This window comes from Mycobacterium parascrofulaceum ATCC BAA-614, from assembly GCF_000164135.1.
GTDB lineage: Bacteria > Actinomycetota > Actinomycetes > Mycobacteriales > Mycobacteriaceae > Mycobacterium > Mycobacterium parascrofulaceum.
This window is the reverse complement of record NZ_GG770553.1, coordinates 1,004,747-1,047,116: the sequence shown is the minus strand read 5'-3', so window position 1 is coordinate 1,047,116 and position 42,370 is coordinate 1,004,747. Positions and strand designations below refer to the sequence as shown.

At 70.2% G+C, this 42,370-nt stretch carries 34 protein-coding genes and 1 pseudogene; 14 read left to right on the top strand and 21 right to left on the bottom strand.

The features are described from left to right. Nucleotides 1–196: 196 nt before the first annotated feature. On the top strand, nt 197–568 hold the full coding sequence (locus HMPREF0591_RS04960; RefSeq protein ID WP_007167338.1) for a hypothetical protein: 372 nt from the start codon (nt 197–199) through the stop codon (nt 566–568). Between the two features lies 1 nt (nt 569). Here the strand turns inward: HMPREF0591_RS04960 and HMPREF0591_RS04955 are convergent, their stop codons facing one another. Beyond that, nucleotides 570–2,216, bottom strand: coding sequence for an acetolactate synthase large subunit (locus tag HMPREF0591_RS04955; RefSeq protein ID WP_007167337.1), 1,647 nt, complete (start codon nt 2,214–2,216; stop codon nt 570–572). A gap of 79 nt (nt 2,217–2,295) precedes the next feature. Here HMPREF0591_RS04955 and HMPREF0591_RS04950 point away from each other — a divergent pair, with 79 nt between their 5' ends. Beyond that, nucleotides 2,296–3,714: an NADP-dependent succinic semialdehyde dehydrogenase gene (locus tag HMPREF0591_RS04950; RefSeq protein WP_007167336.1), complete on the top strand. Its 1,419-nt coding sequence runs from the start codon at nt 2,296–2,298 to the stop codon at nt 3,712–3,714. A 5-nt stretch (nt 3,715–3,719) separates the two neighbouring features. Here the strand turns inward: HMPREF0591_RS04950 and HMPREF0591_RS04945 are convergent, their stop codons facing one another. The 3 genes from HMPREF0591_RS04945 to HMPREF0591_RS04935 form a co-directional block, all read right to left on the bottom strand. Then, nucleotides 3,720–4,661 (bottom strand): R2-like ligand-binding oxidase, encoded by a 942-nt coding sequence (locus tag HMPREF0591_RS04945; protein ID WP_040621125.1) that lies wholly within the window; start codon nt 4,659–4,661, stop codon nt 3,720–3,722. Then, nucleotides 4,658–5,353, bottom strand: coding sequence for a TetR/AcrR family transcriptional regulator (locus HMPREF0591_RS04940; RefSeq protein WP_040621123.1), 696 nt, complete (start codon nt 5,351–5,353; stop codon nt 4,658–4,660). Before HMPREF0591_RS04940 ends, HMPREF0591_RS04945 begins: the two co-directional genes overlap by 4 nt. Nucleotides 5,354–5,526: 173 nt before the next feature. Continuing rightward, complete coding sequence (locus tag HMPREF0591_RS04935; protein WP_007167333.1) at nt 5,527–7,233, bottom strand: acyl-CoA dehydrogenase family protein; 1,707 nt, start codon at nt 7,231–7,233, stop codon at nt 5,527–5,529. Between the two features lie 115 nt (nt 7,234–7,348). Between HMPREF0591_RS04935 and HMPREF0591_RS04930 the strand changes: the two genes are divergently transcribed. Beyond that, nucleotides 7,349–8,329, top strand: a complete 981-nt coding sequence (locus HMPREF0591_RS04930) for a phosphotriesterase family protein (RefSeq protein WP_007167332.1) — start codon at nt 7,349–7,351, stop codon at nt 8,327–8,329. Then, nucleotides 8,322–9,812 carry an AMP-binding protein gene (locus HMPREF0591_RS04925; RefSeq protein WP_007167331.1) on the top strand — a complete coding sequence of 497 codons (1,491 nt, stop codon included), beginning with the start codon at nt 8,322–8,324 and terminating at the stop codon, nt 9,810–9,812. The genes HMPREF0591_RS04930 and HMPREF0591_RS04925 overlap by 8 nt, the downstream gene beginning before the upstream one ends. 99 nt (nt 9,813–9,911) lie before the next feature. Here the strand turns inward: HMPREF0591_RS04925 and HMPREF0591_RS04920 are convergent, their stop codons facing one another. Next, nucleotides 9,912–11,144, bottom strand: coding sequence for an acyltransferase family protein (locus HMPREF0591_RS04920; RefSeq protein ID WP_425270152.1), 1,233 nt, complete (start codon nt 11,142–11,144; stop codon nt 9,912–9,914). 126 nt (nt 11,145–11,270) lie between these two features. On the opposite strand from HMPREF0591_RS04920, the gene pgfA reads away from it, so the two are divergent. After that, nucleotides 11,271–12,551 (top strand): cell envelope lipid trafficking protein PgfA, encoded by a 1,281-nt coding sequence (gene pgfA, locus HMPREF0591_RS04915; protein ID WP_007167329.1) that lies wholly within the window; start codon nt 11,271–11,273, stop codon nt 12,549–12,551. 8 nt (nt 12,552–12,559) lie between these two features. Next, nucleotides 12,560–14,355 (top strand): annotated as a pseudogene (locus HMPREF0591_RS04910) (MmpA family trehalose lipid delivery protein). On the opposite strand, the gene HMPREF0591_RS04905 reads toward HMPREF0591_RS04910, so the two are convergent. Beyond that, nucleotides 14,339–15,493: a glycosyltransferase family 4 protein gene (locus tag HMPREF0591_RS04905; RefSeq protein WP_007167327.1), complete on the bottom strand. Its 1,155-nt coding sequence runs from the start codon at nt 15,491–15,493 to the stop codon at nt 14,339–14,341. The pseudogene HMPREF0591_RS04910 and the gene HMPREF0591_RS04905 overlap by 17 nt on opposite strands. A 55-nt stretch (nt 15,494–15,548) precedes the next feature. On the opposite strand from HMPREF0591_RS04905, the gene HMPREF0591_RS04900 reads away from it, so the two are divergent. The 4 genes from HMPREF0591_RS04900 (at nt 15,549) to HMPREF0591_RS04890 (ending at nt 18,953) form a co-directional block, all read left to right on the top strand. Further along, nucleotides 15,549–16,331 carry a class I SAM-dependent methyltransferase gene (locus tag HMPREF0591_RS04900; RefSeq protein ID WP_007167326.1) on the top strand — a complete coding sequence of 261 codons (783 nt, stop codon included), beginning with the start codon at nt 15,549–15,551 and terminating at the stop codon, nt 16,329–16,331. A gap of 91 nt (nt 16,332–16,422) precedes the next feature. Beyond that, a complete protein-coding gene (locus HMPREF0591_RS04895; RefSeq protein ID WP_007167325.1) occupies nt 16,423–17,892 on the top strand; it encodes an aldehyde dehydrogenase in 1,470 nt (489 codons plus the stop codon). Nucleotides 17,893–18,165: 273 nt separating this feature from the next. Beyond that, the gene (locus tag HMPREF0591_RS34365) at nt 18,166–18,297 is read left to right on the top strand and encodes a hypothetical protein (RefSeq protein ID WP_007167324.1); all 132 of its coding nucleotides are present in this window, start codon (nt 18,166–18,168) and stop codon (nt 18,295–18,297) included. 89 nt (nt 18,298–18,386) lie between these two features. After that, a complete protein-coding gene (locus tag HMPREF0591_RS04890; RefSeq protein ID WP_040621849.1) occupies nt 18,387–18,953 on the top strand; it encodes a TetR/AcrR family transcriptional regulator in 567 nt (188 codons plus the stop codon). Between the two features lie 4 nt (nt 18,954–18,957). Here the strand turns inward: HMPREF0591_RS04890 and HMPREF0591_RS04885 are convergent, their stop codons facing one another. The 7 genes from HMPREF0591_RS04885 to HMPREF0591_RS04855 all read right to left on the bottom strand — a co-directional run bounded on the left by HMPREF0591_RS04885 (nt 18,958) and on the right by HMPREF0591_RS04855 (nt 26,228). Then, a complete protein-coding gene (locus HMPREF0591_RS04885) occupies nt 18,958–19,254 on the bottom strand; it encodes a hypothetical protein (RefSeq protein WP_007167322.1) in 297 nt (98 codons plus the stop codon). Continuing rightward, nucleotides 19,251–20,762, bottom strand: coding sequence for a class I adenylate-forming enzyme family protein (locus HMPREF0591_RS04880; RefSeq protein ID WP_007167321.1), 1,512 nt, complete (start codon nt 20,760–20,762; stop codon nt 19,251–19,253). Before HMPREF0591_RS04880 ends, HMPREF0591_RS04885 begins: the two co-directional genes overlap by 4 nt. Nucleotides 20,763–20,865: 103 nt before the next feature. Then, nucleotides 20,866–21,642, bottom strand: a complete 777-nt coding sequence (locus tag HMPREF0591_RS04875; protein WP_007167320.1) for a crotonase/enoyl-CoA hydratase family protein — start codon at nt 21,640–21,642, stop codon at nt 20,866–20,868. Between the two features lie 107 nt (nt 21,643–21,749). Further along, complete coding sequence (locus tag HMPREF0591_RS04870; protein WP_007167319.1) at nt 21,750–23,159, bottom strand: WS/DGAT/MGAT family O-acyltransferase; 1,410 nt, start codon at nt 23,157–23,159, stop codon at nt 21,750–21,752. A gap of 44 nt (nt 23,160–23,203) precedes the next feature. Then, on the bottom strand, nt 23,204–24,382 hold the full coding sequence (locus tag HMPREF0591_RS04865) for an alpha/beta hydrolase (protein WP_007167318.1): 1,179 nt from the start codon (nt 24,380–24,382) through the stop codon (nt 23,204–23,206). Nucleotides 24,383–24,570: 188 nt separating this feature from the next. After that, nucleotides 24,571–25,239: a class I SAM-dependent methyltransferase gene (locus HMPREF0591_RS04860; RefSeq protein WP_007167317.1), complete on the bottom strand. Its 669-nt coding sequence runs from the start codon at nt 25,237–25,239 to the stop codon at nt 24,571–24,573. Nucleotides 25,240–25,424: 185 nt separating this feature from the next. Then, nucleotides 25,425–26,228 (bottom strand): alpha/beta fold hydrolase, encoded by an 804-nt coding sequence (locus HMPREF0591_RS04855; RefSeq protein ID WP_279626964.1) that lies wholly within the window; start codon nt 26,226–26,228, stop codon nt 25,425–25,427. A 147-nt stretch (nt 26,229–26,375) separates the two neighbouring features. Between HMPREF0591_RS04855 and HMPREF0591_RS04850 the strand changes: the two genes are divergently transcribed. Further along, complete coding sequence (locus HMPREF0591_RS04850) at nt 26,376–27,275, top strand: alpha/beta hydrolase (protein ID WP_007167315.1); 900 nt, start codon at nt 26,376–26,378, stop codon at nt 27,273–27,275. 7 nt (nt 27,276–27,282) lie between these two features. On the opposite strand, the gene HMPREF0591_RS04845 is transcribed toward HMPREF0591_RS04850, so the two are convergent. From HMPREF0591_RS04845 to HMPREF0591_RS04835, 3 genes are read right to left on the bottom strand one after another with little or no spacing between them, the layout of a single operon-like run. Further along, complete coding sequence (locus HMPREF0591_RS04845; protein ID WP_007167314.1) at nt 27,283–28,587, bottom strand: amidohydrolase family protein; 1,305 nt, start codon at nt 28,585–28,587, stop codon at nt 27,283–27,285. Further along, nucleotides 28,581–29,771 (bottom strand): CoA transferase, encoded by a 1,191-nt coding sequence (locus tag HMPREF0591_RS04840; RefSeq protein WP_007167313.1) that lies wholly within the window; start codon nt 29,769–29,771, stop codon nt 28,581–28,583. The genes HMPREF0591_RS04845 and HMPREF0591_RS04840 overlap by 7 nt, the downstream gene beginning before the upstream one ends. 16 nt (nt 29,772–29,787) lie before the next feature. Further along, the gene (locus HMPREF0591_RS04835) at nt 29,788–30,783 is read right to left on the bottom strand and encodes a MaoC family dehydratase (protein ID WP_040621118.1); all 996 of its coding nucleotides are present in this window, start codon (nt 30,781–30,783) and stop codon (nt 29,788–29,790) included. 9 nt (nt 30,784–30,792) lie between these two features. Here HMPREF0591_RS04835 and HMPREF0591_RS04830 point away from each other — a divergent pair, with 9 nt between their 5' ends. Both HMPREF0591_RS04830 and HMPREF0591_RS04825 read left to right on the top strand, forming a co-directional pair. Beyond that, entirely contained in the window at nt 30,793–31,974 is a 1,182-nt protein-coding gene (locus HMPREF0591_RS04830; protein WP_040621115.1) for an acyl-CoA dehydrogenase family protein, read from the top strand. Between the two features lie 116 nt (nt 31,975–32,090). After that, a complete protein-coding gene (locus HMPREF0591_RS04825) occupies nt 32,091–32,513 on the top strand; it encodes a CD225/dispanin family protein (protein WP_007167310.1) in 423 nt (140 codons plus the stop codon). 18 nt (nt 32,514–32,531) lie between these two features. Here the strand turns inward: HMPREF0591_RS04825 and HMPREF0591_RS04820 are convergent, their stop codons facing one another. Further along, nucleotides 32,532–33,494, bottom strand: coding sequence for an enoyl-CoA hydratase/isomerase family protein (locus HMPREF0591_RS04820; protein WP_007167309.1), 963 nt, complete (start codon nt 33,492–33,494; stop codon nt 32,532–32,534). Between the two features lie 3 nt (nt 33,495–33,497). Beyond that, nucleotides 33,498–35,015: a fatty-acid--CoA ligase FadD4 gene (gene fadD4 / locus HMPREF0591_RS04815; protein WP_007167308.1), complete on the bottom strand. Its 1,518-nt coding sequence runs from the start codon at nt 35,013–35,015 to the stop codon at nt 33,498–33,500. A gap of 95 nt (nt 35,016–35,110) precedes the next feature. Between fadD4 and HMPREF0591_RS04810 the strand changes: the two genes are divergently transcribed. After that, entirely contained in the window at nt 35,111–37,801 is a 2,691-nt protein-coding gene (locus HMPREF0591_RS04810) for an ATP-binding protein (protein ID WP_007167307.1), read from the top strand. 83 nt (nt 37,802–37,884) lie between these two features. Here the strand turns inward: HMPREF0591_RS04810 and HMPREF0591_RS04805 are convergent, their stop codons facing one another. The 3 genes from HMPREF0591_RS04805 to HMPREF0591_RS04795 form a co-directional block, all read right to left on the bottom strand. After that, nucleotides 37,885–39,714, bottom strand: a complete 1,830-nt coding sequence (locus HMPREF0591_RS04805; protein ID WP_007167306.1) for a phosphoenolpyruvate carboxykinase (GTP) — start codon at nt 39,712–39,714, stop codon at nt 37,885–37,887. Between the two features lie 147 nt (nt 39,715–39,861). Continuing rightward, a complete protein-coding gene (locus HMPREF0591_RS04800; protein WP_040621844.1) occupies nt 39,862–41,439 on the bottom strand; it encodes a hypothetical protein in 1,578 nt (525 codons plus the stop codon). Beyond that, nucleotides 41,436–42,370 (bottom strand): hypothetical protein (locus tag HMPREF0591_RS04795; RefSeq protein WP_007167304.1); only part of this gene is annotated, 935 nt, incomplete at its 5' end. The genes HMPREF0591_RS04795 and HMPREF0591_RS04800, both read right to left, overlap by 4 nt.

Below are 42,370 nucleotides of genomic sequence, written 5' to 3'. Positions count from 1 at the left end.
CTCACCGGCCCGTCCATCCCAAAATAAAACCCACCGAAGTCGCTTAACTCCACCGAAGCCGCTTGACTCTCGTTAGGAACTCAGAAACGCCCCCAAAAATCGCCACAGATTCACACTCGCGCAAAAAGTTTCGACGATTATCTGTGCCGCTGGAAGGGCAGGAGAGAGAATTGCGAGGCCAACGAAGGAGCCGAAGATGAGACCAGCACTCGCGGGGCTGGCCACGGCGCTGGCCCTGTCCGGCTCGCTGTGGACGGCGGATCTGATGCTGGGCGCGGGCACCGCCAACGCCGCCTGCTCAACCAACAATGGCGCCCACCAGCCGCCGGAATGCGGCCCGCCCGAGGGACCCCCGGGCTGCTACACCTCGCACATCTGCAGCCAGATGTGGTGCCCGAACGTTGGCCAGATGCGGCGGATGCCGGACTGGGACCCCAACGTCTGCCATACCTACTACTTCGCGCCCGACTCGGGCCTGCCCGCGCTGATCGTCCAGGGCCAGCCACCCGGACTGCGGCTGCCGCCCAACACCGGCGTCTGCCCGCCCCTGGCCTGGATGTGCCCGTGAGCTACAGCGTCTCGTCCAGCTCGCCGAGCCGATCGGTCAACCGCAGGTTCTCCGAGTAGTCGACGGGGCAGGAGATCACCGACACGCCGTCATCGTCGAGAGCGGCCCGCAGCGTCGGCAACAGTTCGTCCGCGCTGTTGATCCGATACCCCTTGGCACCAAAGCCTTCCGCGTAGGTCACCACGTCCGGGTTGCCGAACTTCACGTAATAGTGCGCGCCGAGCTCGAGGTCCATTTTCCACTCGATGAGGCCGTATCCGCCGTCCTCCCAGATGAGCACGACCAGTGGTATCCGCTCGCGGACGGCCGTCTCGATTTCCTGGGAGTTCATCAGGAACGCGCCGTCACCGACAACGGCCAGCACCTTCGAATCCGGCCGCGCCAGCTTGACACCGAGCGCGCCGGGCAACGCAAAACCCATGGTGGACAAGCCATTCGACACCAGGCAGGTGTTGCACTCATACGTCGGATAGAGCCGCGCCATCCACATCTTGGTGGCGCCGGTGTCGACCAGGACGACGTCGCTGCGGCCCAGCGCGGCGCGGGTATCGGCCACCACCCGCGCGGGGGCCAGCGGGTAGCGCGAATCCTGTTGCCCGCGTGTGAATTCCTCGGCGAGCAGGCCATGGCCGGGAACTTCGGGATCGGCCTCGTAGGCGTGCCCGTTGAGGCCGTCGGTCAACGCATCCAACGAGGAGCTGATGTCGCCGATGATCCCGACGTCGACCGAATAGTGCGCGTCGACCTCGGCCGGGAACCGGTGGATGTGGATGATCTTCTTGTCGGCCTGCGGGTTGATCCGGACGGGGTCGAACTCCTGCAGTTCGTAGCCCACGGCGATGACCACGTCGGCGTTGTCGAAGCCGAAGTTGACGTAGTCGTGCTGCATGAACCCCAGGGTGCCGATGCTGTTGGCGTGGTCGTCGGGCATCACGCCCTTGCCGTGGAAGGTGTTGGCCACCGGGATGCCGAACTGGTCGGAGAAGCGGACCAGGGCCGCGGTGGCGTTGCCGCGGGCGGCGCCGTGCCCGGCCAGCACCACCGGCCGCTTCGCGTTGCGCAGGATGTCGACCGCGCGCTCCACCTGGCCGGGCGCCGGCGCGTCGGGGCGGACGACGTTGCGCGGCAACGGCGTCAGGTCATAGTCGGTCTCGTCGGCGTCGATGTGCTCGGGGACGGCCAGGTAGACGGCCGCCGGGCGTTCGGTCTCGGCGACCTTGAACGCCTTGCGGAACATCTCGGGGATGGCGCGCGCGGTCGGCACCCCGGCGGCCCACCGGGTGATGGGCGCGAACATCGACACCAGGTCGACGTACTGGTGCGACTCCTTGAACTCCCGGTCGTGACCCACCTGCGCGGAGATCGCGACCAACGGAGTGCTGTTCGTGGTGGCGTCGGCCACCCCGAGTTGCATGTTGATCGCGCCGGGCCCCAGCGTGCTCGACACCACGGCCGCACGCCCGGTGACCCGCCCGTACATCTCGGCCATGAAGGCCGCGCCCTGCTCGTGCCGGGTCAGCACATACCGGATGCCCGACGACGCCAGCGCCTGCACGAAGCGGATGTTCTCCTCCCCCGGCAGGCCGAAGACCACGGAAACGCCTTCGTTTTCCAGGCACTTGACCATCAGCTCGGCGGCTTTACTCATCCGGCACCTCCCTTGAGGGAACGATAGTGGCAGGCTGGGTGTTGGACCTTCTACCAACCCCGAAGCGAAGGATGTCAGCGTGCCCATCGCCACCATCAACCCGGCCACCGGCGAGACCGTCAAAACCTTCACCCCGGCGACCGACGAAGAAGTCGACGCAGCCATCGCCCGCGCCTACGCCCGGTTCCAGGACTACCGCCATAACACCACCTTTGCCCAGCGGGCCCAGTGGGCAAACGCGACCGCCGATCTCCTGGAGCAGGAAGCCGACGACGTCGCCGCGATGATGACCCAGGAGATGGGCAAGACGCTGAAGTCGGCCAAGGCCGAAACGCTCAAGTGCGCCAAGGGCTTTCGTTACTACGCGCGGAACGCAGAGCGGCTGCTGGCCGACGAGCCGGCCGACGCGCAGGCGGTCGGCGCCAAGCGGGCCTACACCCGCTACCAACCGCTCGGGGTGGTGCTGGCCGTCATGCCGTGGAACTTCCCGCTGTGGCAGGCCGTCCGGTTCGCCGCGCCGGCGCTGATGGCCGGCAACGTCGGCATCCTCAAGCACGCCTCCAACGTGCCGCAGTCGGCGCTCTACCTGGCCGACGTCATCGCCCGCGGCGGCTTCCCGGAGGGCTGCTTCCAGACGCTGCTGGTCTCGGCCAGCGCCGTCGAGCGCATCCTGCGCGACCCGCGGGTCGCGGCCGCCACGCTGACCGGCAGCGAGCCGGCCGGGCAGTCGGTCGCGGCCATCGCCGGCGACGAGATCAAGCCCACCGTGCTCGAGCTCGGCGGCAGCGACCCCTTCATCGTGATGCCGTCGGCGAACCTGGACGAGGCCGCCAAGACCGCGGTCACCGCGCGCGTCCAGAACAACGGCCAGTCCTGCATCGCCGCGAAGCGGTTCATCGTCCACACCGACATCTACGACGCGTTCGTCGACAAGTTCACCGAGCGGATGGCCGCGCTCAAGGTCGGCGACCCGACCGACCCCGACACCGACGTGGGCCCCCTGGCCACCGAGTCCGGCCGCGACGACATCGCCAAACAGGTCGACGACGCGGCCGCGGCGGGCGCCACGATCCGGCTCGGCGGCAAGCCCGTCGACGGCCCGGGGTGGTTCTACCCGCCGACGGTGGTCACCGACATCACCAAGGACATGGCGCTCTACACCGAAGAGGTGTTCGGCCCGGTGGCGTCGATGTACCGGGCCAAGGACATCGACGAAGCGATCGAGATCGCCAACGCCACCACCTTCGGGCTGGGATCCAACGCCTGGACCAACGACGAGGCCGAGCAGCAGCGCTTCATCGACGACATCGAGGCCGGCCAGGTGTTCATCAACGGCATGACGGTGTCCTACCCCGAGCTGGGGTTCGGCGGCGTCAAGCGTTCCGGATACGGCCGCGAACTCGCCGGCCTGGGCATCCGCGCATTCGTCAACGCCAAGACCGTGTGGGTCGGCGAATCGGAAAGCGGCTCCGCCGCCGGCGGCAGCAAGGTCGAGTAGCGCCCTCAGGCGGACGCGGCCGCCAGGGCCTTCTCGTCCTCGTCGGCGAAGGTGTCCTCGAGCTGCAGCGGCGAGTAATCGAGATCGATCTCCTCCAGCGGCCGCCCGCGGGCGCTGGAGATCGTGCCGAAGCGCCGCATGCCCTTGTCGGCCGCGTACTGCATGAACTCGTCCACCGACAGGCCGAACGGCATCGGGTCGTACAGCGAGAAGCCCTCCTCGATGAGGCGCAACCCCAGCGGCATCAGCTCGTTCATGCGCGTTTCGAAGACGCCCCAGTTGGCGTCGTCCGCGGCGACATGGCGGCGGCAGGTGAACGTTCCCCACGCCATGTGGCGTCGCTCGTCGTCGCCGATGCGCCGGACCAACTCCTGCATGCCGGGCAGGATGCCCCGCTCGACGCAGATCTTGTGCCAGCCGAAGTAGCCCGTGAGCGCCAGCATCCCCTCGACCATGTGGTTGTAGGTGACCGACGCCCGGACCTGCGCGGCCGGCGAGGGGTCGACCGACAGGGCGTTGAGGCAGTCCGGCAGTTCCTCGTAGAAGATCGTCCGGTAGGTGGGGATGTCGTCGAGGTATTGGTGCAGATCCTCGGTGACGCCGACCGCGTCGAGCCACATCCGGAAGACCTGAACGTGCTTGGCCTCCTCGAAGGCGAACTGCGTCAAATACATTTCGTCGCCCAGCCGGCCCTCGACCCGCATCGCGGACATGAACGGCTGGATGTCCTCGGTCACCGCCTCCTCGCCGGCGATGAACTCCGCGCACAGCCGGATCGCGTAGTGGCGTTCGTCCTCGGTCAACTGCTCCCAGTCGGCGCGGTCGCGGGAGAAGTCGATGTCGGCCGGGTTCCAGAACTTCGCGTTGCCGCCGGCGAACAGCCGCAACGGCAGGCTGTCCCAGTTGAGCCCCCCTTTGACCATCGAGTTCGTATGGGTGCGTGTCATGTGACCTCCTCGGATTGCTGTGGGGCTGCTTGTTGTGGGGCCGGGTGCGGTGGGGCCGAGAATGCGGCCGCCAGCACCGCGACGAGCCGGCGCACCGCCAGCGCCGGTTGCTCCGGCGAGGGCTCGTCCAGCCCGAGAATCGGATCCAATCCGCGCATGTAGGGCGCCAGCGCCAGGTGCGGAAAGATCAAGAGCAGCAACGACAACAGCGCGTCGGTGTCCGAATCGGCGCGCAGGTCGCCGCGCACCTGCGCGTCGCGCACCAGGGGGCGCAGCACCTCCAGGTAGTGCCGGTGGATGACGCTGCGCACGCTGACGCGGGCGTCGGTGTCGACCTCGAGGCTGGCCGCCGCGTGCAGGGCGCGTTCCCGCGGGTGTTCGGCGAAGTAGGCGACCCACGCGTCGAGCAGGTCGGTGAGGAACTCGAAGAACGGCCGGCTCGGGTCGAGCTCGCGGATTAGCTCCTCGATGTACGAGCGCACCCGTTGACTGCCGATGTCGGCGATGAACGCGTACAGGTCACGCTTGTCCGCGAAGTACTGGAACAGGCTGCCCTTGGCGACGCCGGCCCGCCGCGCGATGACGTTGAGGCTGCCCCGGGAGAACCCGTGCGCCCCGAACTCGTGCTCCGCCGCCTCGATGATGGCGGCGCGCCGGGCGGGGTCGACCCGCGCCCAAGTCACCGTTGGCAATGCGTCCTCCTGACGTCGATGACCACTGGTCATATTACGGTGAGCTGTGTCACAGTCAAGGGTAGACGCTGCCCGCTCCGCCATCGAGCGTCACGCTGGCGTGACGCCGCCCCCCGAGCGCCACGCCAGCGTGACACTCGGGCCTCGCGCCGAGCGCCCGGCCGACGACGGGCCTACGGCCGCATCTGGTACGCGCCGTTGAGCGGAAGGATGTGCTCCTTCCAGATTTGCGCGTAACGCGACGGGTCGTGGACCGGGCGGCGGATCATCCGCATCGCGAAGCGGGCCTGCTCGTCGGTGGTCGCGGGCTTGTCGTTCAGCTCCACGGCGTAGCCGTTGAAGTCGCGGACCAGCACGGCGAAGATCCCGTCGATCAACGTCTCGTCGACGTCGGAGAGCAGGGCCTCCTCGAGGATGAGCTGCGCGTAGGGCACCGTCGCGAACAGCTGGCCCACGGCGAACGCGAAGTCGACGTCCTTCTGCTGCGCGGCGTCGGGGGTCGCGCCGGCCAGCATGTCGGCGAGCACGTCGATCTGGTTGCGCAGCAACGCCACGTTCGGCAGGTGCGCGAAGGCGTCGAACGGCGCGCGCCAGTCGTGGAAGCGCACCTTGCCCAGGCCGCCGGTCGGTCCCTGCGCGAACAGGAACGCGTCGTCGGCGGCGTCGTCGCGGCGGCCGATGACCGGCAGCTCGCTGTTGGGCGCGAACAGGAAGTTGGGCATGAACTTGGCGAGCAGCCCGATGTTGATATGCACGGTGCCTTCGAGCCTGGGCAGCAAACCGATCTCGCGGGCGACCGCCTCGAAGAAGGTGTCCTTCTCCACCCCCTTGGCCGCGATGACGTCCCACAGCGCGATGACGACCCGCTCCCCCTCGCTGGTGACCTTCGCCTTGGTGAGCGGGCTGTACAGCAGGTAGCGGCGGTCGCCGGCCGACGCGCTGCGCATGTAGTCGCAGGCCCGCGTGCACACCAGCCGCATCGCGACCAGCCGCAGATAGGCGTCGGTGAGGAGGCGCCGCACGTGGCTGAAGTCGGTGACGACGGTGCCGTACAGGACGCGGTTCGAGGCGTGGGTGACCGCCTCGTACATGGCGTGGGTGCACATGCCGACCGCGCCCCAGCCCAGGTTGTACTTGCAGACGTTCACGGTGTTGAGCGCGGCGTGGAAGGCCCCCGGCCCGCGGTGCAGGATGTCGGCTTCGGTGACCGGGTAGTCGCGCAGCGCGTAGTTGGCGACGTAATTCTGCGAGTTCACCACGTTCTTGATCAGGTCGTACCGGTCGTGCTGGGAGTCGGCGGCGAAGAAGATGTACTCATCAGAACCCGCGATCTTGCCGAAGGTCGAGACCATCCGCGCCACGTTGGCGTTGCCGATGTAGTACTTCTCGCCGTTCGCGGTCCAGCCGTGCTCGGAATCTTTAGACGGCGTCAGGATCATGTCGGTCTGGTAGACGTCGGCGCCGTGGGTCTGCTCCGACAAGCCGAAGGCGAACACCTCGCCGGCCTCGAGTTGCGCGGCGGCCTTGCGCTTGGCGTCGGTGTTGTCGCTCATCCAGATCGGGCCCAGGCCCAGCGCGGTGACCTGGAACGGGTACCAGTAGCTCAGCCCGTAGAAGCCCACGATCTCGGCGAACTCGCTGATCCGGTAGGTGTCCCAGCGGCAATCGTCGGCGCCGTACTCGGACGGCGTCAGCAGCGACGCGAAGATCCGCTCGCGGCCGATGTGGTCCAAAAACTCGGAGTACCAGACCCGTTCGTGGTCGTCGGACTTCAGCCGCGCCTTCCCCCGCGACTCGAAGAAGTCCACCGTCGCCGCCATGATCTCCCCCGAGCGGCGGTCCGGGTACCGGCGTTGCAAGTGGTTGGGATCGAGCAGCATGACGGTGCCTCCCGAGGGCCGAAACGACGACGAGGGTGACGGTACTGCAACGGCGCGTGCACCGGGATAAATCGGCACTGTTGTCCGACCACCGAGTCGACCTAGCATCAGTGCCGTGTCCGAACTCAATACCGCCCGCGGCCCCATCGATACCGCCGACCTCGGCGTGACGCTCATGCACGAGCACGTGTTCATCATGACCACCGAGATCGCCCTGAACTATCCCGAAGCCTGGGGCGACGAGGACCGCCGGGTGGCCGACGCCATCGACCGGCTCAACGAACTGAAGTCCCGCGGCGTGGACACCATCGTGGACCTCACCGTGATCGGCCTCGGCCGCTACATCCCGCGCATCGCGCGCGTGGCGGCGGCCACCGGGCTGAATATCGTTGTGGCAACCGGACTTTACACGTACAACGACGTGCCGTTCCGGTTCCATTACGAGGGCCCGGGCGGGCTGCTGGACGGCCCCGAGATCATGACCGAGATGTTCGTCCGCGACATCGAGCAGGGCATCGCCGACACCGGCGTCAAGGCCGGCATCCTCAAGTGCGCCACCGACGAGCCCGGCATCACCCCGGGCGTCGAGCGGGTGCTGCGCGCCGTCGCGCAGGCGCACAAGCGCACCGGGGTGCCGATCTCCACGCACACCCACGCGGGGCTGCGCCGCGGGCTCGAGCAACAAAGAATTTTCGAAGAGGAAGGCGTCGACCTGAGCCGGGTGGTCATCGGCCATTCGGGTGACAGCACCGACGTCGGCTACCTCGAGGAGCTCATCGCTGCGGGGTCGTATCTCGGCATGGACCGCTTCGGCCTCGACGTGATCTCGCCGTTCGAAGAACGGGTCAAGATCGTAGCGACGATGTGCGAACGCGGGCACGCCGACAAGATGGTGCTCTCCCACGACGCCAACTGCTACTTCGACGCGCTTCCCGAAGAATTGGTGCCGCAGATGGCGCCGAATTGGCATTACCTGCACATCCACAACGACGTCATCCCCGCCCTGAAGGAGCGCGGCGTCACCGACGAGCAGCTGCATACCATGCTGGTCGACAATCCCCGCCGCATCTTCGAGCGGCAGGGCGCATATGAGTGAGCCGGTCCCGCCGATCGGCACCCAGATCGCGGCCCTGGCCGAACTCGCGCCCGACGAGCCGGCCGTCAGCTGCGACGGGCTGACGCTCACCCGCGCCGAACTCGACGCCTCGACGAACCGGTTGGCCCGCGCCTACGCCGAGCGGGGCATCGGCGTCGGCGACTACGTGACGATGGTGCTGCCCAACTCCGTCGAGTGGATCCAGGCCGCGGTGGCGTGCTGGAAGCTGGGCGCGGTGCCCCAGCCGCTGTCGGCGCGGTTGCCCGACGCGGAGCTGCAGGGGCTGCTGGAGCTGCGCCCACCCGCCCTGCTGGTCGGGCGCGAGCATCCCGACATGCCAAGCCTGCCAGCGGGTTTCACGCCCGGGCCGGAGTGCTCCGACGCCGCGCTGCCGGAGGCGGTGTCGCCGGTGTGGAAGGCGATGGGGTCCGGCGGCAGCACCGGCCGGCCCAAGCTCATCGAATCCGGCGGCGACAGCCGGATCCCGGCCGCCATCGGCTACCCCCTGGGCGCGCAGGAGGGCGACACCACCCTGGTCCCGATCCCGCTGTCGCACAACACCGGTTTCACCACGGCCACGCTCGCCCTGCTGATGCGCCACCACCTGGTGCTGATGAGCCGATTCGATCCCGAGCGGTTCCTGCGGCTGATCACCGACCACCGCGTCACCTTCCTGACGACGGTGCCGACGATCATGCAACGGGCGCTGCCCGTCTACCACGCCGACCCCGGGTCTTACGACCTCTCCTCGCTGCGGCGGTTCTGGCACATGGGCGCGCCCTGCCCGCCCGCGATCAAGGAGGCGTGGATAAACCTGCTCGGCCCCGAGAAGGTCTGGGAACTCTACGGCGGCACCGAATTACAGGCGCTGACCTTCATCTCCGGCGACCAGTGGCTGACCCACCGCGGCTCGGTGGGCGTGGTGGTGGCCGGGGAGATGCGGGTCCTCGACGACGACGGCAACCCCTGCCCGCCCGGCGTCGTCGGCGAGATCTACATGCGTCCCGGCGCCGGCAGCGCGCCCACCTACCGCTACGTCGGCGCCACGGCGAAGAACCGCGACGGCTGGGATTCCCTCGGCGATCTGGGCCATTTCGACGCCGACGGGTTTCTGTACCTTTCCGATCGCCGCGTCGACATGTTCACCGTCGGCGGCCGCAACGTCTATCCGGCCGAGATCGAGAATGCGCTGTCGGCGCACCCGGACGTGTTGTCCTGCCTCGTGGTCGGCGTGCCCGACCCGAACTCCGGCGACCTGGGCCAGGTGCCCTATGCGCTGGTGCACACGGCCGGCGGCGCCACGCTGGACGCCGCGGGCGTACGGGAGTTCCTGCACCAACACCTCGCGGGCTACAAGATCCCGCCCTCCCCCGACTTCATCGAATTCGTCGACACCCCCCTGCGCGACGACGCCGGCAAGGCCCGCCGATCGGCGGTGCGCGCCGAGATCATCGCGCGGCTGCGGGCCGCCGAGCCGGCCTGACGCTCGCCGACCCGCCGCCGACCGGCCGCGGCTGATGGAGCTGGTGGACGCCTGCCCGCCGTCGGCGGACACGCTCGAAGAGTGGACGGACCGCAGCGGTTAGGGCGCGACGGCGTCGGCCTCGGCGTCGACGGTATCCGGGGCCTCGGCCGGCCGTTCCCGTTTTTCCCAGCGCCGCAACGCTTCCCGGCACGGCGACTCGACCAGCCCGAAGCTGACCGCGGCGATCGCCCACCCGAAAAGCAGCGTGAGGGCCAGCACGGCGGGCATCCGGCCGGTGAACGCGAACGTCCCCAGCACCGGGAACACCATGGCCAGCGCGGCCAAATGCCACACGAACAGGCCATAGGACCACCGGCCCAGCGTCACCATGGCGGTGCTGCCGAGCAGTCGGTGCGAGGTGTCGACCCGGTCCAGCACCAAGGGCGCGACCAACGCGAACGCCACCACCGAGCCCGCCGCCGTCTTCACCGCGAACTGGGTGGCGGTGCCGGGGATCAGGCCCTCCGGGCCCGCCAGCGGGGAGGCCGCCAGCAGGTAGGCCAGCGCCGCGACGGCGGCCATCACCACCCGCCGGCGCGCCCACCGGTGCGGCAGCCCGACCGGGCTGTGGACCCACTCCGCGAGCAGCATGCCCGCGGCGAACCAGGAGAAGAAGGCCGGCGGCCAGTTGAGCGGGTTGGTGCCGGATCCCGAATGGATCGGCGCCCAGCCCCACGCCCAGCTGAGCGCGGCCAACGCGGCGATCGCCGACACCCGCGCGCCGACCGGCAGTCGCCGGGCCAGCAGGGCCAGGATCGGCAACGCCAGATAGAAGCTGACCTCCACCGACAGGCTCCACATCTGCGTCAGCCCGCCGGTCAGGGTGAGCGGCACGTAGATCTGGGTCAGCGTGAGGTTGGCCAACCACACCGTCGGGCTGGCGTGATCCGCGTCGGGCAGCAGCGTCAGGATCACGACGACCGCCACCACGTAGGCGGGCATGATGCGCACCACCCGGGAGCGCAGATAGTGGCCGGTGCGGGGGCGAGCGCCCAGGCCGCGGGCGGCCGCGGCGTGGCCGCGCCACAGCAGGAAACCCGACAACGCGAAGAACACCGCGACCGCAAGGTCGAAACGGCCGAACAGCCGGCCGGTGACGCCGCTGGAGTGCCCGGTCTGGAACGCGACGTGCGTGACGACCACGCCCATGGCCGCGCACGCGCGCATCCCCTCGACCGCGGGCAGGAAGCTGCGCGCCCCACCCACCTGCCGGCCATCCGTCATCCCCACAGTCTGCATCTGATCGGTTCGGGGACTATTGGGTACACCCGTAGGACCCGCTCGCGGCAGCAACAGGTTCGTAAGCCGGGGCCTTACGTTCTGCTGTTAGGGTCGAACGGGTTTGCCTCGGTGCTTGCTCAGGTCGGGGTGGGTCGCGGCTGACTTCGCAGGAGAGCACTAGGAGGGCACAGCAACGTGAACCGAGCAGTCATGTTGCGGTTCGCCGCATGCGGGATCATCGGACTCGGCGCCGCCCTGCTGATCGCCGCCCTGCTGTTGTCCACGTACACCACCAGCAGGATCACCAAGGTCCCGCTCGACCTCGACACGACGCTGATCAGCGACGGCACCGGGACCGCGCTCGACGCCGCGTCCCTGTCGACCGACCACGTCGTGGTCAACCAGAACGTGCCGCTGGTGTCCCAGGAGCAGGTCAGCGTCGAGTCGCCGGCCAACGCCGACGTGGTCACGCTGCAGGTGGGGACCTCGCTGCGGCGCACCGACAAGCAGAAGGACAGCGGCCTGCTGCTGGCGATCGTCGACACCGTCACCCTCAACCGCAAGACGGCGATGGCCGTCTCCGACGACACCCACCCGGGCGGCTCGGTCCAGAAGCCGCGCCCGTTCGGCGACGAGAACCCGCCCACCGCGATGCCGCTGCGGCACGACGGCCTGGCCTACCGGTTCCCGTTCCACACCGAGAAGAAGACGTACCCCTACTTCGATCCGATCGCGCAGAAGCCGTTCGACGTCAACTACGAAAGCCAGGAAGACGTCAACGGCCTGACCACGTACAAGTTCACGCAGAACGTCGGCTACAACGCCGACGGCAAGCTGGTGGCGCCCGTCGCGTACCCGTCGTTGTACGCCGACCAGGCGACGGACTCCAAGTTCACCGCCTCCGCGGCGATGTGGGGCCTGCAGGGCGGCGACCCGGCCGAGCAGGTCACCATGACCCGCTACTACGCCGCGCAGCGGACCTTCTGGGTGGACCCGGTGTCGGGCACCATCGTCAAGCAGACCGAGCACGCCAACCATTACTTCGCCCGCGACCCGCTCAAGCCGGAGCTGACGCTGGCCGACTACAAGGTCACCTCCAACGAGGACACCGTCGAATCGCAGGTCAACGCCGCCCGCGACGAGCGTGACCGGCTGGCGCTGTGGTCGCGGGTGCTGCCGATCACGTTCACGGCGGTCGGTGTGATCGCGCTGGTCGCCGGCGGCCTGCTGGCCTCGTTCAGCCTGCGGACCGAGAGCGCGTTGACCGATCCCGGCCTGGACCGCGGTGACCAGGACTTCTTCGGTCGCAGCGGGCTCGAGGAGCCGGTGCCGGGTGCCGAGGCCGAGACCGAGAAGCTGCCCACGCAGCGCCCGACGTCGCGCGATGACGCCGGCGCCGACGCGCCCACCCTGGGCGCCGACGAGCCACCCGAGTCGGGGCCGCCCGAGCCCACCGGTCCGCCCGAACGGGAATAGCCCGCCGCGTGCGCTGGACCCGGCCCGGGTACGCGTTGGTCTTGGCGCTGCTGGTGGTCGGGCCGCTGCTCGGGCCCGGGTACCTGCTGCTGCGCGACGCCGTGTCCACGCCGCGCTCCTATCTCTCCGATACCGCGCTGGGCTTGACGTCGGCGGCGCGCGCGACCCCGCAGGACTTCGTCCTGGCGCTGGCCTCGCACGTGCTCGACGGCGGCGTGGTGGTGAAGGCGCTGCTGGTGCTGGGGCTCTGGCTCGCGGGATGGGGCGCGGCCCGACTGGTCGCGACGGCGCTCCCCGACGCCGGCGCGGCCGGCCAGTTCGTCGCCATCACCCTGGCGATCTGGAATCCCTACGTCGCCGAGCGGTTGCTGCAGGGGCACTGGAGCCTGCTGGTCGGCTACGGCTGCCTGCCCTGGGTCGCGACCGCGATGCTGCGGCTGCGGGCGGGTTCCGGCTCGTTCTTCGGGTTGGCCTTCTGGATCGCGCTGGCCGGGCTGACGCCGACGGGACTGTTGCTGGCCGCGGCGGTGGGGCTGGTGTGCGTGCCCGCGTGCGGCGCCGGCCGGTCCCGTTCGCTGTGCGCCGCGGTGACGCTGGGTGTCGCGCTGACGGCCGCGCTGCCCTGGCTGACCGCCTCGGCGCTGGGCGCGTCGTTGCCGTCCCACACCGCGGCGAACGCGCTGGGGGTTGCGGCGTTCGCGCCGCGCGCCGAACCGGGCCTGGGCACGCTGGGCAGCCTGGCCGGCCTCGGCGGCATCTGGAACGTCGAGGCGGTGCCGATCTCGCGGACCACGATGTTCGCGGTGGCGTCGGCCGTGGTGCTGCTGGGCGTGGTGGCGGCCGGGCTGCCGACGGCGCTGCGCCGCCCGGCGGCGCGACCGCTGCTGGCGTTGGCGGCGGTGGCCGTGCTGGTTCCGGCCGCGCTGGCGACCGGGCCGGGCCTGCACCTGCTGGGCGCGCTGGTCGACGCCGCGCCCGGCTTCGGCGTGCTGCGGGACGGGCAGAAGTGGGTGGCGCTGGCCGTGCCGGGCTATGCGCTGGCGGGTGCGGGCTCGGTGGTGACGCTGCGGCGGTGGCTGTGGCCGGCCGTGACGGCGCCGGTCTGCTGCCTAGCGCTGATCTTCGCGCTGCCCGACCTGGCCTGGGGGGCGTGGGGCCAGGTTTCGCCCGTGCAGTATCCGCGCGGGTGGGCGGCGGTGGCCGCCGCGATCAACGCGCGGCCCGCGGCGGTGGCCGCGTTGCCGGCCGGCACCATGCGGCTCTACACCTGGGCGGGCCGCGCGCCGGTGCTGGACCCGCTGCCCCGCTGGGTGCGCGCCGACGTGCTGAGCACCGGCGACCTGGTCATCTCGGGAACCGTCATCCCGGGCGAGGGCAACCACGCCCGCGCGGTGCAGCAGTTGCTGTTGAGCGGGCCCGATCCGTCCGCGCTCGCAACCGCCGGCGTGGGCTGGCTGGTGGTGGAGTCGGACACGGCCGGCGACATGGGGGCGTCCGCCCGCACCCTGGATGCGCTGACGCCGGTCTACCGCGACGGCGACCTCGCGCTCTATCGCCTCGGCGGCGACACCGCCCGGGTGCCCGCCGGCACACGCATGGCGACGCTGCTCGCCCACCTGGCGTGGCTGGCGACGCTGATCGTGGGCGGCGCCGGCGCGTTGATCGGCCGGCTCCGGCGCGACGACACGTTGATCGGCCGGCTCCGGCGCGACGACACGTAACCGGGTGCGACGACACGCCGGCGCGGCGCGCAATGGATTATGTCTCGCGGCGCGGTGGCCGCCGGATCACACCACGCCGCTGACGAAGTCGCCGGCCCGCACGGCCTCCAGCACGGTGCGCATGGCGTCGGCGCTTTGCCGCCAGGAGAATTCGCCGCTGCGGATGTGCGCCTTGGCGCCGAGCTGATCGCGCAGCACGGGGTCGGACAGCAACTCCTCGAGCCGGTCCACCAACTCGGCGCGGGTGTCCACCAGGATGCCGGTCACCTCGTCGACGATCGAATCCGACAGGCCACCCGAGGACCGGTAGCCGATGGTCGGCACCCGGTGCTGCGCCGCCTCGACGACCGCCAGGCCCCACCCCTCCTTGCGCGAGGGCAGCAGCTGCACCCACGCGCTTTGCAGCACATGGTGTTTGGTCACGTCGTCGACGTGGCCGTGGAACGTCACCGCGTCGGGGATGCCGAGCCGGCGCACGTGGTCGACGAGCCGCTGGCGCCACCAGCCGTCGCCGACGATGTCGAGGTGCAGGCCACCGACGCGCGGCCGCAGCTCGGCGACGGCCTCCAGCGCGTCTTCGATCTGCTTGTGCGGCACCAGCCGCGAGAGCACCACCACCCGCGGCGCGGCGGCGCGGGGGCCCGACAGCGTGCGAGCCGGGGCCTCGTCCAGGCCGTTGCGTACCACCGCGATTTGCGCGTTCTCCACGCCGAGCGCCACCAGGTCGCGGGCCGACGGCAGCGACACCGTCACGTACTGGTTGCGGCGGTTCATCCGCGGCGACAGCGTCGACTCGACGAACCAGCCGAGCCGGCCGAGCACCGGGCCGGCCACCGGCCACTGCTCGCGGTGGCAGTGGTGCACGAGCACCACCACCCGCCGGCCGTACACCAGGCGGGCGAGGAACGGCAGGCCGTTCTGGGTGTCGACGACCACGTCGGGCCGGACCCGCCGCAGCGGTCCGAGCCCCAGGCGCGCCGCCGCCATCGCCAACAGGGCCCAGACGTAGACGGAGTAGCGGCCGCCCGCGCGGTCGATGCGCACACCGTCGACCACTTCACGCCGCGGCGCGCCGGGATAGCGGGCGGTGCGCAGCGTGACGTCGATCCCGGACGCGACCAGCTGCGCGCCGATGCGCTGCAAGTAGGCTTCGCTGCCCCCGCCCTGCGGGTGCCCGGTATCGCGCCAGCACAGCAGGAGTACGGAGCGGAGGGCGGACATCACTGGTCAGCCTAGCCCGACGGTGCCGGGCGCCGGCGCTGCGTAGGGTTGGCCGGTGGCCGCCGCCCCGTCCCCCACCCGAGTTTTCGCGCGGCGGGCGACGCTGGCCCGCGCGCTGCGGCTGCTGTCCGAGTTCCGCTTCGAGCGGTCGGATCCGGCCCGGTTCTACGGCGCCCTGGCGGCCGACACCGCGGCGATGGTCGGTGACCTGTGGCTGGCCGCGCACGGCGAGGCCCCGGCCGGCCGCACCCTGCTCGACGTCGGCGGCGGGCCCGGGTACTTCTCGGAAGCCTTCGCCGAGGCCGGAATCCGCTATCTGGGCGTCGAACCCGACCCGAGCGAGATGCACGCGGCCGGACCCCCGAGCGCGAGCGGGCGCGGAACCTTCGTGCGCGCCTCGGGCATGGCCCTGCCGTTCGCCGACGACTCGGTGGACATCTGCCTGTCGTCCAACGTCGCCGAACACGTGCCGCGGCCCTGGCAGCTGGGCGGCGAGATGCTGCGGGTGACCAGGCCGGGCGGCCTGGCCGTGCTCTCCTACACCGTGTGGCTCGGCCCGTTCGGCGGCCACGAGATGGGCCTGACCCATTACCTCGGCGGCGCCCGCGCCGCCGCCCGATACGCCCGCAAACACGGCCATCCCGCGAAAAACAACTACGGGTCGTCGTTGTTTGCCGTGTCCGCGTCCGACGGCCTGGCATGGGCCGCGAGCACGGGGGCGGCGGTCGCCGCATTTCCCCGCTACCACCCCCGATGGGCGTGGTGGGTGACGTCGGTGCCGCTGCTGCGCGAGTTCGCCGTCAGCAATCTGGTCCTGGTGCTGTCGCCCCGGTACTGAAACATGTTCTCGTTTCGCCCTTGCTTGGGTAGGGTGGCGCCATGCCCGCTGTGACGACGCAACGCGGAGCGACGAGGAGGAGCGGCCGACTATGACCGACAGCAAGACCGAATACGACAAGCTTTTCATCGGCGGCAAGTGGACCGAGCCGTCGACCGACGAGGTGATCGAGGTGCGCTGCCCGGCCACCGGCGAGTACGTCGGCAAGGTGCCGCTGGCGGCGGCCGCCGACGTCGACGCCGCGGTCGCCGCGGCCCGCGCGGCCTTCGACAACGGGCCGTGGCCCACGACGCCGCCCAAGGAGCGCGCCGCTGTGATCGCCAACGCGCTCAAGCTGATGGAGGAGCGCAAGGACCTGTTCACCGGCCTCCTGGCGGGCGAGACCGGCCAGCCGCCGACCAGCGTCGAAACCATGCACTGGATGAGTTCGATCGGCGCGCTGAACTTCTTCGCCGGCCCGGCCGTCGAGCAGGTCAAGTGGAAAGAGGTCCGCACGGGGGGCTACGGGCAGAGCATCGTCCACCGCGAGCCGATCGGCGTGGTGGGCGCGATCGTCGCGTGGAACGTGCCGCTGTTCCTCGCCGTCAACAAGCTCGGCCCGGCCCTGCTCGCCGGCTGCACCGTGGTGCTCAAGCCCGCCGCCGAAACCCCGCTCAGCGCAAACGCTTTGGCGGAGGCCTTCGCCGAGGCCGGTCTGCCCGAGGGCGTGCTGTCGGTGGTGCCCGGCGGCATCGAGACCGGACAGGCGCTGACGTCGAACCCCGACGTCGACCTCTTCTCGTTCACCGGCAGCTCGGCGGTCGGCAAGGAGATCGGCCGGCGCGCGGCGGACATGCTCAAGCCGTGCACCCTGGAGCTCGGCGGCAAGTCGGCGGCCATCGTCCTCGACGACGTCGACCTGCCCTCCGCGATCCCGATGCTGGTGTTCTCCGGGATCATGAACAGCGGGCAGGCCTGCGTGGCCCAGACCCGCATCCTGGCCCCGCGTTCGCGGTACGACGAAATCGTCGACGCCGTCAGCAATTTCGTGCAGGCGCTGCCGGTGGGCCTGCCGTCGGACCCGGCCGCCCAGATCGGCTCGCTGATCTCGGAGAAGCAGCGCGCCCGGGTCGAGGGCTACATCGCCAAGGGCATCGAGGAGGGTGCGCGGCTGGTCTGCGGCGGCGGCCGCCCCGAGGGCCTGGACACCGGATTCTTCGTGCAGCCCACCGTTTTCGCCGACGTCGACAACAAGATGACGATCGCGCAGGAGGAGATCTTCGGCCCCGTGCTGAGCATCATCCCCTATGACACCGAGGAGGACGCGATCAAGATCGCCAACGACTCGGTGTACGGGCTGGCCGGCAGCGTGTGGACCGCCGACATCGAGCGCGGCATCGCGGTCTCGGAGAAGATCCGCACCGGGACCTACGCGATCAACTGGTACGCCTTCGATCCGTGCTGCCCGTTCGGCGGCTACAAGAACTCGGGCATCGGCCGCGAGAACGGCCCCGAGGGTGTCGAGCACTTCACGCAGCAGAAGAGCGTCCTGATGCCGATGGGCCACACCATCGACGCCTGAGCGTCCGCACCGAACGTGCACTGACCGCGAGGTTTTCGCTGATTTCTCGCGGTGGGTGCACGTTCGGCGTTTCCGGCCCTCCCCGGCCGCCAAAATTATGCAAAACAGCATAGAACGCCGGTGGCCGCGATTCCGCACACCACCGCAGAAGCGGTCCAAAATGCGAATTTACCGTGCTTTTGCGGTTTTCTAGGAAGTTGATTTGGTTACTGGACCGATGTCTTATATGCTTCTCAGCATAATCATGGTCGGCGCACAGGCCGGGAGAGAATCATGTGGATCATCGAGCTGAACATCGGCGGCTATCAATTCACCCGCGAGATGCCCGACCTGAAGCGCCGGAGTTTCCGCTTCAGCCCGCGCGGCATGCATTGGCCGGTACTGCGGCATTCGCACGCTGCGTGACGTTGGCCCCGGGAGGCACGAGAGTGGCGACCACGAGCGAGACCGTGCAGGACATCCCCCCTACCAAGCGCGGCGGCACGCGCAAGAAAATGCTGGCCAGCGCAGCCGAGGTGATGCGCGAACGAGGCGCCGCCGGCGTGACCATCGACGCGGTGCTGGCCCGCAGCGGCGCGCCACGCGGTTCGGTCTACTACCACTTTCCCGACGGCCGCAATCAGATCCTGATCGAGGCGCTGCGGTATTCCGGTGACGCCATCACGGCGATGATCGACGACGCCGCCGAGCAGGGCGCCCGGGTGCTGCTGGGCAAGTTCGTCGAATTCTGGGAGCGCAAGCTGACCGAGGGCGGCTTCAACGCGGGCTGCCCCGTGGTGGCCGCGGCGATCGGCTCGGACGATGACGACGCCAAGCTCTCCGCCGAGGCCGGCGCCATCCTGGGCCGCTGGTGCGCCGCGCTGACCCGGGCGTTCACCCACGACGGCTTCGACGAGCCCTGCGCGGCCTCGCTGGCGGTGATGTCAATCGCCGCCCTGGAAGGCGCCATCGTGCTGTCCCGCTCGACGGGCAGCATCGACCCGTTGCGCCAGGTCGGCGATCAACTCGAATTCCTCATCAAGGCAAGGGAATTCGTGGTCCGCAACAAGATCGCCGAGTGACGGCTCAGTCGCTGGCCGGCAGCGGCTTGACCTCTTTGAGCTGCAGCGCGGTCGCACCGACGCTCAGGCTCCCGGCGCCCGGCTTGGTCACCAGCACCTCGGCGCCGGTCTCGTCGACGTAGCGCTTGCCCATCACGGTGCCGCCGGAGAAGGCCGGGTCCGGTTCGCCGGAACGCTCGGCGCCGATCGGCACCATCGGCGCACCGCCACAACGCAAGTCGTCGAGGCTGTCGGCGCTCCTGACGACGATCACCTGCGTGTCACACACCTGGCTGGCCAGGCGGGTTCCGTTCTTGATCATGCACGTAGCCCTTCTAGCATCTCGATGATCTCCCGGCGAAGAACCTTGCCGGTGGGGGTCGTGGGCAGCTCGTCGCGAAAGACTACTCGGTCGGGGGTTCGCGACCCGCGCAGGCTTTTCCGGACGTGCTCGCGCAGTTCCTCGGGATCCGGTTCCGCGCCGGGACGGGGCACCACCACCGCGACGATGGCCTGCCCCCACTGCGGATCCTCCACGCCGACCACGGCGACGTCCCGCACGTGCGGGTGCTCGACCAACACCTCTTCGAGCTCGGCCGGCGCGATGTTCTCGCCCCCGCGGATGATGGTGTCGTCGCTGCGGCCGCCGATGAACAGGTAGCCGTCCTCGTCCAGCATGGCGATGTCTTTGGTTGGGAACCAACCGTTTTCGTCGAGCACCGAACCGATCCCGGTGTAGCGCCCGGAGACCTGCTCGCCGCGGACGAACAGCTCCCCGGTTTGACCGGGCCCGAGCACGTTGCCGTCCTCGTCGCGAATCTCGATCTCGATGCCGGGCACCGGACGCCCCACCGACGCCAGCCGCCTGGCGACCGGAGCCGCCGATGCGCCGTGCGCCGCCCGGTGGTCGTCCGGGGTCAGCACCGCGATGGTGGAGCTCGTCTCGGTCAGTCCGTAGGCGTTGACGAAGCCCACGTGCGGCAGCAGCTCGAGGGCCCGGCGGACCAGCGGCAGCCCCACCTTGGAACCGCCGTAGGCCAGGTTGCGCAGCGAGGGCAGCTCGTGGCCGCCGGTCTCGAGCGCGGCGACGATGCGGTCCAGCATGGTGGGCACCACGGTCGCGGTCGTGACGCTTTCGGCGTTGATCAGCCGAATCCATTCCTGCGCATCGAAATTCGGCAGGTAGACCATCTTGCGCCCGGCGTACAGGTTGGACAGGGCGGCGCCCACCCCGGCGATGTGATAGGGCGGCACGCAGATCAGCGCGGCGTCGCTGTCGCCGGCCGACTCGAATTCCACCGTGCCGGTGACGTAACTGGTCAGGTTGTTGTGCGACAGTTCGACGGCCTTGGGCTGCGACGTGGTGCCGGAGGTGAACAGCACGATCGCCACCGACTCCGGGTCGGGGAACGCCGGTTCGAAGCCAGCGGCCCCGCCCCGCGCGGCGGTCAGGAATTCGTCGGTGGTCATCACCCGGTCGGGGGCCGCGCCGACCATGTCGCGGTAGCGCTCGTCGACGATCACCAGGGGCTCGGGGAGGCGCTCGACGAGCGCCTGGATGGCGTCGGCGGACAGCCGGTAGTTGATCGGGGTGAAGGCCACCCCGGCGCGGGCGGCCGCGAAGATCAGCACCGGCAGCGTCGCGCCTCCGGTGCCCACGTAGGCCACGTGTTTCGCGTTCGACGCGGCGATCACCGCGGCGCCACCGTCGGCGAGGTCGCTGAGCTGCTGCGTCGTCAGGCGCAGGGAGCCGGAGGCCCCCTGGGAAACGACGGCCGTGCGGTCGGGATTGCTCGACGCGGCCATCTCCAGCAGCAACGAAATACTCACGCTTGCACTTTCTCCGGTATCACGGCGTTACAAAGCTGGCCAAAAGTGTCATGTTCGACTGTAGCTTAGATCACCCGGCACCGGCGCGGAGCGGGCCGGTGGCTCAGCTGCCGGTCCAGCGCGGCGGACGCTTCTCGGCGAAGGCGATCGCGCCCTCCTTGGCGTCGTTGGAGGCGAACACCGGGGCCAGCAGTTTGTTCTGTTCGGCGAACATGTTCTCGGGGCTCCAGCCGCGCGACTCGACGATGATCCGCTTGGTGGCCGCCACCGCGAGCGGCCCGTTGGCGGCGATCTTCTCGGCCAGCGCGATCGCCTCGTCGAGCGCCTTGCCCGGGTCGGCCAGCGCGTTGACCAGCCCGAGCTCGTGGGCGCGCTCGGCGGGCAGGTTGTCGCCGGTGAGCGCGAGCTCCATGGCGATGGCCGACGGGATGCGCTGCGGCAGCCGCAGCAGCCCGCCGCCGCCGGCGACCAGCCCGCGCTTGACCTCGGGGATGCCGAAGGCGGACTCCCTGGACGCGACGATCAGGTCGGTGGCCAGCGCCAGCTCGGTGCCGCCGGCCAGGGCGTAGCCCTCGACCGCGGCGATGAGCGGCTTGGCGGGCGGCCGCTCGGTGAAGCCCATGCCGCGGCCCTCGACGATGGGCAGCTCGCCCCGGGCGAAGGCCTTGAGGTCCATGCCCGCGCAGAACGATCCGCCGGCGCCGGTCAGGATGCCCACCGAGAGGCCCGGGTCGCCGTCGAGCCGGTCGACCGCCTCGGCCAGTCCGTTGGCCACGGCCGCGTTGACCGCGTTCTTGGCCTTCGGCCGGTTGATCGTGATGATCAGGATCCGATCGCGTTGTTCGACCAGGACTTCGGGTTCGTTGGCTTCGTCGCTCACGGGCCGCACAGCTCCTTCGGGTAGGGGTGGCTGCTGTCGCAGACGATGCTAGCGGCCGGGGGAAATGACGTTGGTACCAGTCGAGAGTCCCGTTTCCGGGGCGGCCCTCAGGCCGGCGCCATCGCCGCTTCGACGACGGTGAGCTCCTCGGAAAGTCCTGCCGCCCTGCGTATTTCGATGAAGTCGGCGACCATCGCCTCGGTCACCTCGTGCGGGTCCTTGAGCGTGGCGCCATCGGACAGCACCGAGATGTTGAGCTGGTCGACGTAACTCCACACGGTGATGTTGAGGCCGCTGCCCGCCGTCAGCGGGCCCACCGAGTAGATCTCGGTGACCAGCGCCCCGCCCACGCGGCCGCGTTCACGCGGACCGGGCACATTGGAGATGTTCAGGTTGAGGATCTTGTTGTCGCCGTCGCGGCCGGACGCCCACCGGAAGAAGGCCTGGGTGGGCGCGGGCGGCATGTAGGCCGCCCAGCGACTGACCAGCTCCGGCCCCATCAGCTGGTTGCTTTCCTTGGCGGCGATCGCGTTCTCGTGACTGCAGCGCACCCGCTCCAGCGGGTCGTCGGAATCGGTCGGCAGGCCCACCAGCACCCCGGTGAACCGGTTGCCGGAGATCCGCTCGGGCGAGAAGTCGAAGCTCATCGGCACCGACGCCAGCAGGGGTTCGGCCTGGCCGTCGTAGCGCAGCAGCAGCGTCCGCAGCGCCCCGGCCGACATGGCGAGCACCATGTCGTTGATCGTCGCCCCCAGCCGTTTGCCGGTCTCCTTGACGTCGGCCAGCGCCAGGGTGGCCGTGGCGAACCGGCGCTCGGGGGTGATCTTGTGGTTGATGAAGCTCGGCGGCGGTTCGAACGGCCGGCTCAACTCCGGGGACAGCTTGCGCGAGCTGCGCCGCACCCGGCGCAGGCCCTCGGCCGTGTAGCGGATCGTGTGCGGGATGCGCCCGACGTGGCGCAGGTGGTCGGCGAAGGCCGAACTCATCAGCTGGCGCGTGGTGGGCGCCGGGTCGGAAACGTACGGCCCGCCCTCCGGCCCGGGCTGCAGGTCCATGCCGCGGGCCATCAGGTTGGCCGAGGCGACGCCGTCGGCGAGCGCGTGGTGGATCTTGCCGACCACCGCGATCCGGTCGTTCGCCAGGCCCTCGATGAAGTACATCTCCCAGAGCGGGCGGCTGCGATCCAGCGGGGTGCTGGCGATGCGGCCGATGGCCTCGTCCAGCTCCCGCCGCCCGCCGGGGGCGGGCAGCCGCCAGGGCCGGATGTGGTACTCCAGGTCGACGTCGCAGTGCTCCCGCCACATCGGATGGTGGAGCTTGAACGGGATCTCGACCAGCTGGTAGCAGAACGGCTCCAGCTTGCCCAGGCGGCCGCGGATGACTTCGCGGAAGGCGTCGATGCCGAAGTCACGCCGATCGGAATCGAGTTCGATCACAGCGGCTTTGATCGTGTGCATGTGCACGTTCGGCGTCTCGCTGTAGAGCAAGACCGCGTCCCACCCGCTCAGCCTTTTCACCGCTGCCCCTTACCCATAGAGGGACCATACTCAGCAGCGGCAGTTCAGATAACCTCTTTGGCCGCGTTTGTCTTGGTGCGGTACACCTGGTTGAGGAACAGCGAAGCCGCGTGCGCCGCCGCCCCGGCCCGCTCCCCGTCGATGAGGTCGTAGCCGTGGCCGGCCCCGGGCAGTTCCAGGTAGCCGACCATCGAATGCGAGACGGCCCGCATCCGGTCGACGAAGCTGCGCGCCTGCTCGACGGGGATGACGCTGTCCTTGCTGCCGTGAATCACCAGGAATGGCGGCGCATTTCGGTGCACGCGCGCCATCGGCGACGCGTCGCGGAACACGTCGGGATGACGGTCGATCCTCTTCCTGACCACCACCCGCTCGAGGAAGTCGACGAACCTGTCCCGCTCGGGCGTGGAGCGGTCCTCCCAGTCGTAGCGACCGTAGATGCCGACCACCGCGTCGACCTCGGTGTTGGCGCCTTCGGGCAGCTTGGCGTGGTACCGCGGGTCGTCGGGGGTGAGCCCGGCCAGCGCGGACAGGTGGCCGCCGGCCGAACAACCCGCGACGGCGACGAAATCGCGGTCGCCGCCGAACTTGTCGACGTTGGCGCGCGCCCACGCGATGGCGGTCTTGACGTCGATGATGTGCCGCGGCCACCGGTGGTGCGGGGCGACGCGGTAGTCGATCGCCAGGCAGACCCAGCCCAGCTCGGCCAGACGCGACATCAGGGCGGAGCCCTGGCCCATGGCCTTGCCGTGCACCCAGGCGCCGCCCGGCACGAAGATCAGCACCGGCGCGGGGTGCGCGGGCAGGTTCTTGCGGCGCCACACGTCGAGCACCTGGGCGGGGTGGTCGCCGTAGTGGACCGCGCGACGGTGGAGGTAGCGACGCTGACGCATCGCGTCCCAGATCGGCGGCGTCCGCAGCGCCGCCGGCCAGTCCAGTTCGAGGTCCCCCGCCGACACGATCCCCCGCAGGGCCGCGACGGACACGTCGCGCGCGCTCACCGGGTCCCGGGGCGGTTCGGGGCTGACCTTCGGCTGGCGCGGCTTGGTCATCCCGGAGAAGAAGTCGGGGGCGTGCCGGGCGCCCCAGATGCCCATCGCGGTGAGGCCGCCCAACGGCTCGAGGTGTTTGCCGACCACCGGCAGCGAAGCACCCGCGACGCTCAAGGCCAGCGCGTAGTCGCCGGGGCGCGCCCGCAGCAACCACTTCGCGCACGATGTCATACTCGGCCTCCTTGCCGTCGTGTGAGGGCAGCGTACCCCCGGCCCCAGGTCCGAAACTGACGTTTGCGTCGACGTAACGCCCGACATCGAAAAGACATCCGGCGGGTGGTTGCCCTGAGGGCTTACGTGCTGTTTCGAGCGTTGGCGCAGTTTGCTGTCGGCGTCGCGCCGGTCGGCCTGCGACACGCTCACATGGCCGCCAGGCAGGCGATCACCCGGTCGCCGATCAGCCGCACCCCGGTCAGCGTCAGGCCGACCTGGGCGGCGAGGGCGGCGGCGCTGTCGACCCCGACCGACGCCCAGCGGAACCAAGGCCCGACCTCGCACGCGGACTCCAGCCGGACCCAGCGGGAGCGGATGCCGATGTTCTCGGCGTCGAACTCGGCCACGCACCGGCCGCCCCGCGCCAGCAGCTCGGCGGCCCGCCCCAGGATGCGGCACGGGTCCCCGCCGAGGCCCACGTTGCCGTCGACCAGCAACACCGTCTGCCACAGGCCCATCGCGGGCAGCGGGTCGAACACGTCGCCCAGCAGGACCGGCGCGCCGCCGCGTCCCGCCAACCGGATCGCGGCCACCGAGCGGTCGATACCGAGGGCCGGTACCCCGCGCTGGATCAGACGGGCGACCAATCGTCCAGGGCCGCAACCCAATTCGATCGTTGGGCCGGTGCACATCTGGGTGACGGCTTCGTCGAAGTCTTCGTCGAAGGCGCCGACGGATCCGTCACCGGGACATGGGTCGTCGGGACATCGCACGCCCAACCAGCGGTGCGCGGGCAGCGGCCGCAGTTCGCCGTCCTCGTGCCGGATCCAACATCGCTCGCCGTCCAGCGCGCGATCGTAAAGGTGCCCCAGCATTCACGTCCCTCGCGTCCTGCCCGACCGGGCGGTCCACGCTCGGTCCCGGTGAGGGACGTTGCGACGACGAACCGGCAACAGCCTGCACGCTGACGCGTGCCGCGCTCGCCAGCATTCCACCGATACCCCGATCTTCGTTCGGCTAATCCACCGCCCTTGGGGTACGCGCCCGGCAGCGGATTGGTTCATTCGCCGTCCGCGACCGGCGGGCCGAACAGGAAGGCGTCCAGCAGGTCGTTCACCCGGGCGGGGTCTTCCAGGGCCGCGAGGTGCGCGATCCCGTCGAGGACGCTGAAGGACGCGCCGGGGATCGACTCCGCCATGGCCCGGGTCTCCGCCACGGGGAAGGTGGCGTCCTCGGCGCCGGCGACCACCAGGACCGGGGCGGTGATGGTTCGCAGGAGGGCGTGCTGGTCCGGTCGGTCGGGCACGACGCTGCGCACCGCCCAACGGGCCGAACCGATGTCCACCGCCCGCAGGTTCGTTCGCACGGCGTCGACCACGTCGGGCCGGCGGCGCAGCGTCGTCGGGCCGAGGAAGGCGCGCAACGCCGACCGCGTCAGCGGCGGCCGGAGCCCGCCCAGCAGCGTCGCGACCCGCAGCATGGCCTCGTACTTGGCCTTTTGGGCGAGGCCGGCTTTCGATGCGGTGCAATTCATCAGGACCGCGCGGTCGAGTCGGTCGGGATACCGCGCCGCGAACGTCGCGCCGATCATTCCGCCCCACGAATTGCCGACGAAGTGGGCCCTGTCGATGCCGAGCCCGTTCAGCAGGTCGACGACGCAGCGGGCGCAGTCGGCGAAGGTGAAGGCCGAGCGGAGCGGTTCGCTGCCCCCGTGGCCGGGCGGATCGATCAGCACCAGGCGGTGGCGCTCCCCGAACACCGCGGCCTGGCCCGCCCACAGATCGCCGGTCATCAGCAGGCTGGGCCACATCAGCACCGGCGCGCCGGTGCCGGGGCTGACCTGCACGCGGATCTTGCCGAGCACGGTGTCGACGAACCCCGGCTCGAGCCGAGGGGCGTTTCCGCTCACGTTGCCTCCCCGAGGTCTTCGGATGTCGGTGCGGTCTGTCTGCGCCGCCGCCTATCACTGATACCAGGCCGCGGCGTTTTCGGCGTCGGTGATACTGATGCGGTGCCGAACACCGATGTTCACCCTGACCTGCAACGGATCGCCCGGTTCGCGCCGCGCCGGCTGGTCGGTCCCCGGACCCTGCCGCTCATGCGGGCGGGGATCGCGCTGCGGGGCCGCCTGGGCAGGCCCGTCCGCGACGTCGAGGTGATCACGCTGAGTTCCGGGGCGGGCGTCCGGCTGTTCCGGCCGGCGGGCGTCGCCGAACCGACCGGCGCGCTGCTGTGGATCCACGGCGGCGGATACGTGATCGGCACCGCCGAACAGGACGACCGGCTCTGCAGCGGGTTCAGCCGGCGGCTGGGGATCACCGTCGCGTCGGTGGAATACCGCCTGGCGCCCGAACATCCGTATCCGGCGCCGCTGGAAGACTGCTATTCGGCGTTGACCTGGCTCGCCGGCCTGCCGTCCGTGGACCGGTACCGGGTGGCCATCGGCGGCGCGAGCGCGGGCGGTGGGCTGGCGGCGGCCCTGGCCCTGCTGGCCCGCGACCGCGCCGAGGTGAGCCCCGCCTTCCAGTTGCTGACCTATCCCATGCTGGACGACCGCAGTTCGGCCACCGCCCGCAACGCGAACTACCGGCTGTGGGACAACCGCAGCAACCGGTTCGGCTGGGCGGCGTACCTCGGCGACGCCGACCCACGGGTCGCCGTGCCCGGCCGGCGCGATGACCTGAGCGGGCTGCCGCCGGCCTGGATCGGGGTGGGCACGCACGACCTGTTCCACGACGAGGACCTGGCCTACGCCGAGCGGCTGACGGCGGCCGGCGTGCCGTGCCAGGTGGAGACCATCCCGGGCGCCTTCCACGGCTTCGACCTCATCGCCCCCAAAGCTCAAGTGTCACAACGGTTCTTCGACAGCCCGTGCGAGATTCTGCGGGCCGCGCTCGCCGCCGCGGCCTGATCGCCGGTCACATCGCGAAGTAGACGAGCTCACCGCCGATGACGGTGGCCGCCACCATGCCGGCGTCCAGCTCGGCCAGCGCCGTCGCCGGCGGCTCGCTGAGCACACAGAGGTCCGCCGGCTCCCCGACCGCCACGCTGCGCGCCTGGCCCGGCCGGTCCGGCCGGCCCAGGAACATCGTCAAAGCCTCGGGCGCGGAGACGCATTCGTTCGCGTTGAGGACCGCGCCGCTGGGGGTGGTGCGGTAGACGGCGGCGCGCATCGCCGTCCAGGGGTCGCCGTGGCCGAACGGCATGTCGGTGGACAGCCCCACCGGCACGGCCGCTTTCACCAGGGAGGCGACCCGCCACAGCTGAGCGTGCTCGTCGGCGGGGACGTCGGCGAGGTAGTGATCGCCGCGCTCGGCGACGAAGTTGGGCTGGGTCACCACCGTGACGCCGAGGTCGGCCAGGTCGGCCACGTTGTCGTCGGGCACGACGGCGGCGTGCTCGATGCGGTCCTGCGGATGGCTGCCGGCCGCCCGCAGGGCCGCGATGGCGACCACGAGCTGGGCCGCGGTCACGCAATGCACGGCCACCGGCCGGCCCTCACCGTGCCGGCCGCCGATCCACTCCGTCAGCCCGTCCAGGTCGAGGCGGTCGTCGTGCAGGATCTTCTTCCCCGGGGACAGAAAGCTCGGCCGCGGCCGGAACTCGCCGCGCCGGTGGGCCACCACCAGCGACACCATGTCGTCGGCGTCGAGGTCGGGGGTGGCGTCGGTGACGCCGGTGACTCCCGTCGCGGTGATCCGCCGGCTGAGCTCCGCCAGGTCGCTTTCGCGCCGCTGCAGCAGGTCCGACCAGCCGTGATCGGCGCTGCGCAGCCGCCCGTCGGGATGATCGGCGAGCCCGACCCGGCCCAGCGCCTCGGAGTTGAGGATCCACAGCGCGCCGCTGCGGTGCTGGATGCGCACCGGGACGCCGCGGACCATTGCGTCGAGCGCGGTCCGGTCCAGGTCGCCGGCCACCGACTCGTGGTAGCCGACGGCGCGGATCCAGCCGTCGGCACCCGGGGTCGCATTCGACAGCAGGTGCGTCAGTTCGGTTTCGGTGCTGACCCCCGGCGGCCCGACGAAGAACGAATCCAGCGCGGAGGCCGCCGACCGCACGTGCACGTGGTGGTCGTGCAGGCCGGGCAGCACGGCCCCCCCGCCGGCGTAGAGCACGCCCTCGCCCGGCCCGGCCACCAGGCCGTCGCCCATTTCCTCGATCCGCTCGCCGACCCGGATGTCGGTGGTGGTCCCGTCCAGCAGCGCGGCCCGGCGAATCAGCATGGCGGGCAGCCCTTTTCGGCCACCAGACGGCGCACCGCCTCGTTGTCGGCGCCCAGCCGCGCCGCCGGCCGCGCCGGCGGCGGGACCGGCGGGGGCGGCGCAGGGCGGTTGCAGACCGACGCCTGCATCGGCAGCGCCGCATACCCGGCGGCGACGTTCGCCATCGACACCTCGATCAGCTCGCCGCCCCCGCGGTCCAGCGCGTCGGCGACCACTCGGGCCGCCTCCAGTCCGGTCAGCGGATCGGCGATGGCGTCGCCGCAGAACACCGGCCCGTCGGCGGCGACGCCGACGAGCCCGCCGCCCACCGCGGCGTCGTCGCCGAACGCCGGCCTGCCGTCGAGATGTCCCTTGATGCGCAACCAGATTCGGCCCCTGCCCGGCTCGATGTGCTCCGGTCCGAGCCGGCGCCGGCTCAGCGCCGCGGGACGCGAGCCTTCGATGACGACGTCGGCGACGGTCAGCAAGGCACGCAACTCGTCGGGCCGGCGGTCGAAATCGACGCAGTAGGAGAGTTTTTCACCGTTCATCCAGTCGAGGAAGCCCGCGTTGCCCGCGCGGGTGCCGTCCGGGCGGGCCGGGCTCTCGACCTTCACCACGGTCGCCCCGGCCCGCGCCAGCAGCTGCCCGCACAGCGGGCCCGCCCACATGGAGGACAGGTCGGCGACCAGGAGGCCGGCGGCGCCGCGCGCCGGCCCCCGGGCCCCGCGTGGCCGTATTCGCGGCGCCGCGGGCAAGGCCTCGCCCAGGCTCGCCGCGGGGATGTCGAGCAGGGTCGCGCGCTCGACGATCGCGGCGCGCGGTTGCGTTGCGGCCCAACGCCGCAGCACCGGCCACGGGTCGCCGGCCACCTCGTCGGCCTGCACCAGGGCGGGGACGGCGGCGGTGTCGTCGGGGCGCGACAGCGTGATCGCACACCAGCCGTCGGCGGCGGCCAGCAACCGGGTCGCACCGCCGGCGGACACCCGGCCGCGACGGGTCAGGCCCAGCAGGGCGGCGCGCCCGGCCAGCAGGCCGGCGGCATCGATCGTGACGCCCAACCGCTCACCGATCGCCGCGGCGACCCACCGGGCCCGGGTCAGCACGTTGGCGCGGGAGAAGTCGGGCGGCCCGTCCGGCAGTCCGGTCAGATAGGCCAGCCCACTGCTCCCCCACATCGACGTAGCCGAGCTCACGCCCCCCATTGTGCGCGTGGCCGTCCTAGAACTGCAGCGCGCTGAATCGCCAGTCCAGCACCGCGCGGTCCGGCTCGCCCACGGCGTAGACCAGCGACCGCAGCCCCAGCACGCCCCCGCGGGCGGTCGGCTCGGCCGATTCGACGTGCAACTCGCTGTAGAGGGTGTCGCCCTCGTGGACGGGGCCGGTGTGGTCGCAGGACCGCCAGCCCAGGACCGTCACCAGGTTGGGCAGCAGCCTGCTCGCCTGCGCGAGGGCGAGCCCGATGGTGTGCCCGCCGTAGACCAGCCGCGCCCCGCCGACGCGCGAATCGTGGTGTGTGGCGGCGATATTGAGGGTGAGCCGGGCGAGTTCCGGCGCGCTGCTGACGACGTCGCCGGTGCTGTGCAGCACCGCTCCGGCCAGGGCGCGATCGAAGTGCGGGCCCGGCACCCTGTTCCGGAAGGTGTCGGCGTCCCACTCCGCGGTCGGATCGGACGTGGGGGGCGGCGCGTCGGCGCCGATGGTGGACAGGTCGTCATGCGGCGCCCGTTCCGGTCGCCAATCCGGGCCGGCGGGCAACATGCCGCAGCGGTAGAAGTCGAGCACCAACCGGCCGGCCTGGTCGACGGTGGTCATCCGCAGCGCCGCGAGTCCCGTGGGCGCCCTGCCCGGCTTGGGCGAATTGGCGCGCAGCCCAACCACTTCCGTGCGGGTGGACAGCGAGTCGCCGATGACCGGGAAGCGGTGAAACGTCAGCCCGCGGTAGAACAGGTTGGCCTTGACCCGCTGGGTGGCCAGCGTGGACTGCCCGATGGCCACGTCGCAGACCAGCCCCGGATGCGCCAGCGGCGCGGGCAGTCCGGTGACGGCGGTGCACAGGTCGGCGTCCAGCGCCAGCCGCAGCCGGTCCCCGACGATCGACTGGTGCACGGCGGCCAGTCCCGAGGACAGCGTGATCGCCGGCGCCCAGTCGAAAACCTGGCCGACCGACAGGTCGTCGAAGTACGGCCCGCCCTCCCGCACACGCGCATAGGTCACGGGGCCAATATGGCACAGGTGAGCAATGAGCTGAACGACGAAGAGGAAATGCTGGTCGCCACGGTACGGGCGTTCGTCGACCGCGACGTCAAGCCGACCGTCCGCGAGGTCGAACACGCCAACACCTATCCGGACGCGTGGATCGAGCAGATGAAGCGGATCGGCATCTACGGCCTGGCCATTCCCGAGGAGTACGGCGGGTCGCCGGTGTCCATGCCGTGCTACGTGCGGGTCACCGAGGAGCTCGCCCGCGGCTGGATGAGCCTCGCGGGCGCGATGGGCGGGCACACCGTGGTGGCCAAGCTGCTGACGTTGTTCGGGACCGAGGAGCAGAGGCGGGCGTATCTGCCGGCGATGGCGACCGGCGAGCTGCGCGCCACCATGGCGTTGACGGAACCCGGCGGCGGCTCGGACCTGCAGAACATGACGACGACGGCGTTGCCCGTTGAGGGCGCGGACGGCGCCCCCGGCGGGTTGCGGATCAACGGCGCCAAGACGTGGATCAGCAACGCGCGCCGCTCGGGGCTGATCGCGCTGCTGTGCAAGACCGATCCGAACGCGACGCCGCGGCACCGGGGCATCTCGATCCTGCTCGTCGGGCACGGGCCCGGGCTGACGGTGTCGCGGGACCTGCCCAAGCTGGGCTACAAGGGCGTCGAGTCCTGCGAGCTGTCCTTCGACGACTTCCCGGTGCCCGAGTCGGCGGTGCTGGGCGGCCGGATGGGCGAAGGCTTTTCGCAAATGATGAAGGGCCTCGAAACGGGCCGCATCCAGGTGGCCGCCCGCGCCCTGGGCGTAGGCACGGCGGCGCTCGAGGACGCGCTGGCGTACGCACAGCAGCGGGAAAGCTTCGGCAAGCCGATCTGGAAGCACCAATCGGTCGGCAACTACCTGGCCGACATGGCGACCAAACTCACGGCCGCGCGCCAGCTCACCCGCTATGCCGCCGAACGCTACGACAGCGGCGAGCGTTGCGACATGGAAGCCGGCATGGCCAAACTGTTCGCCTCGGAGGTGGCGATGGAAATCGCCTTGAACGCCGTGCGAATCCACGGCGGCTACGGCTACTCGTGCGAGTACGACGTGGAGCGCTACTTCCGCGATGCCCCGCTGATGATCGTCGGCGAGGGCACCAACGAGATTCAGCGCAACGTCATCGCCGGGCAGCTGGTGGCGCGGGGCGGCATCTGAGCCGGAGCCGAATGTGCGGGCTTGACGTCGGGGCGTGCTGTATCCTTGCTTGACTTCTCAAGCCAGCAAAGCTGCGCGGGAGTAAAACTTACTGCAACGAAGGAAAGTCGGCTGCGATGAGTTATCCCCCAGGGCCGTACGAGGGCTCCCCGGAATGGCAGGGTCAGCCGCCGCCCTGGCAGGGCCAGCAGCCGGGTTGGCCGGGGCAGCAACCGGGTTGGCAGGCACCGCAACCGGGCTGGCCGGGGCAGCCGGAGCCGGAAAACTATCTCGTCTGGGCCATTCTGGTCACGGTGTTGTGCTGCCTGCCGTTCGGCATCGTGTCGATCGTTTACTCCACCAAGGTGTCCGGGCTGTGGTCGCAGGGACGGTACGCCGAGGCGCAGGCGGCCGCCGACAACGCCAAGAAGTGGGCCATCATCGGCGCCATCGCCGGCGCGGTGTTCGCGGTGATCATGGTGATCCTGTACGTCGCCATCGGCGTGATCGCCGTCTCGAACCTGCCCTCGACCACGACCACCACGTATTCGGGCTTCTGACAACGCTTTAGGCGCTTCTCAGTCCCGGGTCGCGTCGACCAGGCCCCATTCCGACGCCGTGCCGGCATCGATGGTGCGGCCGGACAGCACGAGATAGGCGGTGCGCCACCGGCCGATCCGGCGGGTGACGCTCAGCGTCCCGCCGGCGCCGGGGATCAGCCCCAGTTGCAGCTCCGGCAGCCCGAACACCGAGTCACGGTGCGCGGCCACCCATCCGCAGAACGCCGCCATCTCCAGCCCGCTGCCCAGCACGCGGCCGTGCACCTCCGCCCGGCAGCCGCGGCCGAGCCGGGCGGTCAGCGCGTCGAGCGCCAGGGCGGGGCTGTGCCGGGTGCGGGCCAGGTGGGCGCTCGCGGGGTCGGCGAAGGTCCCGAACTCGGCGAGGTCCCCGCCGCTGCAGAACGACGGTCCGTTGCCGCTCAACACGATCCCGGTCACCGACGGGTCCAGTTGCGCGACCGTCAGCGCCTCCAGCAGCGCCGCGCGAGCATCGGTGGAGAACGCGTTGTGGCGCTGCGGGCGGTTGAACGCGATGCGCAGCGTGTCGCCGTGCCGCTCGGCCCGCACCGGGTCGGCGATGTCGGGCATCCGCGCCGGACCGCGTTCGGCCAGCCAGCGCGCGAATTCGGGACCGGCCTGCAGGGTGGAGTAGGCCAGCGACTCGGTCACCACCGCGGGCAGGGCCGGCCCGCCGGGGTTTACCCCGCGCAGCACGTCGTCACAGACGCCGCTCGCGCGCGGCCAGCGGCGACAGCGCGCGGTCAGCTCGGCGAGCGCGTCGGGCACCGAATCGACAGTGACGACCCGGGGATCGTCACAGCGGTTCTCGGTCAGCGTGAAAGTTGCCGTCTGAAGCCATGATTCGCTTCGGGCGAGGTCCGCCGCGGCGCCGTGGGCCAGGATCACCCCCGGCGGGGACGCGGCGCCGGCGTCGACGGGGCCGGGGTCCGGCGGGCTCGCCAGGTCGATCACCCGGGGCATGGGTCACACCGAGTATTTCTCGATCAGCCCGTTCTTGTAGAGCTTGCCGGTGTCGGTGCGCGGCAGTTGCGCCTCGAACGCGATCGATTTCGGACACTTGTAGTGCGCCAGGCGGTCTCGCAGCCACGTCAGCAGTTCGGCGGCGAACTCGTCGGTGGCGTCACCCGGGTCGACGGTCTGCACCACGGCCAGCACGCGTTGCCCCATCTCGTCGTCGGGAACCCCGAACACCGCCGCGTCCAACACCTTCGGGTGGGTGACCAAGAGGTTCTCGGCCTCCTGCGGGTAGATGTTCACCCCGCCCGAGATGATCATGTGGTGGCGCCGGTCGGTCAGGTACAGGTACCCCTCCTCGTCGAGGTAGCCGATGTCGCCGACGGTGGCCCAGCCGTGCTTGTCGCGGGAGGCCGCCGTCTTCGTGGGGTCGTTGAGGTATTCGAACGAATAGCCGCCCTCGAAGTAGATCTCGCCGGCCTGCCCGGGCGGCAGCTCGTTGCCGTCCTGGTCGAGGATGTGCACGGCGCCCCCCATGGGTTTGCCGACCGAACCGGGATGCGCCAGCCACTCTTCGGCGGTGATCAACGTCGACCCGTGCGCCTCGGAGGAGGCGTAGTACTCGTCGATGATCGGACCCCACCAGTCCATCATCTGCTTCTTGATCTCCACCGGGCACGGGGCCGCCGCGTGCATCACCCGCTGCAGGCTGGACACGTCGTACGAATTACGCACGCTCTCCGGCAGTTTCAGCATCCGGGTGAACATCGCCGGGACGAACTGGGCGTGCGTGACGCGGTGGCGCTGGATGGCGTCGAGACAACCCTCGGCATCGAACTTCTCCAGCACGACCGTCGTGACCCCGCCGGCCTGCGCGCTCATCGACCACACCGACGGCGCCGTGTGATACAGCGGCGCCGGGCTCAGATAGATTGAATCGGGATTCATCCAGAAGCTGACCAGCGCCGACATCATGCCGGGCGCCTCGGCCGGCGGCACGTGCGGCAGTTCGCGTTTGATGCCCTTGGGCCGCCCGGTGGTGCCCGAGGAGTACTGCAGCAGGTCGCCCTCCCGTTCGTCGTCGATCGGGGTGTCCGGCTGGTCGGCAACGCATTCGGGGTAACGCGCCCAGCCCTCGAGATCGTCGTCGGCGATCAACAGCAGCCCGGGCAGGCCGTCCGGCAGGTGCTCGGCCAGGTTCTCGCACGTCTTGCGCAGCGCCGCCGACCCGACGATCGCCTTGGCGGCGCTGTTGTCGATGATGTAGGCGGCCTCGGCCGCCGTCAGGTGGGTGTTGATCGGCACGTAGTACAGACCGCTACGACGCGCCGCCCACATCACCGCGTGGATGTGCTCGTTGTTCTCCATCAGGATCGCCACGGCGTCGCCCTCGGCGAGGCCGGCCCGCCGGAAGTAGTGCGCCAGCCGGTTGGCCCGCGCCTCCAGCTCATCGAACGTGATGACCGTGCCGGACGGGTGGAGGATGACGGCGGGCTTGCCGGAGCCGAGATACTCGCGAATCTGCATGCGCAGACTGTACCGCCGAAAAACTTGACGGGTGTCAAGTGGTCGTCGACCGGGCTTCTCCTTCGCGTGCCGCGCACCTGGCTTACAGTGCGTCAATGGGCATCATCGAGGGCCAGGCCACCCCGGATGCCCCGTCGGGAGTAGTGACCTTCCTTTTCACCGACGTGGAGGGGTCGACGCGCCGGTGGGAAGCCGATCCCGACGCGATGCGGGCGGCCCTGGCAACTCATGACGACCTGCTCCGCAACATTGTGGCGGCACACCAGGGTTGGCTGTTCAAGCACACCGGCGACGGGGTGTGTGCCGCGTTCAGCTCCCCGAAGGCCGCCGTGGACGCGGCCGTGGCCGCCCAACGCGGCTTAGAGCTGCCGGTGCGAATGGGCATCGCCACCGGCGAGGCGGAGTTGCGCGGCGGTGACTACTTCGGTGCGGTGCTGAACCGCGCGGCGCGGGTCATGTCGGCCGGACACGGCGGCCAGATCCTGCTCGACGGTGCTACCGCCGAGTTACTCGCCGGGGTGCACCTGACCCACCTCGGCGCGCACCGGCTCCGGGATATCACTAGGCCCGTCAACGTGTTCCAGGTGCTCACCGATGGCCTCGGGACCGCGTTCCCCGCGCTGCGGACCATCGAGATGAAAATCGGCAACCTGCGCGCACCGACGACGAGCATTATCGGGCGGGAACCCCAGGTCGGCGAAGTTGCGACGGCGCTGAAGTCGCACCGACTAATAACGCTGACCGGCCCCGGCGGTGTGGGGAAGACCCGGCTCGCGCTGGAGGTCGCATCGCGGCTGGCCCCTTCCTTCCTCGACGGGACGTGGGCGATCGAGCTTGCCCCGGTCGGAGATCCCAAGACGGTGCCGGATGCGGTGGCTGCGGCTCTTGCGATCACCCAACAGCCCGGCATGAACGTCTTCGACAGCATCGCCGCCGCCCAGGAAGGCCGCAACCGGCTCTTGGTATTTGACAATTGCGAACATGTTCTCGACGCGGCGGCCGACCTGATCGACGCAATCCTGCAGCAGTCCGAAACGGTGACGGTGTTGGCCACCAGTAGGGAGGGCTTGCGGCTTGCCGACGAACAGCTCTGGCCCGTAGCACCCTTGGACACCCAAAGCGGAGTCAACTCCAGCGCGGCGGCGTTGTTCGTCGCGCGTGCGCAGACCGTCGCGCCGACGTTCTCGTTGACCGGCTCAGATGACGCGGACGCGGTGGCCGAGATCTGTCATCGACTTGACGGTATCCCCCTGGCGATCGAATTGGCCGCCTCCCGAATGCAATCCATGTCCGTCACCGAGGTGAGAGATCGACTCGACGACCGGTTCCGCCTGCTCACCGGATCGCGGCGCGGCCTCGAGCGGCACCAGACCCTGCGGCACGCCGTGCAGTGGTCTTACGATCTGCTCGAAGACGACGAAAAGACGGTTCTGACAAGGTGTTCGGTTTTCGCAGGCGGCTTCGACCTGGCGGCGGCGGACGTGGTGGCAGGGATCGGCGACGACCTTGCCCTACTCGATGTGCTGGGTGCCCTGGTCCGCAAATCGCTGCTGCTAACGGAGCGGTCCTCCGCCCGGACCCGATATTCCATGCTGGAGACCATCCGCCAGTTCGCGGAGGAGCAGCTCGTCAGTAGTGGCGCGGCCGAACGCACCCGCGATGCGCACGCCCACTACTTTGCCGCCCGTGAGGACGACGTGCTGGCCCTGTGGAATAGCCCACGTCAACGCGAGTCCTACGACTGGCTCGCTCGCGAGCTGCCGAACTTGCGCGCCGCGTTCCGCTGGACCGCCGACCGCAACGACATGGACACTTGCGCACCGATCGCCTGCTACACCGCACTGCTCGGCATCTGTTGTGACCTCTACGAACCCGTCACGTGGGCAGAGGAACTTGTTCAACCCGCGCGGGCCGCAAACCATCGGCGCCTAATACAGCTGTGCACAATGGCCGCTCAGTGCTTCGCGGCGGGTCGCGTCGATCAGGCGATTACCTACATCGAGATGGCTCAGGCGGCTCGCGGCCGAGGGGGTCACGACGACGTCCCGTTCGGCTACGAGGTAGTGCTTGGCACTGCCTATCACCTGAAGGGCGAGCCTGAGAAGACCGCCGCGCTGGTGCGCACTGCGACCCCAGTGGACGCCGATGCGCGGACGCTGGCGCGTGTGATGCTGTCGATGGCGCTGGCCAACGCCGCCGCTATGGACGACGCCATGGCGATAGCCGACGGCCTACCCGCCGCCGCGGAAATGACGGACAACCCACAACTCAAGGCGCTGGCGTTGAACGCATATGCCTGGGCGCACCGCGACGATGATCCCGCCGCGGCCTATGAGGCCAGCGTCCGTGCGTTGAAAATCGCTCGGGACAGCGGCAATCGATATGTCGAATCGACGATTTCCATAGGCTTGTCCAGGCTCGCCGTTAACCACGGCAGCCCCCTCGAAGCCATTGACTACCTCGCTCTCGCTATCCGCCACTACCTGGACTCGGGCAGCTTCCTGATGATGGCCGGCCCGCTCGCGATGATCGCCGTCCTTCTCGATCGCTTCGGCCGTCACGAACAAGCCGCCACGATTATGGGATTCGGTGACCTACCCGGATCTCGCCTCGTGTTCACCGAGGTCGATGCGGCGATAACACACATGCGCGAGGTGCTGGGCGACCAAGCCTATGAATCGTTCGCACGCGCCGGAGCGGGCATGACGACGGCCGCGATCGTGACCTACGCGTTCGATCAGATCGATCAGCTGCGACTTGACCTGGCGCAGGCGACATCCGAATGAACGACCGCACCCAGGCGCGAGCGTGACGTTGGTTTCACGTTGGAGCCGAGCGTGAAGCCAACTTCACGCTCGGCGCCTAAGAATTAGTCGGCGTCGGCCAGCCGCTGCTTGAGCGCCTCGAACTCGTCCTTGACGCCGGTGGGCAACTTGTCGCCGACGAACTCGAACCACTCTTCGATCAGCGGCAGCTCCTGCCGCCACTCGTCGGGGTTGACCGCCAGCGCCTGCGCGACGTCCTCGCCTTCGACGTCGAGCCCGTCGAGGTCCAGGTCGTCGGCCGACGGCACGACGCCGATCGGGGTGTCCTGGCCACCGGCCCGGTGCTCGATGCGGTCGACGATCCACTTCAGGACGCGGCTGTTCTCGCCGAAGCCCGGCCACAGGAACTGACCCTCGTCACCGCGGCGGAACCAGTTGACGAAGAACACCTTCGGCAGCTTGGACTCGTCGGAGTTCTTGCCCAGGTCCAGCCAGTGCTGGAAGTAGTCACCGACGTGGTAGCCCAGGAACGGCAGCATGGCCATCGGGTCGCGGCGCACGGTGCCGACCTTGCCCTCGGCGGCGGCGGTCTGCTCGCTGCCCATGGTGGCGCCCATGAAAACCCCGTGCTGCCAGTCGCGGGCCTCGGTCACCAGCGGGACGGTGGTCTTGCGGCGCGCGCCAAACAGGATGCCCGAGATCGGCACGCCCTGCGGGTCGTCCCACTCCGGCGCCAGGATGGGGCACTGCGACATCGGCGTGCAGTAACGCGAGTTCGGGTGCGCGGCTTTGGTTTCCGTCTCGCGGATGTACCAATCGTTGCCCTTCCAGTCGATCAGGTGGTCGGGCTCGCCCTCCAGGCCTTCCCACCACACCTCGTGGTCGTCGGTCAGCGCGACGTTGGTGAAGACGGTGTTGCCGGCGGCGATGGTGCGCATGGCGTTGGGGTTGGACTTCCAGTTGGTGCCCGGCGCCACCCCGAAGAAGCCGAACTCGGGGTTGACCGCGTACAGCCGGCCGTCCTTGCCGAACCGCATCCAGGCGATGTCGTCACCGAGCGTTTCGGCGCGCCAGCCGGGAATGGTCGGCTGCAGCATGGCCAGGTTGGTCTTGCCGCAGGCGGACGGGAAGGCGGCGGCGAAGTAGTACGCCTTGTTCTCCGGGGAGATCAGCTTGAGGATCAGCATGTGCTCGGCGAGCCAGCCCTCGTCGTGCGCCATCGCCGACGCGATGCGCAACGAGTAGCACTTCTTGCCCAGCAGCGCGTTGCCGCCGTAGCCGGAGCCGTAGCTCATGATCTCGCGGGTTTCCGGGAAGTGGGTGATGTACTTGGTGTCGTTGCAGGGCCACGGGACGTCCTGCTGCCCCGGCTCGAGCGGGGCACCCACCGAGTGCAGGGCCTTGACGAAGAAGCCGTCGTCGCCGATCTTCTCCAGCGCGGCCTTGCCCATCCGGGTCATCACCTTCATGGACACCACCACGTACTCGGAGTCGGTGATCTCGACGCCCAGCTTGGGGTCCTCGGCGCCCAGCGGCCCCATGCAGAACGGCACCACGTACATGGTGCGGCCGCGCATGCAGCCGCGGTACAGGTCGTTGAGGGTCGACCGCATCTCGGCGGGTTCCATCCAGTTGTTGGTCGGCCCGGCGTCTTCCTTGCGCTCGGAACAGATGAACGTCCGCGACTCCACCCGGGCCACGTCCGACGGGTCGGACAGCGCGAGGAAGGAGTTGGGGTATTTCTCGTCGTTCAGCCGCTTGAAGGTGCCCGCCTCGACCAGCTGGTCGGTCAGCCGCTGCCACTCCTCGTCGGAACCGTCGGTGAACACCACCCGCTCGGGCTGGGTGAGCTCGGCGACCTCCCGTACCCACGACAGCAGCCCCTCGTGTTTCGTGGGCGCGGTGTCCAAACCGGGAATGGTCGCTGAGGTCATCGAAGTCTCCTGAATTCTTCTTTGTACTCGGGCTTCTTGGGTGCCTGTCGCGTATGCGGTCGCCCACACAACGGTGAACATGGTGGCGTTAACTACAGGTTATCGTGAGGATCTTGTCGGGGAAGTCTCGGGCAGGTATAAGCCTTCTCACAACAACGATTCAGAAGATCCCGAAAGATCGCCATCGCCGCTCCTAGAAGCCGGTTTTTCGGTTGTCTCGGTTGCCGCGGCTTTTTCCACGTCCGAAGCGGAATCGTCGGCTGTAGGTATACCCGCTTCACCCAGTTCTGCACGCACGGCGTCCAGGGCCGCGCGCACGGCGGGCATCTCCCGGTCCCGCGCGGCCGCCGCCCGCGACGCGGCCATCGCGTGCGCGCGCAGCTCGCGGTCGATGGCGCTGACCTGGCCGCCCACCTCCGCGCTCTCGACCTCGTCCTGGGCCATGACCGCTTTGCTCAGCACCGACTCGGCCACCAGAACGCGGGTGGCGACCAGCTCCTCGGCCACCGACCGCAGCGAGGAGGTCACCTCGCCCGCCCACCGGTCCAGCAGCGCCCGGTCGCGCAGCAGGCTGCGGATGTGGACCACCAGGACGGTGACCGCCAGTCCCATCGCCGCACACGTCACGGCCGCGACGACCGACAGCGCGGGGCTGAGCCGGGCCGCCAGCCCGCTCATCAGCCGGCTCAGGGTCAGCGCCACGCCCAGGCCGAATCCCGCGCCCAGCAGCATCATCAGCCAGGTTTCGTGGCGGCGCGATTTCAGCGGCGGCGGCGGAACGTCGACCGTCGGCAGCTCCTCGGCGGGCGGCAGGATCGTCGCGACCCCCACCACGTGCGCGACGTCGGCGAGGTGGGTCGCGGTGCCGTCGTTGACCTCGGCGACCACCTCGTGCAGCCGGTCACGGGTGTGCGCCTCGAAGCCGGGCATGTCGCGCCGGGACAATCCCGCGGCGTCCTCCTGCAGCTCGCTGCGCACCGACGAGCAACGGTTGCGCGCGAAGTGGGACAGCTGGACCCGCGCCTGCTGGATCTGGCCGCGCAGCGTGATGGTGCGCTCGGTTTTCGCCTCGCGCCGCTGCCGCAGCGCGGTGCTGCGCTCGTCGCGCAACGCGTCGACCCGCGCCCGCCGTCCGGCGCCGTCGGCGTCACGGTCGAACCGCTGCGCGACGGTCTTGAGGCGGAACTCCCAGGCCCGCAGCCTGTTCCGGCGGGCCAGTTCGGGGTCGGCCAGCCGCGCCGAGAGGGTCCGCACCAGGGCGTCGACGTCGGGGTCGCCGACGTCGGGCAACGCGGCCGCGCCCACCCACGGCACGCCGCCGTAACGCGGCGCATGCGCGGCCAGCGTCCCGCGGTTGGCGGCCAGGACGTCGCGCCACGCGCGGTGCACGTCGATCTTGGAGACCACCCCGACCACCGCATCGGTGTGCGCGGCCGCGGCGTCCAGCAGCGCGCAGTCGGACGCGGTGAGCTCGGCCGCCGCCGAGACGACGAACACCACCGCCGCCGGCGCCTCGCCGGAGCCAAGCTCCGCCGACTCGACGAACTTCTGCTCGGGCAGCCGATCCCGCAGGGCCGCCGCCACCGCGCTCACCCCGGCCAGCCACGGCCCGGTCACCAGCACCACCTCGCGGCGGTGGACGGCGGGGGCCTCCAGCTCCGGCGCGACGCCCGCCACCAGCGCGTCGACGGCAGCGACCGGATCGTCGGGCTTGTCGCCGCTCACCGCCAGTCCCCCGGCGACTGCCCGGGCAGCGAGCCGCAGGCCTGCGACCACAGGCGCATCGCTCCCCTGGCGATGTCGGCGCCGCAGGCCCGGTGCAGGTCGTTGCCCGAGGCGCGGCTGTAGCGCTGCCAGCGCACCGCCCGCGGCAGGTGCGCGGACGGATCGCGGTCCCAGTCGGCGGGGCCCGATGCGTCGGGGTCGAGCCCGGCCGCCTCGGCCAGGTCGACGGCCGCCGCCATCCGGGCCACCACGGTGTCGTCGTGGGACAGGAACGCGCTGATCCGCTCCGCGGGCTCGCCCGGGCCGACGGCCAGCGCCGCCAACTCCGCGACGGCGTCCAGCACCCGCTGGTAGCGCACCTCGGCGCCGGCGATCGCGAGCTGCGCCAGGACGGCGTCGACGCCGCTGGTCCGGCGCAGCAGCGCCCGCACCTGGGCCGCCGTCCGGCCCTGGCGGAACGCGGCGACCCCCAGCGCGATGCCGAACAGGTCCAGGGTCTGCAGCAGTCGCAACCGCACGTCGGCCGGCACGGGGTTGTCCGCCGCCAGGAACCCGGCGAACGAACCGTCCAGGGCGGCCGCCGCGCCCGGGTGCGCGGCCAGCGTGCGCAGCCCGGCCCACAGCGGGGCGTCCAGGTCGTCGAGCGCGGCGGCCGCGAGCAGCCCGGCCATGGGGAGCATGGGCGCACCCGCCAGGCCGCCCAGTTCCGCGCACCGGGCCCGCGCCGCCGCGATCGGCCCGTCCCCGCGGGAGAGGGATCCGGCCAGGTCGGCCTTGTTCAGCACCGCCACCACCGGGCGGCCGGCGGCGGCGATGGCCTCGGCGTCTTCCGGCTTGACCACCTCGGTGATCACCTGCACGACGACGTCGACGCCGCGCCCGTCGGCGGTCGTCACCGCGATCCCGGCGCCCGCCCCGGCGCGGTCCAGCG

Bases quoted from the DNA above. Each gene is read 5' to 3' on its own strand.
- HMPREF0591_RS04885 (WP_007167322.1), bottom strand. From the start codon at position 19,254: ATGATCAAGAACGGAACCCGCCTGGCCAGCCAGGTGTGTGACACGCAG.
- HMPREF0591_RS04830 (WP_040621115.1), top strand. From the start codon at position 30,793: ATGGCACAGGTGAGCAATGAGCTGAACGACGAAGAGGAAATGCTGGTC.
- HMPREF0591_RS04810 (WP_007167307.1), top strand. From the start codon at position 35,111: ATGGGCATCATCGAGGGCCAGGCCACCCCGGATGCCCCGTCGGGAGTA.
- HMPREF0591_RS04960 (WP_007167338.1), top strand. From the start codon at position 197: ATGAGACCAGCACTCGCGGGGCTGGCCACGGCGCTGGCCCTGTCCGGC.
- HMPREF0591_RS34365 (WP_007167324.1), top strand. From the start codon at position 18,166: ATGTGGATCATCGAGCTGAACATCGGCGGCTATCAATTCACCCGCGAG.
- HMPREF0591_RS04825 (WP_007167310.1), top strand. From the start codon at position 32,091: ATGAGTTATCCCCCAGGGCCGTACGAGGGCTCCCCGGAATGGCAGGGT.
- HMPREF0591_RS04905 (WP_007167327.1), bottom strand. From the start codon at position 15,493: ATGTCCGCCCTCCGCTCCGTACTCCTGCTGTGCTGGCGCGATACCGGG.
- HMPREF0591_RS04845 (WP_007167314.1), bottom strand. From the start codon at position 28,587: ATGCTGATTCGCCGGGCCGCGCTGCTGGACGGGACCACCACCGACATC.
- HMPREF0591_RS04925 (WP_007167331.1), top strand. From the start codon at position 8,322: ATGAGTGAGCCGGTCCCGCCGATCGGCACCCAGATCGCGGCCCTGGCC.
- HMPREF0591_RS04860 (WP_007167317.1), bottom strand. From the start codon at position 25,239: ATGCTGGGGCACCTTTACGATCGCGCGCTGGACGGCGAGCGATGTTGG.
- HMPREF0591_RS04955 (WP_007167337.1), bottom strand. From the start codon at position 2,216: ATGAGTAAAGCCGCCGAGCTGATGGTCAAGTGCCTGGAAAACGAAGGC.
- HMPREF0591_RS04935 (WP_007167333.1), bottom strand. From the start codon at position 7,233: ATGCTGCTCGATCCCAACCACTTGCAACGCCGGTACCCGGACCGCCGC.
- HMPREF0591_RS04890 (WP_040621849.1), top strand. From the start codon at position 18,387: ATGCTGGCCAGCGCAGCCGAGGTGATGCGCGAACGAGGCGCCGCCGGC.
- fadD4 (WP_007167308.1), bottom strand. From the start codon at position 35,015: ATGCAGATTCGCGAGTATCTCGGCTCCGGCAAGCCCGCCGTCATCCTC.
- HMPREF0591_RS04895 (WP_007167325.1), top strand. From the start codon at position 16,423: ATGACCGACAGCAAGACCGAATACGACAAGCTTTTCATCGGCGGCAAG.
- HMPREF0591_RS04820 (WP_007167309.1), bottom strand. From the start codon at position 33,494: ATGCCCCGGGTGATCGACCTGGCGAGCCCGCCGGACCCCGGCCCCGTC.
- HMPREF0591_RS04805 (WP_007167306.1), bottom strand. From the start codon at position 39,714: ATGACCTCAGCGACCATTCCCGGTTTGGACACCGCGCCCACGAAACAC.
- HMPREF0591_RS04865 (WP_007167318.1), bottom strand. From the start codon at position 24,382: ATGACATCGTGCGCGAAGTGGTTGCTGCGGGCGCGCCCCGGCGACTAC.
- HMPREF0591_RS04945 (WP_040621125.1), bottom strand. From the start codon at position 4,661: ATGACACGCACCCATACGAACTCGATGGTCAAAGGGGGGCTCAACTGG.
- HMPREF0591_RS04840 (WP_007167313.1), bottom strand. From the start codon at position 29,771: ATGGGGGGCGTGAGCTCGGCTACGTCGATGTGGGGGAGCAGTGGGCTG.